Origin of the sequence: Geobacter sp. AOG2 (assembly GCF_019972295.1) — a bacterium.
In the GTDB taxonomy this organism is placed as follows: domain Bacteria; phylum Desulfobacterota; class Desulfuromonadia; order Geobacterales; family Pseudopelobacteraceae; genus Oryzomonas.
The window spans coordinates 3233576-3291246 of the sequence record NZ_BLJA01000001.1 but is presented as its reverse complement, the minus strand read 5'-3'; the positions used below and the strand labels follow the sequence as shown (position 1 = coordinate 3291246).

The 57671-nt window shown below is 59.9% G+C and carries 52 protein-coding genes (2 of these 52 running past the window's edge); 25 read left to right on the top strand and 27 right to left on the bottom strand.

Features of this window, described 5'->3' with window-relative positions:
• The 7 genes from murC to LDN12_RS14930 form a co-directional block, all read left to right on the top strand.
• Positions 1-87: the 3' end of a UDP-N-acetylmuramate--L-alanine ligase gene (gene murC / locus LDN12_RS14960; RefSeq protein WP_223923457.1), read on the top strand. The gene continues 1290 nt to the left of window position 1, outside the view; only the last 87 of its 1377 coding nucleotides appear in the window; the start codon falls outside the window, past its left edge; the stop codon is at positions 85-87.
• 52 nt (positions 88-139) lie between these two features.
• Positions 140-979 carry a UDP-N-acetylmuramate dehydrogenase gene (murB, locus tag LDN12_RS14955; protein WP_238482109.1) on the top strand — a complete coding sequence of 280 codons (840 nt, stop codon included), beginning with the start codon at positions 140-142 and terminating at the stop codon, positions 977-979.
• Positions 976-1899, top strand: a complete 924-nt coding sequence (locus LDN12_RS14950) for a D-alanine--D-alanine ligase (RefSeq protein ID WP_223923456.1) — start codon at positions 976-978, stop codon at positions 1897-1899. The genes murB and LDN12_RS14950 overlap by 4 nt, the downstream gene beginning before the upstream one ends.
• A gap of 2 nt (positions 1900-1901) precedes the next feature.
• Positions 1902-2726 carry a cell division protein FtsQ/DivIB gene (locus LDN12_RS14945; RefSeq protein WP_223923455.1) on the top strand — a complete coding sequence of 275 codons (825 nt, stop codon included), beginning with the start codon at positions 1902-1904 and terminating at the stop codon, positions 2724-2726.
• A gap of 30 nt (positions 2727-2756) precedes the next feature.
• A complete protein-coding gene (gene ftsA / locus LDN12_RS14940) occupies positions 2757-3995 on the top strand; it encodes a cell division protein FtsA (protein WP_223923454.1) in 1239 nt (412 codons plus the stop codon).
• 308 nt (positions 3996-4303) lie between these two features.
• A complete protein-coding gene (ftsZ, locus tag LDN12_RS14935; protein ID WP_223923453.1) occupies positions 4304-5473 on the top strand; it encodes a cell division protein FtsZ in 1170 nt (389 codons plus the stop codon).
• A 139-nt stretch (positions 5474-5612) separates the two neighbouring features.
• Positions 5613-5909, top strand: coding sequence for a cytochrome c3 family protein (locus LDN12_RS14930; protein ID WP_223923452.1), 297 nt, complete (start codon positions 5613-5615; stop codon positions 5907-5909).
• Between the two features lie 42 nt (positions 5910-5951).
• Here the strand turns inward: LDN12_RS14930 and LDN12_RS14925 are convergent, their stop codons facing one another.
• The 4 genes from LDN12_RS14925 to LDN12_RS14910 all read right to left on the bottom strand — a co-directional run bounded on the left by LDN12_RS14925 (position 5952) and on the right by LDN12_RS14910 (position 12844).
• Positions 5952-6131, bottom strand: a complete 180-nt coding sequence (locus LDN12_RS14925) for a hypothetical protein (RefSeq protein WP_223923451.1) — start codon at positions 6129-6131, stop codon at positions 5952-5954.
• On the bottom strand, positions 6128-7813 hold the full coding sequence (locus tag LDN12_RS14920) for a radical SAM protein (protein ID WP_223923450.1): 1686 nt from the start codon (positions 7811-7813) through the stop codon (positions 6128-6130). Before LDN12_RS14920 ends, LDN12_RS14925 begins: the two co-directional genes overlap by 4 nt.
• Before the next feature lie 234 nt (positions 7814-8047).
• Positions 8048-10645, bottom strand: a complete 2598-nt coding sequence (locus tag LDN12_RS14915; RefSeq protein WP_223923449.1) for a molybdopterin-dependent oxidoreductase — start codon at positions 10643-10645, stop codon at positions 8048-8050.
• A gap of 177 nt (positions 10646-10822) precedes the next feature.
• Positions 10823-12844, bottom strand: coding sequence for an FAD-dependent oxidoreductase (locus LDN12_RS14910; RefSeq protein WP_223923448.1), 2022 nt, complete (start codon positions 12842-12844; stop codon positions 10823-10825).
• Positions 12845-13076: 232 nt separating this feature from the next.
• Here LDN12_RS14910 and LDN12_RS14905 point away from each other — a divergent pair, with 232 nt between their 5' ends.
• The 3 genes from LDN12_RS14905 to LDN12_RS14895 all read left to right on the top strand — a co-directional run bounded on the left by LDN12_RS14905 (position 13077) and on the right by LDN12_RS14895 (position 16943).
• On the top strand, positions 13077-14207 hold the full coding sequence (locus LDN12_RS14905) for an aminopeptidase (protein WP_223923447.1): 1131 nt from the start codon (positions 13077-13079) through the stop codon (positions 14205-14207).
• A gap of 33 nt (positions 14208-14240) precedes the next feature.
• Positions 14241-16019 (top strand): SulP family inorganic anion transporter, encoded by a 1779-nt coding sequence (locus tag LDN12_RS14900; RefSeq protein ID WP_223923446.1) that lies wholly within the window; start codon positions 14241-14243, stop codon positions 16017-16019.
• Between the two features lie 90 nt (positions 16020-16109).
• Positions 16110-16943: a 1,4-dihydroxy-6-naphthoate synthase gene (locus tag LDN12_RS14895; protein ID WP_223923445.1), complete on the top strand. Its 834-nt coding sequence runs from the start codon at positions 16110-16112 to the stop codon at positions 16941-16943.
• 126 nt (positions 16944-17069) lie between these two features.
• On the opposite strand, the gene LDN12_RS14890 is transcribed toward LDN12_RS14895, so the two are convergent.
• The 8 genes from LDN12_RS14890 to nuoH all read right to left on the bottom strand — a co-directional run bounded on the left by LDN12_RS14890 (position 17070) and on the right by nuoH (position 24961).
• Complete coding sequence (locus tag LDN12_RS14890) at positions 17070-18467, bottom strand: NADH-quinone oxidoreductase subunit N (RefSeq protein WP_223923444.1); 1398 nt, start codon at positions 18465-18467, stop codon at positions 17070-17072.
• Positions 18464-19954, bottom strand: a complete 1491-nt coding sequence (locus tag LDN12_RS14885; protein ID WP_374045089.1) for a NuoM family protein — start codon at positions 19952-19954, stop codon at positions 18464-18466. Before LDN12_RS14885 ends, LDN12_RS14890 begins: the two co-directional genes overlap by 4 nt.
• Complete coding sequence (gene nuoL / locus LDN12_RS14880; protein ID WP_223923442.1) at positions 19954-21834, bottom strand: NADH-quinone oxidoreductase subunit L; 1881 nt, start codon at positions 21832-21834, stop codon at positions 19954-19956. Before nuoL ends, LDN12_RS14885 begins: the two co-directional genes overlap by 1 nt.
• Positions 21835-21855: 21 nt before the next feature.
• Positions 21856-22164, bottom strand: a complete 309-nt coding sequence (gene nuoK / locus LDN12_RS14875; protein WP_223923441.1) for an NADH-quinone oxidoreductase subunit NuoK — start codon at positions 22162-22164, stop codon at positions 21856-21858.
• Complete coding sequence (locus LDN12_RS14870; RefSeq protein ID WP_223923440.1) at positions 22161-22718, bottom strand: NADH-quinone oxidoreductase subunit J; 558 nt, start codon at positions 22716-22718, stop codon at positions 22161-22163. The genes nuoK and LDN12_RS14870 overlap by 4 nt, the downstream gene beginning before the upstream one ends.
• Positions 22719-22869: 151 nt before the next feature.
• Positions 22870-23400 (bottom strand): NADH-quinone oxidoreductase subunit NuoI, encoded by a 531-nt coding sequence (gene nuoI, locus LDN12_RS14865; RefSeq protein WP_223923439.1) that lies wholly within the window; start codon positions 23398-23400, stop codon positions 22870-22872.
• 65 nt (positions 23401-23465) lie between these two features.
• Positions 23466-23888: an ankyrin repeat domain-containing protein gene (locus LDN12_RS14860; RefSeq protein ID WP_223923438.1), complete on the bottom strand. Its 423-nt coding sequence runs from the start codon at positions 23886-23888 to the stop codon at positions 23466-23468.
• A 74-nt stretch (positions 23889-23962) separates the two neighbouring features.
• The gene (gene nuoH, locus LDN12_RS14855) at positions 23963-24961 is read right to left on the bottom strand and encodes an NADH-quinone oxidoreductase subunit NuoH (RefSeq protein ID WP_223923437.1); all 999 of its coding nucleotides are present in this window, start codon (positions 24959-24961) and stop codon (positions 23963-23965) included.
• A 299-nt stretch (positions 24962-25260) separates the two neighbouring features.
• On the opposite strand from nuoH, the gene yihA reads away from it, so the two are divergent.
• A complete protein-coding gene (gene yihA, locus LDN12_RS14850) occupies positions 25261-25860 on the top strand; it encodes a ribosome biogenesis GTP-binding protein YihA/YsxC (RefSeq protein ID WP_223923436.1) in 600 nt (199 codons plus the stop codon).
• Here yihA and LDN12_RS14845 read toward each other — a convergent pair.
• Complete coding sequence (locus LDN12_RS14845) at positions 25853-26125, bottom strand: acylphosphatase (RefSeq protein ID WP_223923435.1); 273 nt, start codon at positions 26123-26125, stop codon at positions 25853-25855. The genes yihA and LDN12_RS14845 overlap by 8 nt on opposite strands.
• Before the next feature lie 102 nt (positions 26126-26227).
• Here LDN12_RS14845 and folE2 point away from each other — a divergent pair, with 102 nt between their 5' ends.
• The 4 genes from folE2 (at position 26228) to mqnB (ending at position 31291) form a co-directional block, all read left to right on the top strand.
• A complete protein-coding gene (folE2, locus tag LDN12_RS14840; RefSeq protein ID WP_223924080.1) occupies positions 26228-27001 on the top strand; it encodes a GTP cyclohydrolase FolE2 in 774 nt (257 codons plus the stop codon).
• Entirely contained in the window at positions 26998-27681 is a 684-nt protein-coding gene (locus tag LDN12_RS14835; RefSeq protein ID WP_223923434.1) for a TIGR04282 family arsenosugar biosynthesis glycosyltransferase, read from the top strand. The genes folE2 and LDN12_RS14835 overlap by 4 nt, the downstream gene beginning before the upstream one ends.
• A complete protein-coding gene (locus tag LDN12_RS14830; protein ID WP_223923433.1) occupies positions 27666-30362 on the top strand; it encodes a PAS domain S-box protein in 2697 nt (898 codons plus the stop codon). Before LDN12_RS14835 ends, LDN12_RS14830 begins: the two co-directional genes overlap by 16 nt.
• Positions 30363-30526: 164 nt before the next feature.
• The gene (gene mqnB / locus LDN12_RS14825; RefSeq protein ID WP_223923432.1) at positions 30527-31291 is read left to right on the top strand and encodes a futalosine hydrolase; all 765 of its coding nucleotides are present in this window, start codon (positions 30527-30529) and stop codon (positions 31289-31291) included.
• 118 nt (positions 31292-31409) lie between these two features.
• Here the strand turns inward: mqnB and LDN12_RS14820 are convergent, their stop codons facing one another.
• From LDN12_RS14820 to LDN12_RS14805, 4 genes are all read right to left on the bottom strand, one after another.
• The gene (locus LDN12_RS14820; RefSeq protein WP_223923431.1) at positions 31410-32093 is read right to left on the bottom strand and encodes a YggS family pyridoxal phosphate-dependent enzyme; all 684 of its coding nucleotides are present in this window, start codon (positions 32091-32093) and stop codon (positions 31410-31412) included.
• A gap of 86 nt (positions 32094-32179) precedes the next feature.
• A complete protein-coding gene (locus tag LDN12_RS14815) occupies positions 32180-32758 on the bottom strand; it encodes a Maf family nucleotide pyrophosphatase (protein ID WP_223923430.1) in 579 nt (192 codons plus the stop codon).
• 124 nt (positions 32759-32882) lie between these two features.
• A complete protein-coding gene (locus LDN12_RS14810; protein ID WP_223923429.1) occupies positions 32883-33158 on the bottom strand; it encodes a hypothetical protein in 276 nt (91 codons plus the stop codon).
• Entirely contained in the window at positions 33145-34548 is a 1404-nt protein-coding gene (locus tag LDN12_RS14805; protein ID WP_223923428.1) for an FAD-binding oxidoreductase, read from the bottom strand. The genes LDN12_RS14810 and LDN12_RS14805 overlap by 14 nt, the downstream gene beginning before the upstream one ends.
• 161 nt (positions 34549-34709) lie before the next feature.
• Between LDN12_RS14805 and LDN12_RS14800 the strand changes: the two genes are divergently transcribed.
• Complete coding sequence (locus LDN12_RS14800; RefSeq protein WP_223923427.1) at positions 34710-36110, top strand: hypothetical protein; 1401 nt, start codon at positions 34710-34712, stop codon at positions 36108-36110.
• Positions 36111-36218: 108 nt separating this feature from the next.
• Here the strand turns inward: LDN12_RS14800 and LDN12_RS14795 are convergent, their stop codons facing one another.
• The 3 genes from LDN12_RS14795 to LDN12_RS14785 all read right to left on the bottom strand — a co-directional run bounded on the left by LDN12_RS14795 (position 36219) and on the right by LDN12_RS14785 (position 41683).
• Complete coding sequence (locus LDN12_RS14795; protein ID WP_223923426.1) at positions 36219-37058, bottom strand: LysM peptidoglycan-binding domain-containing protein; 840 nt, start codon at positions 37056-37058, stop codon at positions 36219-36221.
• Between the two features lies 1 nt (position 37059).
• The gene (locus LDN12_RS14790) at positions 37060-40167 is read right to left on the bottom strand and encodes a tetratricopeptide repeat protein (protein WP_223923425.1); all 3108 of its coding nucleotides are present in this window, start codon (positions 40165-40167) and stop codon (positions 37060-37062) included.
• Positions 40168-40462: 295 nt separating this feature from the next.
• Positions 40463-41683 (bottom strand): ammonium transporter, encoded by a 1221-nt coding sequence (locus tag LDN12_RS14785; RefSeq protein WP_223923424.1) that lies wholly within the window; start codon positions 41681-41683, stop codon positions 40463-40465.
• 350 nt (positions 41684-42033) lie between these two features.
• Between LDN12_RS14785 and uvrC the strand changes: the two genes are divergently transcribed.
• Together uvrC and miaA are read left to right on the top strand one after the other, a co-directional pair.
• A complete protein-coding gene (gene uvrC, locus LDN12_RS14780; protein ID WP_223924079.1) occupies positions 42034-43884 on the top strand; it encodes an excinuclease ABC subunit UvrC in 1851 nt (616 codons plus the stop codon).
• A gap of 46 nt (positions 43885-43930) precedes the next feature.
• A complete protein-coding gene (gene miaA, locus LDN12_RS14775; RefSeq protein ID WP_223923423.1) occupies positions 43931-44920 on the top strand; it encodes a tRNA (adenosine(37)-N6)-dimethylallyltransferase MiaA in 990 nt (329 codons plus the stop codon).
• Between the two features lie 56 nt (positions 44921-44976).
• Here miaA and ndk read toward each other — a convergent pair whose 3' ends face one another.
• Complete coding sequence (gene ndk / locus LDN12_RS14770; protein WP_223923422.1) at positions 44977-45390, bottom strand: nucleoside-diphosphate kinase; 414 nt, start codon at positions 45388-45390, stop codon at positions 44977-44979.
• Positions 45391-45573: 183 nt separating this feature from the next.
• Between ndk and htpX the strand changes: the two genes are divergently transcribed.
• The 7 genes from htpX (at position 45574) to LDN12_RS14735 (ending at position 52084) form a co-directional block, all read left to right on the top strand.
• On the top strand, positions 45574-46428 hold the full coding sequence (gene htpX, locus LDN12_RS14765) for a zinc metalloprotease HtpX (protein ID WP_223923421.1): 855 nt from the start codon (positions 45574-45576) through the stop codon (positions 46426-46428).
• Positions 46425-47783 carry a 16S rRNA (cytosine(967)-C(5))-methyltransferase RsmB gene (rsmB, locus tag LDN12_RS14760; protein ID WP_223923420.1) on the top strand — a complete coding sequence of 453 codons (1359 nt, stop codon included), beginning with the start codon at positions 46425-46427 and terminating at the stop codon, positions 47781-47783. The genes htpX and rsmB overlap by 4 nt, the downstream gene beginning before the upstream one ends.
• A 151-nt stretch (positions 47784-47934) precedes the next feature.
• Complete coding sequence (gene rpe, locus LDN12_RS14755; RefSeq protein ID WP_223923419.1) at positions 47935-48600, top strand: ribulose-phosphate 3-epimerase; 666 nt, start codon at positions 47935-47937, stop codon at positions 48598-48600.
• A complete protein-coding gene (locus LDN12_RS14750; RefSeq protein ID WP_223923418.1) occupies positions 48601-49167 on the top strand; it encodes a CoA pyrophosphatase in 567 nt (188 codons plus the stop codon). It abuts the gene before it with no gap.
• Between the two features lie 10 nt (positions 49168-49177).
• Positions 49178-50104, top strand: coding sequence for a diguanylate cyclase (locus LDN12_RS14745; protein ID WP_223923417.1), 927 nt, complete (start codon positions 49178-49180; stop codon positions 50102-50104).
• Between the two features lie 89 nt (positions 50105-50193).
• Entirely contained in the window at positions 50194-50400 is a 207-nt protein-coding gene (locus LDN12_RS14740; protein WP_223923416.1) for a hypothetical protein, read from the top strand.
• A gap of 238 nt (positions 50401-50638) precedes the next feature.
• A complete protein-coding gene (locus LDN12_RS14735) occupies positions 50639-52084 on the top strand; it encodes a transglutaminase family protein (protein ID WP_223923415.1) in 1446 nt (481 codons plus the stop codon).
• Between the two features lie 140 nt (positions 52085-52224).
• Here the strand turns inward: LDN12_RS14735 and LDN12_RS14730 are convergent, their stop codons facing one another.
• The 6 genes from LDN12_RS14730 to LDN12_RS14705 all read right to left on the bottom strand — a co-directional run.
• Positions 52225-53745 carry an NADH-quinone oxidoreductase subunit C gene (locus tag LDN12_RS14730; protein WP_223923414.1) on the bottom strand — a complete coding sequence of 507 codons (1521 nt, stop codon included), beginning with the start codon at positions 53743-53745 and terminating at the stop codon, positions 52225-52227.
• The gene (locus LDN12_RS14725) at positions 53742-55175 is read right to left on the bottom strand and encodes a proton-conducting transporter membrane subunit (RefSeq protein WP_223924078.1); all 1434 of its coding nucleotides are present in this window, start codon (positions 55173-55175) and stop codon (positions 53742-53744) included. The genes LDN12_RS14730 and LDN12_RS14725 overlap by 4 nt, the downstream gene beginning before the upstream one ends.
• A 5-nt stretch (positions 55176-55180) precedes the next feature.
• On the bottom strand, positions 55181-55825 hold the full coding sequence (locus LDN12_RS14720) for a hydrogenase (protein ID WP_223923413.1): 645 nt from the start codon (positions 55823-55825) through the stop codon (positions 55181-55183).
• Between the two features lie 4 nt (positions 55826-55829).
• A complete protein-coding gene (locus LDN12_RS14715) occupies positions 55830-56738 on the bottom strand; it encodes a respiratory chain complex I subunit 1 family protein (protein ID WP_223923412.1) in 909 nt (302 codons plus the stop codon).
• A 62-nt stretch (positions 56739-56800) separates the two neighbouring features.
• On the bottom strand, positions 56801-57337 hold the full coding sequence (locus tag LDN12_RS14710; RefSeq protein ID WP_223923411.1) for a thermonuclease family protein: 537 nt from the start codon (positions 57335-57337) through the stop codon (positions 56801-56803).
• Positions 57334-57671 carry the final stretch of a U32 family peptidase gene (locus tag LDN12_RS14705; protein ID WP_223923410.1) on the bottom strand. The gene runs 2035 nt beyond the window's last position, so the window shows 338 of its 2373 coding nt (coding positions 2036-2373); its start codon lies off the right edge, out of view — the gene reads right to left on this strand; its stop codon occupies positions 57334-57336. The genes LDN12_RS14710 and LDN12_RS14705 overlap by 4 nt, the downstream gene beginning before the upstream one ends.

Sequence of the window (57671 nt, the reverse complement as noted above, 5' to 3'; positions counted from 1 at the left end):
GTCAAGGAAGGGGACATCGTCATAACCCTCGGGGCCGGGAGCATCTGGCAGCAGGGTGAGGCGTTGGTCAAGCGGCTGGAGGCATGATCTGAACCTGGGGAACATCAGCATACGGGGCCAAGTGCTGTATGACGAAGCCATGAGCAAGCACACCTCTCTCAAGGTGGGAGGGACAGCCGACCTGTACGCAGAACCGGAGGACACGGACGACCTGCTGACACTGATGCGAAGTCTGAAGGAGCATCAGGCACCCTGGATGGCCATCGGCCGGGGTTACAACCTGCTGGTGCGGGACGGCGGCATTCGGGGAGCGGTAATCTCGCTGGCGCGCTTCAACCGGATCAATGAAGTGGGTGAGCGGCTGATCCGGGCTGAAGCCGGGGCGGAGAATCTGGCATTGGTGCGCTTCGCCCAGGAACGGGGCCTGGGGGGCATCGGTTACATCTCCGGCATCCCCGGCACGGTGGGGGGAGCCGTCAAGATGAATGCCGGTGCCTACGGCTCGGGGGTCCTGGAGCGGCTGGAATCCCTGACCCTTCTGTTGGGGGACACGGTTACCGAGTACCGCAGGGAGGAACTGGATTACGGCTATCGTCATCTGACATTGCCCGTAGGGGCGATCGTGCTGGCTGCCCTGTTCAGGCTCACCGAATGCGACCCGCAGGAGACCGAGGAGGAGATCCGCAAGGATACGGAACTGCGGCGTTCAAAGCACAATGTGGGTTTTCCCAGTGCCGGGTCGTTTTTCAAGAACCCTGCCGGCCAGGCCGCCTGGCGACTGATTGACCGGGCCGGCCTGCGCGGCGCCGTTGTGGGAGGAGCCCAGGTGTCGGAGATGCATAGCAATTTCCTGATCAACCGGGGTGGGGCAACGGCAGCCGACTTCCTTGAACTGGCCAAAAGGGTCAAGGATGCGGTCTTCAAAACCTCCGGCGTCGAGCTTGAGGAAGAGGTCAGGATCGTAGGAGAGGAACCATGAAAGGCAGAAGAATAGGCGTCCTGATGGGGGGACTCTCGGCGGAGCGGGAGGTGTCTCTGAACAGCGGCACCGCCGTGCACCGGGCTCTACTCGCCCAGGGGTACGATGCCGTGGCCATCGACGTCGGCCGCGACCTGGCGGCTGTACTTGAACGTGAGGAGGTCCGGGCGGCCTTCATCGCCCTGCACGGTCGCTATGGCGAAGACGGCTGCATACAAGGCCTGCTGGAGCTGATGCAAATTCCCTATACCGGTTCTGGGGTCTTGGCCAGCGCTTTGGCCATGCACAAGCTCTTCAGTAAGCAGACCTTCACAGCCAGCGGCATCCTGACGGCTCCCTTCCGCCATTTCCGGAGGGGCGAAACGGTACGGCTTGCAGAACTCCCCTTCGGCCTCCCCCTGGTGGTCAAGCCGGTGCAGGAGGGTTCTTCGGTGGGGATCTCCATCGTCAAGGAGGAGCAACAGCTGGTGCCGGCCCTTGAACTGGCCTTCCGCCACGACAACGAGATTCTGGTAGAGCAGTATATCAAGGGGCAGGAAGTGCAGGTCGGCATTCTGGAGGACCGCCCCGTCGGCGCCATCGAGATCGTCCCAAAGGGAGAATTCTACGATTACGAGGCCAAGTATACCGATGGCATGGCCGAACACATTTTCCCGGCACGCCTGGCCCCGGCATTGTACGAAAAGGCGCTGCAAACCGGCCTGGCGGCCCATCGTTCACTGGGATGCAGCGGGTACAGCCGGGTGGACCTGCTCGTCACCGCACAGGAGGAGTGTTATGTTTTGGAGGTCAACACCCTGCCCGGCATGACCGCCCTCTCGCTCCTACCGGAGATCGCCGCCAAAGGCGCCGGGCTCTCCTTTGAAGCGTTGGTGGCACGTATCATCGATTCGGCAACACTCTCAATCAAGGCAGACTGAAGATGCGCGATTTCGCAGCCTCGCCATACCACCGTAAAAAGGTGACGGCCAACAAGGTCAAGATCCAGCGTCAACCGCTGGACCTGAAGAAGTACCTGCGTCCCTTGGGCAAGGCTACCCTTGGCCTGAGCGGTGCGGCGTTGGCCTGTGCGATGTTCTTCGGCATCTACCGGGCATTTTCCTCCGCAACCTTTTTCCGCCTCAAGAATGTGGAAGTTTCAAACTCCCGCCGACTGACCCGTGACGAGATCCTGGCCATCGCCGGCGCTGAACCGGGTCGCGACCTGCTGCGCATGAACCTGAAGCTGATGGGTGAACACCTCATGCAGAACCCCTGGATCGAATCGGTCCAGATCCGGCGCTACCTCCCGGACGGCCTTTCCATCGCCGTAACCGAGCGCGAACCGCTGGCCGTGGTCAACATGGGATTCATCTATTACCTGGATACCAAGGGTAACATTTTCAAGGTACTAAACCAAGGCGACCGCTTGGACTATCCGGTGGTAACCGGCTTCAACGAAGAGGATTTGAACACCGACCCGGCGGGAACCCGGGAGGCCCTCAAGGCCACCTGCGATCTGCTCACGATTTTGCACGAAAAAGGCGCATTTATCCTTGCAGATGTATCGGAGATTCATTACGATAAGGGCTATGGATTCACCATGTTTACCTCCTCCGGCGCACTTCCGGTGAAGATCGGATCCGGCGATTTCGCCGCGAAGGTGGACCGTTTTGCCCGCATCTACCGCGAACTAATGGCCCAACGGTCCACGTTGCACTACATCGATCTCGATTACAATGACAAGATCGTGGTAAAAAAGGGCTAATAAAAATTCCCATATCAGGCAGGGGGGCGCATGTCAGCAACCAAAAGAGATAATTTGATTGTCGGTCTCGATATCGGCACTACCAAAATCTGTGCCATTGTGGGCAATGTCACAGAGGACGGCATCGACATCGTCGGCATCGGCACCAGCCCGTCCAGCGGCCTGCGCAAAGGCGTGGTAATCAACATCGAAAGCACGGTCGCCTCTATCCGCAAGGCCATCGACGAGGCAGAGCTGATGGCCGGCTGCGAGATAAAGTCGGTGTATGCCGGCATCGCCGGCGGCCACATCAAGGGGATCAACTCTCAGGGAGTGATCGCCATCAAGAACCGGGAGGTGGCCCAGGAAGACGTGCGACGGGTGATCGACGCCGCCAAGGCCATAGCCATCCCTATGGACCGTGAGGTTATCCACATCCTGCCACAGGAATTCATCATCGACGAACAAGACGGTATCCGCGAACCCCTCGGCATGAGCGGCGTACGCCTGGAGGCCAAGGTCCACATCGTCACCGGCGCCGTGGCCAGTGCCCAGAATATCGTCAAATCCTGCAACCGGGCCGGTCTGGATGTGGCTGACATCGTGCTGGAGCAGTTGGCATCCTCGGAAGCCGTTCTGTCGGCCGACGAAAAGGAATTGGGGGTCTGTCTGGTGGATATCGGCGGCGGCACTACCGACATCGCCATCTTCGCCGAAGGGGCCATCAAATATACGTCGGTGCTCTCTCTGGGGGGCAACCACCTGACCAACGACATCGCCGTCGGCCTGCGTACCCCAATGGCTGAGGCGGAAAAAATCAAGCAAAAGTACGGCTGCTGTCTCGCGGCTCTTGTGGGCAAGGACGACAAGATCGAGGTGCCCAGCGTCGGCGGCCGCAAGCCGCGTGAGTTGTCCCGCAATGTACTGTGTGAAATACTTGGCCCCCGCGTGGAAGAAATCTTCACGTTGGTAAATCGGGAGATTATAAAATCCGGACTGGAGGATTCCATTGCATCGGGTGTGGTCATCACCGGCGGTTCCAGCATCCTGGAGGGGATGCCCGAACTGGCCGAGCAGATCTTCAACCTGCCGGTGCGCCGCGGTGTGCCCCAGCGGATCGGCGGCCTGGTGGACGTGGTCAACTCGCCGGTCTACGCAACCGGCGTCGGACTAATCGTCTACGGTAGCCGCAACTTCGGCGCCCGGGAATTTCCCACCAGCAAGTCGGAGGACAGCATCTTCGGCAACGCCGTGCGGCGTATGAAAACATGGTTCAGGGAGTTTTTCTGATATATCGCCGTTAGCTCGGCACAACAGGAACCAGCTTGTTATCGGGGGGTTACGATGGCCATTTGCCTACCATTACAGCCCGCAGCTTCCGAGTGCCTTCTCTCTCGTTCCCCTCCTGTTCAGCGATACCTTCCGGGATCTCCCCGAAGTGAGTCGCGACCTCTTCAAGAGCCTAACAAACTGAATTTAAAGCCTGTTCATTATTGCGAATATTTTAATGTTTTTTCCTTTGATTCTTGCGGAAATTACGGTTACATTTCAGTGTCACTGGACAAGCAGCATCTGCCATTTATTAAGGGGGAAACACAATGTTCGAATTTGATGAAACCATTGAACAAAGTGCCGTAATCAAGGTGATTGGCGTGGGCGGCGGCGGCGGTAATGCCGTCAACACGATGATTGCCAATAACATACATAAAGTGGATTTTATCGTTGCCAATACAGATGCCCAGGCCTTGCGCCATTCCAAAGCGCCAGTCAAGGTGCAGCTTGGCGGGCAACTGACCAAAGGACTCGGAGCAGGCGCCAACCCCAACATCGGCCGTGATGCGGCCCTTGAAGACCGGGAAAAAATGACCGAAATGCTCAAAGGCGCCGACATGATCTTCATCGCCGCCGGCATGGGCGGCGGCACCGGCACCGGCGCAGCACCGGTCATTGCAGAGGCGGCCAAGGAAGCCGGAGCGCTGACCGTCGGCATCGTCACCAAGCCGTTCTCCCGTGAAGGCAAGCAGCGCATGGCAAAGGCCGAAGAGGGCATCCGCGAACTGAAGAAGCATGTGGACTCCCTGATCATTATCCCCAATGATCGACTCCTCAATATTGCCCCTCGCTCCCTCGGCATCCTGGATGCATTCAAACCATCCGATGACGTCCTGCGCCAGGCGGTTCAGGGCATTTCCGACCTGATCACCACCTCCGGCTTCATCAACGTGGACTTTGCCGACGTCAAGTCCATCATGAGCGAGCGTGGCATGGCCATGATGGGGATCGGTATCGCCAGCGGTGAAAACCGGGCCGTCGAAGCAGCCAAGTGCGCCATCTCCAGCCCGCTGCTCGAAGACATCGATGTTTCCGGCGCCAAGGGCGTTCTGGTCAACATAACCGGCTCAGCCAGCATGACCATGGACGACTTCGACGCCGTCAACAAGACCGTCCACGAAAAGGTCCACGAAGACGCCAACATCATCATCGGCGTGGTCATCGACGAGAGCCTGGGGGATGAGATCAAGGTAACCGCCATCGTCACCGGTTTCGGCGATCGCTTCGACATGGAACGGGGTCGCGACCTGCGCCACAACGTCACCCCGCTGACCGAGAAGAGCACCGTCAACAAAAAATGGCTGGACATCCCCACCCATATCCGCGACCGTCAGCAGAATGAGAGTACAACCCGCATCAGACCGGCCGTTTCCTTTATCGAGGACGACGAAGACCAGTACGATATCCCGACCTTCCTGCGGAAATCCGTGGATTAACCAGAACTTTTATGCGAAAGGGAGGTAGCGATGCCTCCCTTCCCTTCTGCCCGGCTTCTTCTTGTTCCTCCTGAAGAACCGGGTTTTTTGCACCCACGGCTCCCATTATCACACCGCTCCGATACGAAGGTTCACGCATATGGATTGGATCGGCCAAAACGTGGTTTCTGCCGTCATTATTGTTTTGAGCGTGGTTATGCTCACAGGTTCGGCCTGCGCTGCTCCCGAGATAATCACCATGAAAAACGGCGTCATGTTCAGGCACAAGGCCCACATGGCCGCGACCCACACCTGCCGGAGCTGTCATGAAGCAGTACCGGGCAAAATCGAAGGCTTCGGCAAGGAGTGGGCGCACAGGAACTGCAAGGGGTGTCACGGTGAACAAAATGCGGGGCCCTATCACTGCGCCGGCTGTCATATGAAGGTGTATGACTAGAAAGGAACTATCGTCGCGGGACCGAAAGAGAGGGAAAACGTTTCAGGAAGCGTACTCCGGGCAGTACATCATCACCAACCTGGCCCGGTTTTCCAGACAGAGCGGGCACAACTCCCCCTCATCCTGCCAGACCTCTCCTGCCAACCACTCTCCAGCTTCGGCGTATACCGAACGCTCGCCAGCCTCATCAAACTCCTTTTTGCAGATAGTGCACAGTTTCATGGCTTTCTCTCCATTGCTCGTTCGTACTCTTTCCTCAGGAGCCCTTCGTCCGCCGTCCCGATAACGCTCCAAGGGAGGATCGCACCCTCAGGGATGTCGCGACACACATACCCGTCCGTATCTATCCCGCACTGCTTGGCCGCCTTTTTGAGAGAACTCCCCGTTGCCATGGCAACCAGCATCCCCGAAAGCCGCCGGTCCCCACGGGACAGCAGGGCCTGAAGGTACGACTCCCGCAGGCTCTCCACCTTGAGGCGCACATTGGGCATGGCGCGCACGGCCGCTTCCAAAAGCTTCACCTTCCGTTCCAGAGAGACAAGCGGTTCCATGCCACACCATTGGAAGGGGGTAAACGGTTTGGGGATGAAGGGGTTGACCGACAGGCAGATCTCGCCGATCCGTTTATTCGCCCGCGCCCGCTCCAGCACCCGCTCGCGGATGGCCTCCACAAGTCGGAGCAGTTCATCCAGATCCCCATCCGTCTCCGTGGGCAGGCCGATGATGAAGTACAGTTTCAGGTTGAGGATGTCCCGGGAGATCAGCATGTCGCAGGCATCCAGGATCTGCCTCTCGCTCAGATTCTTGCGAATCAGGTCCCGCAGCCGCTGAGAGCCGCCCTCCGGCGCCAGGGAGATGGTTTTGTGGCCGCTCGCGGTCAGGGCATCCAGCATGGTGTCGTCCAACCGGTCGATGCGCAAGGACGAGACCGAAACCTTGGCCCCCTTTGCAACGATGTAACCGCACAGTCGGCCGATAGCATGATAGTCCGAGACCGCCGCCCCCACCAGCCCGACCTTGGAGCGATGCTTGAGTCCATTGTCCACCGCTGCCGCAAGGTGTTCGAAAGGCTGCTGGCGAAAGGGGCCGTAGATGAAACCCGCGCTACAGAAACGGCAGCCGCGTGGGCACCCCCGGCTCACCTCCACCAGAAACATATCGCCGAATTCAGTGTTGTTTGTCAGGATCAGCGATGAAGCCGGGCGGTGGTGTTCCAACGCAGGGCAGGCACGGGCCACCGGCAGCGGGGCGTCCGGAGCGCTGGCAAAACCGGTCGGATGGCCATCGGCATCATACTGTGGTTGATAAAGGTATGGCACATAGAAGCCGGGCCGGGCCGCCAAAGTGGACAACAGACCGGCCCTGCCCCCCCGTTGCGGCGACATGAGGCATGACACCAGGGCAGGGATGAGTTCTTCTCCCTCGCCGATGCAGACCACGTCAAGCAGGTCAGCCACCGGTTCCGGGTTGATGAAAAACGCCGCTCCCCCCGCCATGACCAAGGGATTGGCATCCGAGCGTTCTGCGGCTAAAACCGGAATACGCGCCAACTCCAGCATGAGGGGTATGTGGAGGTAATCCGGCTCGAAGGAGGTCGAAAAGGCGACTACATCGAAGTCCGCCACGGGACGCTGGCTCTCCAGGGAGAGGAGCGGTGTACCGCTACGCCGGTATTCGCCCAGATCCTCTCGGTCAGGCAGAAAAGTCCGCTCGCAGAGAATGCCGGGGGATTCCGCCAGGAGGCCGAAGATCGTCTGGAACCCCAGGCTACTCATGGCTGTTTGGTAGGAGTTGGGGTAGGCCAGGCAGACCGAGAGTTGCCCACCCCGCCCCCGCGCACCGGAGTGCAGACTGGTTTCCGCCTCCAGCAGGGCGCGCAGCTTTTGTCTGATCTTCCAGGTCATGAGGCAAGTATACAGGCGTGGCGCGGGATCAGGCAAACAAAAAGCGCCGCAGGAGGCGGCGCTTGAGGTTGTTGAAAAACAGCCATATCGCCGCCGTCCTCGAAGACCCTTTCGTGCGGCGTAGCGCTGCTACGCCTCCTCATGGCCTTCTGCGGTTGCGACGATCTGACTATTTTTGAACAACCTGAGATTTTTGCAACGGCTTGAAGCGCTGCGGGAAGCGGCGCTTTGTCATCAGGCCTTTTCCAGCTTGACCCCCACCGAACCGCCGGCTCCATGGGTCAGCAGGTTCACCTGAGCCTCACGGAAGTGGGCCGGAGCGAACAACGTACCCTCCTGTGCCTTTTCCAGCACTTTGGCCGTGAGAATGACGCTGCCGTGGGGAGAAGTGAGCTTCACCACGTTTCCGGTAACAATCCCCGCCTTGTGCGCGTCCGCAGGCGCTATCTCCACATACGCCTCACCGGCAACGGCCATATTGTTGTCCGACCAAGTGGAGAAACTGCCGTTGTGGCGCAGCGCCGGGCCGACAATGAGGCTTAGGGGATGGGCCGCGTCACGCCGGACTACTGGCGCAGGCGTTAACGGTACAAAAGTTGCCGGCTTATCGCTGAAGGCGAGGCGGTTCTTGACCCGCCCCATGCGACATCCCTCATGGTCGCACTGCTCACTGTAGAGCTCACTCAGCCGGGCGATCTCATGGTGAAGCTCTTCCACGGGCGTAGCCGCAATATTGGTTACGGGCGACACGAGATCGTAAAGCTTCATCAGGATCTCGCCATCGGTTCGGGCATCACCGGCCGGAACCACGGCGCGAGGGAAACACTGCACCCGGTTGTCCACGGTGGTGAAGGAACCGGCCTTCTCCGCCCCGCCGGCGGCAGGCAGCACGATGTGGGCCAAACGGGCGGTTTCAGTCAGGAACAGGTCCTGCACCACCAAGAGATCCAGTTTCTGAAGGGCTTTCAGGATGCGGTTGCGGTCCGGCATGAAATGCAGCGGGTCGCTTCCCATGACGTACAGCGCCCGGATGTCGCCCTTTTCTATTCCTTCGATGATCTGGAAGAGGTCCTTGCCGACCGTACCGGGAACTGCGGTCTTCCACTCCGCGCTAAAACGGGCGGCGGCATGCTCGTAGCTGTGATAGCCGGGCAGATATTCGGGGCAGACCCCCATGTCCAGCATCCCCTGGGTGTTGTTCTTCTCGTCCAGCGGATAGATTCCTGCTCCGCCCGTGCCTGCTGCACCGGTCAGGAGCGCCAGGTTGACCGTTCCGGTCACGGCGTTTGCCGCATCGGCGGAACGTATGATCTCGGCACCGTAGATGACGGCCACGCGGCCACTGGTACCAATCAGACGGGCTGCCTCGCGCAGGTCGGCCTCGCCGACGTCGCTCGCTTCGGCAATCTGATCGAAGGATATGCCGCCAAGGGCTGTGGTAAACGCGGCGAACTCCTTGGTGTCAGCGGCGATGAATTCCTTATTTTCAAACCCTTCCGCCAAGATGGCCTTGTTAAGACCAGTCACCAGCCAGGCCTCGCTGCCGGGACGGTACTGGAGAAAACTGTTGGCATAACTGTTGATCCAGGTGGCACGCGCACCGGCTACCACGACCTTGGCGTCGTTTTTGGTGGCGGCCTGGATCATCCGGTAGGCAAAACCGGCCGATTCCGACTTGAGGTCACTCCCCAGAATCACGACCGCCGAGGCCTGCTCAATGGCATCCATGGTATAAGTCCCACCGCTGTATCCGAGCATCCGCCACTGGATGAGTTGAGCCGGGAAATAGCCGAGGCGCGCCTCGGAATCGACGTTGTTGGTGCCCACGGCACCGCGCAGAAATTTTTGAAAGAGATAGCTTTCCTCGTTGGTCACCCGGGGCGATCCAATGCCGGCCACACTGGCCCCGCCGCTGACGGAGACAATATCCTTCAGCCGAGCCGCAACTGTGCCCAGAGCCTGGTCCCAGCCGGCCTTCTGCTGGTTGCCGGCGCCGTCCCTGAGGAGCGGTACGGTCAGTCTGCCGGAGGAATTGAAGGCTGCGTAGCCGAAACGGCCATTGATACACAGGTTGCCGCGATTAAACCCGTCATCGGAGCTGGTGACCCGTTCCACGCGGCCGTCGCGGGAATGGTATTCGATCTGGCAACCGGACGAGCAGAAGGCGCAGATGCTTTTAGTCACGTCGAAGGTCCAAGGACGCCCGCGAAATTTGAACGGCTTGCTGATCAGGGTGCCGGTGGGGCAAGCATTAATGCAGTTGCCGCAGAAGTCGCAATCGAGCGGATTCCCGTTCACTGTGCCGATCAGAGAGCGGTCACCGCAGTTCTTGACCTCAATGGCGTCGGCCCCCACGATCTCGTGGCAGACCTTGACGCACTTTTCGCACAGGATGCAACGGGTGGCGCAGTTTTCGATCAAGGGCCAATCGTAACTGATGGGCAAGGACTCCAACTCGGCGGTATACTCGTTCCGGTCCACCTTGAGACCGTAGCAGGTATCCTGCAAGTCGCATTCGCCCGCCGCATCGCAGACTGGACAGTCCAGCGGGTGATTTACCAGCAGCAACTCCAGCGTCTTCCTGCGGGCCTTCTCCAACTGCGGCGACATGGTAGTGACAACGATGCCGTCCTTGACCGGTGTATTGCAGGCGGTCATAAACCGGTCGACCCCCTCGATCTGTACCACACAGATTCGGCAGGCCCCGGTGGTGGAAACCTTTTTCAGCCAGCAGAGCGTCGGGATTTTGATCCCCAGCTCAGCGGCCGCATCCAGAATGGTCGTCCCTGCGGGGACCTGTATCTGCCTGCCGTCAATCGTCAGCGTAACCATACACAACTCCAGAGTTTGAATGCGATTTTTCCTATTAGTAGGCTATTGAAAAACTCAGGTTGTTAAAAAATAGTCAGATCGGCGCACTCGCAGAATGCCCCGCAGAGGCGTAGCAGCGCTACACCGCACGAAAGGGCTTTCGAGGACGGTGGCGAATGACCGTTTTTCAACGACCTCTTACACAGCCACCATGGCCATGCGGTAGCAGCGCAGACACCGGTCGGCCTCGGCTTGGGCCACGCTGTCGCTGAAGCCCAGTTCAACCTCGCTGTAGTTCTTGAGGCTGGCCCGCTCTTTACCATGGACCTCTTTCTGATGGGCACGCGCCGCAGAATCGAGCCAGGACACCTTCTCGCCCTTGTCGTACACCCCTAGATAGGTAAGCAGGTCGTCAAAGATATCATCTTCGGTGAGATAGGCCTTGCCCTCCTCAAGCCAACGCTGGATGACCCGCGCGGCACGATGAGCGTTACCGACGCAGGCCACCACCGTCAGAGGGCCGATCTCGGCATCTCCGCCGGCAAAGACGCCCTCGCAGTCGGTCATCAGCGAGCGGGAGAGCGGGTTGCCCATGCCGTCCTTGAGATCCTTTCCGGCCGCATCCTTGAGGGGCAGGTACCTGGTGACCACCGTGTTCCACTTGCTGATATCGATGCCCATGTCGGGTGGGATGAACCCCAGGTCAGCGTCCTGGCCGATGGCCGGGATGACCGTGTCGCACTCAATGACAAACTCGCTGCCCGGCATCGGTTCAGGGCGGCGGCGGCCGGATGCGTCAGGTTCTCCCAACTCCATGCGGACACACTCAACGCCGGTTACCTCATGCTTGTCGTTGGCGATGATCCGGGTGGGGAGAACCTGGAACTCGAACTTGACCCCCTCCTCGTCGGCGCCGTCCACCTCCCACACATCGGCAGGCATCTCCTTGCGGGAACGGCGATAGACTAGGTACGAATCCTCAGCTCCCTCGCGCAGGGCGACTCGGACGCAGTCGATGGCGGTATTGCCGCCCCCGACCACAACAACTTTCTTGCCCATGCCGGTCGGCTTGCCCATGTAGGCTTCCCGCAGGAAGTCGATCCCCCCCTTGAGGAAGCCCTTGTACCCCTTGTCCTCTCCCTCCACACCCATGGGCTTGGAACGGTGAGCACCAGGGGCGACGAATACGGAGTCATGCTTTTTCTTCAGGTCCGCCAGGGAAATGTCCGTGCCGACGCGGCAGTTGTAGACGATCTCGACCCCCATGGCCTGAATGATGTCGATGTCGCGCTGCAGGATCGTGCGCGGCATGCGGTAGGCCGGGATGCCGACTGCGATCATGCCGCCGCCGTACCCTTCCGGCAGTGCTTCGTAGATGGTGCAGGGGTATCCTTCCAGAGCCAGGTAATAGGCTGCGGCCAGACCTGCCGGGCCGGCGCCCACAATGCCGACCGTCTTGCTCTTCTTCGCCTTGGGTTGCATTGGGGGCAAAAGTTTGTGCAGTCGCTCGTAATCCGAGGCGGACCGTTTGAGCACCATGATATTGATGGCATCGTCCACATTTTTGCGGCGGCAGGCGGTCTCGCAGGGGTGCGGGCAGACCCGTCCGCAGACGGCCGGGAGCGGCATGTTTTCGCGGATAGTTGACAAGGAATCGGAGAAGCGGAGGTTTTTGATATCCTCGATGTACCGGGGTATATCGATGTGAGACGGACATTTATCCATGCAAGGCGCGGTGATCTTGTGAATGTACTCGTCGGCACTCTTGACCGCACGGCGCTCGTGCAGGCGGGCGACGAAGTCGGCACGGTAATGCTGCACCGCATCGAAAACCGGCACCGTCGCACTCTGGCAAAGGGTGCATTTGCAATTCCTGAGCAAGTCGGCAAGATCCCCAACCTTATCCAGGTCGGCCTCGACGGCCGTGCCGTCCAACACCCCCTTGAACAGGTCCATCAGCACCTTGGTGCCCTTCTTGCCCGGCGTGCACTTGCCGCAGCAGTACAAGGTCTGGACACGCTTCATGTATTCGGCCGTCATGGCCGGTACATCGACGTCCTTGTCGAACAGAATGATGCCGTCCCATCCCATGAACGCGCGCAACGGACGTTCGCCATCAAAGGCTACCGGCAGCTTGAAGACCACCGCCTCCGGTTCACCGGAAACATTCCTGTTGTCTACGACGTTCCTGCCCCACGTGGAAAAGACTACTGAAGCCACTCGAACCTCCGAAAACCGGACCCCGCGAACCAAGGGGTTAAGCTCTTGCAATTATTGTTCAAATCTACCCAAAAAATGTGTATACAGTATGCATGAGTAGCACAATAATGTTCCAGAAATCAAGGGAAAAAAAATCTTTGTATACCCTTTCCTTTCAAGCGGTTTCACCTTTACGCCATTCTGTGGTATAGAGAGGGGCAGGCAGCACTTTACGCAACGGAAGGATACCGCCATGACCTCTCTCGACGGAGCATTTCGATCACTCTTTGAAACCAACATGGGCATCCGTGACAACGAGCGGGTTTTGGTATTCAGCGACACGATCCGGCCCGATGAAACGGTCTCCGCAAGCGACCGGGACCGGCGCATGCGCCTGAACGCCACCGCCCGCCTCGCGGCTGATTTCGCCGCCAAAACCTATGGTAGCAGCAGTTTTGTGGAATTTCCCGCCACACCGGCCTCGGGCGCCGAGCCGCCGCGGGAACTCTGGCTGGCCACCTTCGGCGACGAGACCATTTCCGAACTGGAGAGGTCAGGATTGCTGACAAGTCTCCTGACAAAGCAGGCCACCCCCGACGAGATCGCGGCGGGCCGCGAGATCATCCTGGCCCGCAAAGAAACCGTGGCGGACATCATCATCGCCCTTTCCAACAACTCAACCAGCCACACTCGTTACCGCGCCCTGGCCTGCGCCACCGGCACGCGCTTCGCCAGCCTGCCGCACTTCGACCCGGACATGTTCCACAGCTCCATGACCGTGGATTGGCAGACGCTGGCGGATCGCACCGCCCGGTTGGTGGCGGCGGTCAACCGGGCGGAGTGGGTTCGGGTCACCTGCCCCAACGGCACCGACATGATGATCTGCAAGCAGGGCAGGCAGGCCGGGGGCGACGACGGCTTGCTGACCGCTGCCGGCAGCTTCGGCAACCTGCCGGCCGGCGAGGGGTATCTTGCACCGCTGGAGGGAAAAAGCCACGGCATTATGGTGATCGAGTGGGGGCCGACCCGCAAATTGGACGAGCCGCTACGGCTGTACGTGGAGAATGGCGTCGTGGTCCGGATTGAGGGCACCGACCCGCAACGCACCAGGCTTGAGGCCAAATTCGCCGAGAACGCCAACTGCCGTAATATTGCCGAACTGGGCATCGGCACCAACGACAAGGCCAGCCGCCCGGATAATGTGCTGGAGGCCGAGAAGATCCTTGGCACGATCCATATCGCCCTGGGGGACAACTCAGGTTTCGGCGGCAAGGTCAGCGCACCCTTCCATGAGGATTACGTTTTTTACCGCCCCACCCTGACCTTGGTCATGGCTGATGGCGGCGAGCAGGTCATCATTGAAAACGGGCGCATGCTGGTTTGATCCTTCTCCAGCTATCCGCGAGGGACATTGCCAATGGCGCCTGAAATCGCACCTGCCCCCTTGATCCGTCATGCCCGCACACACGGTTTGCGCCGTTTGCTACCCGGCGTGGTGATGCTGAGCCACTACAGCAGGGCCGTTTTTTTGCAGGATCTCGTAGCAGGGCTGGCGCTTACGGCGGTACTCGTGCCGGTCGGCATGGGGTATGCCGAGGCAGCGGGCCTGCCCGCCATCTACGGCCTTTACGCCACCATTGTCCCGCTCCTGGCATATGCCGTCTTCGGGCCGAGCCGCATTCTGGTGCTCGGGCCCGATTCGGCGCTCACCGCTCTTATCGCGGCGACCGTTCTACCATTGGCCGCGGGTGACGCGGACCGTGCGGCCGCTCTCGCCGCCATGCTCGCCGTAATCGCGGGGGTTCTGTGTATCCTGGCCGGCATCGCCAAGTTCGGATTCATCACCGACCTCCTCTCCAAACCGGTCCGCCACGGCTACCTGAACGGCATAGCCCTCACCCTACTCATCAGTCAATTACCGAAACTGTGCGGATTTTCCGTGGATGGCGGTAGCCTCGCCGGGTCGCTGACCAGCCTTGTTCACGGCATTTTGAACGGACGCGCCAACGGTACCGCGTGCGCCATCGGTTTTTCTTGTCTGGCGGTGATCTTCGCGGTAAAAAGGTGGGGACGCGGCTTGCCCGGCGTGCTAATCGCGGTAACCGGAGCCACCGCGGCCGTTGCGCTGTTCGATCTTGCAGGGCGGGCGCACATCTCCGTGGTCGGAGCGCTGCCCCAGGGGTTGCCGGTCCTCCACATCGCCAGCGTTTCCGGCAGCGAGTTCGTCGCCTTGTGTACCGGCGCGGCGGCAATAGCCCTCGTTTCCATTGCCGACATGAGCGTACTCTCCCGTGTCTATGCATTGCGTGGCGGCTATTACGTCGACGAGAACCAGGAGTTGATCGCCCTCGGCATCGCCAACGTGGCCACCGGGTTCTTCCAGGGTTTCTCCGTGAGCAGCAGCGCGTCGCGTACGCCGGTGGCGGAATCGGCAGGGGCAAGAACGCAGGTCACGGGCGTCGTCGGCGCGATGTGCATCGCCCTGCTCCTGATCTTTTTTCCCCGGCTGATGCGGTATGTGCCCACCGCAGCCCTCGCCGCGGTCGTCATCTCGGCCTGCAGCGCCATTGTAGAGGTCAAGGAAGTCCGACGCCTGTATCACCTGCGGCGTGGCGAGTTCTACCTGTCGATTGTCTGTTTCCTGGGCGTTGCCCTGTTAGGCGTCATCCCCGGTATCTTCATCGCCGTCGGCCTGGCGCTCTTAACCTTCATCTGGCGGGCCTGGCGTCCGTACCATGCCGTCCTGGGCCGGGTGGACGGTATGAAAGGGTATCATGACATCACGCGCCATCCCGAGGCGCGGCGCATTCAGGGGTTGGTGCTCTTCCGCTGGGATGCCCCCCTGTTCTTCGCCAACGCGGAGATGTTCCGCGAGGGTGTGCTTCGGGCCATATCCGATGCACCTGCCCCAACGCGCTGTATCGCGATTGCAGCCGAACCGGTTACCGACGTGGACATCACCGCAGCCGACGTGCTTGTGGAACTCGTCGAGGAACTACACAAAGACGGGATCGAATTGTGTTTTGCGGAAATGAAAGGCCCGGTAAAGGATCACCTCAAACGCTACGGCCTGTTCGCCAGGTTCGGCACGGAAAATTTCTTCCCCACCATCGGCCAGGCGGTCGACCACTACCTGAACAGGTATCGGGTGGAATGGCGTGATTGGGAGGATGATATGAAAGCCGGTCACCGGTAGCGCTTGAATCCGCGAAGCCAGAAGTGCGGATCAAGTGAGAGGAACCGTGAAGGCATCACGGATTCAGGCAATAACCATAAGGAGCCCATTATGACCACACCCCTGACCCTCGGTTTTTCCCCTTGTCCCAACGATACCTTCATGTTCTACCCTCTCGTGCACGGTCTTGTGGATACTCGCGGCATTTCCTACAAGGAGCGACTGGAGGATGTGGAGACCCTCAATCAATTAGCCCTCAGGGGTGAACTGGATGTCACCAAGGTCTCCTACCACGCCTTGGGGCATATCCGCGATGAGTACGCCCTGCTCCATTCGGGCAGCGCTCTTGGTCGGGGTTGCGGGCCGTTGTTAGTGGCAAAGGAGCATATCGACCCCACTGACCTGCGCGACAGGACTATTGCGGTTCCGGGGCGTTTCACCACGGCGCTGCTCTTGCTGCGCCTGTTCGACCCTACTCTGAAAAACTTCCTGGTGATGCCCTTCAACGAGATCATGGATGCAGTGTTAAGCGGCAACGCCGATGCCGGGGTGATCATCCACGAATCACGCTTCACCTACCAGGGCTTCGGCCTGCACAAAATACTCGACCTCGGAGAGTGGTGGGAAAGGGAAAGCGGCCTTCCGATCCCCCTGGGTGGTATCGTCGCCAAGCGATCCATGGGGGCCGACACCATTGCAGCCATCGAAAACGCGCTGCGGGACGGGGTAACCTATTCCCGCGCCAATCCGGCCTCTGCGGCCCATTACATCCACGAGCATGCCCAGGAGATGGACGAGGAGGTCTGCTCGGCCCATATCGGCCTGTACGTCAACGATTTCTCAAACGATCTGGGCGAGGAGGGGATAAGAGCCATCAAATGTCTCATGGAGCGGGCCGAAAAGGCGGGGATCATCCCGGTCACCACGGCGCCTCTCTTCAGTTGATGCCCTCTTTAAGCGTGATTACGCTGCAATCTTGAAATCCCATCATGGTGGGAGGAGATATACCTGTCGAAGCCCCAAAAGGCCGTCCGTTTTTCGGGCGGCCTTTTTCCTTTTTTGCCGGTCTTTTTATCTCAGAATCCGTGCCAGCAGATCGAGCAACGGTGAGGGGCAAACACCCATGAATACGGTTGCCAGTGTCGGAATGACCAAGGCAGCTATCTCTGAAATTGTGAGCCGCCGAGCTGCCGGGGCCGTCCCGTCGACAGGCTTCATGTAGAGTGCAACTACCACCCGCAGATAGAAGAAGACCCCCACCAGAGCCGAGAGGACGCCAACCAGGGTCAATGCGGTTTCACCCGCCCGCAGCGCGGCGCTAAAGACCGCGAACTTGGCCATGAAACCGGCCGCCGGGGGAATCCCGGCCAGGGAAAACAATGACACCGTCAGGGCCGCTCCGGCAAGAGGATTGCGGTATCCCAGGCCGCGGTACTGCTCGATAGCGTCCCGGTCCGCTCCATCCGACAGGACCGACACCGCGCCGAAGGAGGCCAGCCCGGCCGCAGCATAGGCTACGATGTAAAAAAGGGCCGCGCGTCCCCCACCGGCGGGCAGGGCCACAAAGGCCAGGGCGATGTACCCCATCTGGGCCACCGACGACCAAGCCAGGAGCCGCTTGACACCGGTCTGCATCAGGGCCGCCAGGTTGCCGCAGACCATGGTGGCAACTGCCAGACACCAGAGTACGTCGCGGCCGCCACGCCATTCGGCCGCCAGAGGCAGTACGAGGAGTACGGCCGCTACCGAGGCGCCCTTGGAGGCAGTGGAGAGGAGCGCCGTCACCGGGGCCGGTGCACCCTGGTACACGTCCGGTGTCCAGAGATGAGCCGGGACCCAGGAGAGCTTGAAGGCCAATCCCAGGACGACCATGCAGACACCGGCCAGAAACAACGGTTCCAGAGCCATCGGGTGCAGGGCCAGTTCGGCCAGCTTGAGCGTCCCGCGGCTGCAATAGATCAAGGCAATCCCCATGGCCAGGATGGCAGCCGACAGGGTGCCGTTAAGCAGGTACTTCAGCCCCGCCTCACCTCCCCGGACCGAATCCCGTTCCACGGCCACCAGGATGTAGAACGCAAAAGTAAAGGCCTCCAGGCCAAGGAAGAGCATCAGCAGGTCGGTGGCGGCACAGGCCGCCCCCATGCCGGCCAGGGCGAAGAGCAGGGTAGCCGGGTACTCCTCCCCTACGATGCCGCGCCGCTTGTTGTAGCCGGAGGCCAGCAGCAGGGCCACAAGGCCGGTGCTATCGAGGAATGCGGTAAAGAAACGGGAGAAGGGAGTAACGGCAAGGCCCGGCATGACCGCGACGGCCGGTACGGCAATCGTCCACACCAGGTCAGCGGCGACAAAAGCGAGAGCCAGCTTATAGAGCCATCCACCCGGTCGAACCGCCCCCGCCAACAGAACCGCAACGCTGCCCCCGGCCAGGATGATCAGAGGCATGAGTGCAATCAGGTCTGTTTTCGTCATGGCATCCCCCCGGTCAGAAGCTGCACCGGTCCGTGGATCAGTTCCAGGAACGGCGCGGGATGTACGCCCATCCAGACTACCATCAGGGCCAGCACGGTCAGGATAAAGATTTCACGGCGATCCAAGTCCGCCAGCGGCAGGGGCCTGCGTTCCGTTTGAAAGACCACCTCCTGCACCAGCCGCACCGTGTACACCAGGGTCAGGACGATGCCGGCGAAAGCCAGCTCCGCCGCCAGCGGGGATTTTGTAAAGGTGCCGGCCAGCACCAGGAACTCGCCCACGAAGTTGTTCAACCCCGGCAGGCCGACCGAAGCCATGGAGAAGAGCAGGAAGAAGAACGACCAGAGCGGAATTTTGCCCCACAGCCCGCCGAAGGCGCCAATCTCCCGAGTGTGCGCCCGCTCGTCCAGCATGCCTACCATGGCGAACAGGGCGCCGGTGGTTACACCGTGGTTGGCCATCTGGATAATGGAGCCAGACAGGGCCACCGGTTGCCAGGCGGCGATACCGATGGCCACGTACCCCATGTGGCCGATGCTGGAATAGGCGATCAGACGCTTCATGTCCTCCTGGGCAAAGGCCACCAGCGAGGCGTAGATGATACCGGCGATGGCCAGGGTGTAGAACAGCGGCGTCAACGTATGAGCCGCCTGGGGGAAGAGCGGGTAGCCGAAGCGGATCAGGCCGTAGCTGCCGGTCTTGAGCAGGAGCCCGGCCAGGATCACGCTCCCGGCGGTGGGTGCGTCGGTGTGGGCGTCCGGCAGCCAGGTGTGCAAGGGAAAAAGTGGGAACTTGATGGCAAAGGCCAGAAAAAAGGCGGCGAACAGCCAGAGCTGGGTGCCGGCCGGCAAGGGGGTTGCGATCAGTTCGTGCAGCCCGAAGGTGGCCACCCCGCTCTGCCGGGCATGGAGCAGGTGCAGGGCGATGATCGCCAGAAGCATCAGGAGCGAGCCGAACATGGTGAAGAGGAAGAACTTTACCGTGGAATAGATGCGTCGGCCATGGCCCCATATGCCGATCAGGAAGAACATGGGGATCAGCATCACCTCCCAGAACAGGTAGAACAGAGCCAGGTCCAGGGCCAGAAAAACCCCCATGATACCGGTCTCCATGGCCAATAATAGCGTCAAGAACAGGCCAACCTTCTCGCCGACAGCCCGCCACGACACCGCCAGGGCCAAGCAGAAGCTGAAGGCGGTTAGCATGACCATGAGGAGCGAGATGCCGTCCAGCCCCAAGGTGTAGCGGATCCCGAAGGCCCCGATCCAAGGGGCGTCCTCCACCAGCAGGTAGCCGGACAGGACCGGTTTCAGCGCTGCCAGCCCGTGCCACGAGACATACAGCCAAACTGCCAGCAACAGTTCGCCGGTCATCACCCCCAGGGCCAGCGGCCGCGCGGCCGCAGGACGCTTCCAGACCGGCATCATGAACAGGCAGCCGGCCAGGGGGAAAAAGACCAGGATGGTCAGTAGATGCAGATCGGCCATCATGATAGTGTTACCCAAACAAGATAAACCAGCACCACGCAGATCCCGGCCGCGAGACCAAACAGGGAGGTGCCCACCCGGCCGGTACTCCAGGCGGCGGACAAGCCGCCCAGACGTGCGGTAAGGCGGGCCAGACCGTTCAGAGTGCCGTCGATACCCGCTTCATCCCATCGTTTCCAGAGAAAGCTCCCAAGATGCTTGAATGGGTTGATAACAAGCGCCCAGTAGAGGCCGTCCAGATACCAGCCGTTCAACAGGAAACCGGCGCCCGGCGACCCGGCGTCCTCGCGGGCCAGAGATTCGGCACGGCGGTTGCCGGTATAACGGGACCAGGCCAAGCCCAGGCCCGCCAGACTGAGGGTCGCGGCGACGATTTGCAGGGCGATCTCATCGGCGTGGGACGCCTGCTCAACGCCCCCGAAACCGGTGATCGAACCAAGGAAACCGTCCAGCCCGCCCTGATAGCCCAGATAAGCAGGCAGGTTTAGCAGGCCACCGCACAGGCCCAGCAGGGCCAAAGGGATGAGGGCGAGGGTCATGATTTTCGGGAGGGGGCTACTATGAGCCTCCTCTCTTCCATGAAAGACCACGAAGAGCATGCGGAAAGTATAGAAGGAGGTCAACAGCGCCGTAAAAAGGCCGAGGAGCAGCAGACCGCCGTACAGAGGACCTCCCTGGGCGGCCACCCCTCCCAGGATGGCATCCTTGCTGAAGAAGCCGCCGGTCAGTGGAAATCCGGCCAGGCAGAGCGAACCGGCCAGGAACGGCCAATAGACCGCAGGCAGCTTTGTCCTGAGCCCTCCCATGCGGAAGATGTCCTGCTGGTGGTGCAGGGCGTTGATGACGCAGCCCGCGCCAAGGAACAGGAGCGCCTTGAAGAAGGCGTGGGTCAGCAGGTGGAAGGTAGCGCCGGTCAGGACTCCCGCTCCCACTCCGAGCACCATGTAGCCAATCTGGCTGATGGTCGAGTAGGCCAGGATGCGTTTCAGGTCGCGCTGGCAGCAGGCGCAGGTAGCGGCGTAAAAAGCGGTGATGCCACCGGTCAGGGCGATGGCCGCCCGCACCGTTTCCGAGCTGCCGATCAGGGGAAACATGCGCGCCAGCAGGTAGACCCCGGCAGTGACCATGGTGGCAGCGTGGATCTGTGCCGACACCGGCGTGGGACCGGCCATGGCGTCCGGCAGCCAGACCGATAGCGGCAACTGGGCCGACTTTCCGGCTGCGCCGGCCAAGAGCAGCAGTCCGAGGGTCGTGACAACGGCAGCGGGGATGACGTCGCCCATGGCGTTCAGGCGGGTAATGGAGACAGAGCCGGAGAGATGGTACATCCAGACGATGGCGATGCCGAAGGCGGTGTCGCCGATACGGGTCGTGATGAAGGCCTTGCGCCCGGCGGTGGCGTTCTTCTCCTCCGTGTACCAGAAACCGATCAGGGCGTAGGAGCAGAAGCCGACCCCCTCCCACCCCAGATAGAGGAGCGGCAGGTTCTCGGCCAGCACCAGCGTCAGCATGGCGAAGACGAAGAGGTTCAACAGGGCGAAGTAGCGTGCCCAAGCCGGGTCATCCTGCATGTAGCCAACGGAATAGAGGTGGATCAGACCGCAGACAAAGGTGATCATCAACGTCAACGCTAGGGAGAGTTGATCCAGATACAGAGCGATGGGGGCCTGGAAGGTGAAGGCGGCCAGCCAGGAGCCGAACTCCACCCTGACCGGGCCCGCAAAACCGGCAAAGGCCAAAACGGTACAGACGAACGCGCCCCAGATCACCCCGCAGGCCACTACCTCGCCCATGCGGCGTGGCAGCAGCCGTCCCAGCAGTGCGTTGAAGAGACCGCCCATAAACGGCAACAGTAGTATGAGAGCGAGGTAGAGTTTCATCAAAAATCCATGTGCCCGGAATTATCCCTTCATCTCGCTGAACCGGTCCGTATCCACGGTCTTGCGACGCCGGTGCAGGTAGACCACCATGGCCAGAGCCAGAGAAACCTCGGCCGACGTGAGAGCCATGATGAAGATGGCGAACAGTTGGCCGTCCGCGGTGCCCCAACGGGCCGATCCCCCCACGAAGACCAGCATGACCGCGTTCAGCATGACCTCGATGCAGACCAGCATCATGATCAGGTTGGCGCGCCAGGCCAGAAGCCCCCCCATACCCAGGAAGAAGAGCAGGCCGGCCAGGATGAGGACATGTTCGAGTGGGACAATCATGACGGTTCCCCCTCATCCCCAACCCCTCTCCCTTGGGGAGAAGGTGGCCGAAGGTCGGGTGAGTGCGCGCCTTGTCTACCCAGATACAAGGCCCCTACCAATGCGAACAACAGTTGCAGCGAGATCAACTCCACCGCCAGACCGTGGTCCCGGAACAGGCACCGGGCCACCTCACGGATCGGCAGGGCCGGCGCTGGCGGCGCGGCTGCGGAACCGTGGCGGGAGACAATGGCGATCGACAGGCAGACGATGCTCACCCCGGCCAGCGCCAGGGACGGCAACCACTGGCGCCAATGGGGTGACACCCCCTTTTCCGGGTGCCCCAGGTCGAGCATCATGATCACGAACAGGAACAGCACCATGATGGCTCCGGCGTAGAGGATCACCTCAAAGGCCGCCACCAGGGGCGCCATCAGCAGGAAAAAGATCACCGCGATGGAAAACAGGGAAGTCACCAGATACAGGATGGCATGCACCGGGTGTTTCTCGGTAATGGCCAGGATCGTGCCGATAACGGCCACCCCGGCCAGTATGTAGAAGATGATCTGTTCCATAAGTTCAATTCATGTTGCCACAGGGCCACAGTGACACAGAGGAGTCCAACGGCACGTTGATAACTATACCCGAGAAAAAGCTTCCCGCTTTTCTTTGTATTTATTTTTTGCTTTCTCCGTGCCTCTGCATCTCCATGGCAGATTTCGTAAGCTACGGAATCAACGACCTAGCATCCACCGGCGGATCTTCCTCCGCCCCCTCGCCCCGGGGTTGGGTCACGGCGATGCCGGCATGGCGGTAAAAATTGTAGGAATTATCCTTGCCGCAGCCGTCGATCAGCAGGTCTTCCTTTTCATAGACCAGGTCCATGATGTCCCGCTTGCAGATTTCGAAATCAGGAGTCATTTGGATGGCTAGGGTCGGACAGGCCTCGGCGCACAGACCGCAGAAGATGCAACGGGAAAAATTGATCCGGAACCATGCGGCATAGCGGCGGCCATCCTCCCGTTCGGCAGCCTGCATGGAGATGCAGTCCACGGGGCAGGCGGCGGAGCAGAGGTAGCAGGCTACGCAACGCTCGCCACCGTCCGGGTCGCGGGTCAATACGATACGCGCCCGGTAACGCGGGTACGGGGTGCGCTTTTCCTCGGGATACTGGATGGTGACCGGCCGACGCAGCATGTGCGACAGGGTAATGCGGAAGCCGCCCAGGATGGCCTTTATGTCGGAGAGTATCGGCATGGAGTTATTCTTCCTGAAACGGGAGACGCCCCGGCGGGGCGTCTCTGCTCAAGCGTCGGAAAGTATTATGCGTTGCCGTGTTTGGCCCGTTCGGCCTTCTTGAGCAGCGCCGAAGCCAGGGGATGGCTGTTGTTCTCGGCATAGCGGCTGGCGGTATTGCCGGTAGGCGTCTTGAGCCCAGCATTAGCGCCGCCGTCCAGCAAGGCCTGCACGGTCTTGTTACAGCCGTAAATGGCAGCCAGCATCAAGGGAGTATGCCCTTCCCGGTCCCGGACGTCAACGTCGGCGCCTTTTTCGAGCAGCATCCTGACGATTTCGGTATGGCCGTTGGCGGCGGCGTAGTGGAGGGCCGTTTTGCCTTTGTCGCTGCTGGCGGTCAAGTCTGCGCCCCGGTGCAGCAGATCCTGAACAAAATCCTTCTGCCCCTCTTTCGCGGCGTTGATCAGAGGGGTATGTCCGTGACGGTCCTTGGCGTTCACACTTTCCATGCTCGACTCCTCCCGTGGTTGATTTATGTTCCGGACAGTGATGTCCGCAGTTTCATCGTTTAGCCTCCGTAAGACTATAATGCGCCCTTCAGCGCCAGCCACCAGCCGGTGATCAGGATATTCGCCAGGGCCAGCGGAGTCAACACCTTCCACCCCAGGTGCATAAGCTGGTCGTAGCGCAGGCGGGGCAAGGTCCCGCGCATCCAGATGAAGAAAAAGGCAAAGGCCAGGGTCTTGAAGGAAAACCACAGTACCGGCGCCAGAAAGGGGCCGTGCCAGCCCCCCAGGAAGAAGGTCGTGGCCAACCCGCCCAGCACGATGATGTTGATGTACTCGCCAACAAAGAACAGGCCGAAGCGCATGCCGGAGTATTCGGTATGAAAACCGGCTACCAGTTCGCCCTCCGCCTCGGGGATATCGAAGGGAATGCGCTTGCACTCCGCCGTGATGCTGATCAGAAAGATGAGAAAAGCCAACGGCTGGTACACGATGAACGGGACGGGGGACTGGGCCGCGACGATGTCGGCAAGGCTGAAGGAGCGGGCCAGCATGACCACCGGCACCAAGGACAGCCCCATGGACAGTTCGTAGGAGATCAACTGGGCCAGGCCGCGAATGCCACCCAGCAGGGAGTATTTGGAGTTGGAGGCCCAACCGCCGATGGCAACACCGTACACAGCAATGGAAGAGAGCGCCAGGAAGAACAGCAGCCCGACATTCAGGTCGGCCACCAGCATCTGCACTTGATGGCCGGCAACGACCACCGGCGCGCCGAATGGGATGACGGCGAAGGTCAGGATGGCCGGAATGGCCGCCATGGCCGGGGCAAGATAGAACAGCCATTTATCGGCGGCAAGCGGGACAAAATCTTCTTTGGTGAGGAGTTTGATCAGGTCTGCGAGGGGTTGAAGGAGTCCGAAGGGGCCGACACGGTTCGGTCCCTTGCGATCCTGTATCCAGGCCAGGACCTTCCGTTCGGCGAATACCAAGTAGGCAGCCAAAGTGAGGATCACGAAGAAGATCATCCCCAGCTTTGCCGCAAACAGCGCTATGTCCACAGTGGATGCCGTCATCGGAACCTGGTCAGGAGCATGTAAGAGGACACCAACGGAATGATATTCATATATCACAAAAGCATGTCGAACGCCACCGACTAATTCCGGGAGACAGGATGAAATCGTGGCGATGACGCTGTAAAAGCAGTGCCCGAACGAGGTGCTTCAAGGATTTGCGCCTGAAAACCAGGTATGGATATTCCGTAGAGGGTAGATCGCCTGTGGGAATAAATTCCAAATTATCATCACCAGAGAAATAAGCGCTTGAACCGCCATGACGCGGCGCACTATAATGCTGTGGCAAGGAGAGCGTCGACATGGATGTACACCAGGCAGAATTCATCAAAAGTGCGGTAAAACCAAAGGACTACCCGGATACGGCACTGCCCGAGGTGGCCTTCGTGGGCCGCTCCAATGTGGGCAAGTCGTCGCTGATCAACGTGCTGGTCAACCGCAAAAGCCTGGTGCGAACCAGTTCCACTCCCGGCAGGACCCAGCTGATCAACTTTTTCGACGTTAACGGCCGCCTTGTCCTGGTGGACCTGCCCGGTTACGGCTACGCCAAAGCGCCGCCCGAGTTGCGCAAACAGTGGCAGCCGATGATCGAGACCTATCTGGCCGAACGGGAGAATTTGCGGGCGGTGGTCCTGATCCTGGACATCCGCCGCACCCCCACGGATGGAGACCTCAATATGTTGCGCTGGCTGGAGACCTACGGCATCCCGCCGATCATCGTGGTGACGAAGTGCGACAAGCTCTCTAAAAACGAGCAGGCCCGCCAGGCGGGGCTGATTGCAACAGTGATCGGCCGCAGCCGGGAGGAACTGGTCCCTTTTTCGGCTCTGTCGAAGGTAGGGCGCGAGGGGGTATGGCGGGCGGTCTCCGAGTTAGCCGGCCTGGACGACACGACTACCTGATGGAGAACGCCTCGAATTCGCCGGTGGAGATCTCCCGGTGCAGGTCGAGCCGTTCCACCTCGGCGGCGGGCGGTCCCTGGCGGCACCAGCCGACCAGGGAATTCACCGCGTTCTCATCACCCTCGAACACACCGGCAACCGAACCGTCCGACAGGTTCTTCACCCAGCCGTTGACGCCAAGCTCCATGGCGCGCAGGCGGGTGTAGTGACGAAACGCCACCCCCTGTACACGGCCGAAAACCGTGACGGAAACCCTGATATTCATACGGCATTCCCCTTGGTCACTGAATAGATTCCAATCCTACAGGACAGCCCCATGGTGCAGCAAATGACGAAAACAACCTCAGAGAAGACGCCCAAACCGGCCATGCCGGACATGCAGAAACGCCCCGACCACCGCAGGATACCCATCGCCAAGGTCGGCGTCAAGGATATCTCCTACCCCATCGTGGTGATGGACAAAAACCATTCGCTACAGCACACCGTGGCACGGATCAACATGTACGTGGACCTGCCCCACCACTTCAAGGGAACCCACATGAGCCGCTTTGTGGAGATCCTGAACCGCCATCGCGAGCATATCGGCCTGGACAAGCTGGAAACGATCCTGGACGAGGTCAAGGCCCGGCTCGGCTCCGCCAGCGCCCACATGGAGATCCAGTTCCCCTACTTCATCGAGAAAAAGGCCCCGGTCTCGGGTGCCAAGAGCTTGATGGAGTACAGCTGCGAATTCAAGGCGTCCATGACCGACACCCTGGATTTCATGCTGGTGGTCAAGGTGCCGCTCACCTCACTCTGCCCGTGCAGCAAGGAACTCTCCCGTGCTGGCGCCCACAACCAGCGTAGCGTCATGACCGTGCAGGTACGCTATCGGGAGTTCATCTGGATCGAAGACTTGGTAGATTTGATCGAGCAATGCGGCAGCAGCCCGCTCTACTCGTTACTCAAGCGTGAGGACGAGAAGTACGTCACCGAGCAGGCCTACGACAATCCACGCTTTGTGGAGGACATGGTCCGAGAAGCCTATTCCCGACTGGCAGCCGTGGCAAATATCATCTGGTTCTCGGTGGAGGCGGAAAACTTCGAGTCGATCCACAACCATTCGGCCTATGCCGCCGTGGAGCTTGACCGCAGGGCATGACCAGAGGCCTGATTATCTTTGCCCGGGAACCGCTTGCTGGCACGGTAAAAACCCGCTTGGCCCGTGATTTGGGAAGCCATCGGGCCGCCACGGACCTGTATACCGCCATGTTGACCGATGTGCTGGCGGCAGCCGTCACCCTGGATGACACCCGCCTGTTGCTCTTCTGGGCGTTGAAGAACATCACTACTCCCGCGTTCCCCCTCCTGCCGCGACTGGAGGTGTTCGAACAACAGGGCCGGGACTTGGGTGAACGCATGGCAAACGCCTTTGGAGAAGCCCTGGCAAGCGGTTGTGAAACATGCTGCATCATCGGCAGCGATGCGCCCGACCTCCCACCCGAGTATATCCTGCAAGCATTCGGCCTTCTGGAGCGGAATGAAGCCGAGGCCGTCTTCGGCCCAGCCGTGGACGGCGGTTATTATCTGCTCGGCCTGCGGCGCTTCCAGCAGCAGCTGTTCGAGGACATCCCTTGGAGCAGCGGCGAGGTACTGAGGACCAGCCTGGAGCGGGCACGCCTCGGCGGGCTCAGAACCGCCCTTCTAGAGCCGTGGCGTGATATCGATACGGCAGAGGATCTGGAGGCATTCCTGAAACGACCGACACGCGACAACGCGCCGCGCACCTTGGCCTTGGCGCAATGCCTGAGAGGAGATACGACCCTATGTCCGACTACCTGATGGCAATACTAGTCGAGTTTGTCGGTGGGGACTTCGTGCCGGATCACTTCGTCCGCCTCGGCATGGCGGCCCTGTTCTGGATGTTGCTCATCTGGGCCGCCGTGCGCCAGCGGCGTCATGACCCGCAACGAAACATGATGTTGTTGACCGGTTTTATCCTGGGCTTGGCGCGTGAGATATTTATGTTTGCCGCCCTGTTTCTCTCCTTCAGCAACACCATCTCCAATGCCCGTCTACAGCCGCTGTCCCTGCCGATTGAACATGCCTTGACGGCCATCTCCCTTATATGGATTGCTGCGGCATATCTGGACAACCTGCTCGATCCGCGACTGGCGCGGCGCTATCTCAAGGCGGGGCTGGCATGCACGCTTACCGCCTACCTGTCGACCTTTTCCGGCTGGGCCTCCCTCAGTAGCAGATTTCCCGGCTCGGACTTCGAGACCAGTTGGTATGGCGTCACATTCCATCTTTGTGGCGGCATCTTTCTGGCAGCCGCCCTGGTATTTCTGTGGCGCGTTCCGGGATGGCGCCGGACGGCGCTATTGTTCGCGTTTTGTGGATTCTTCCTGGACGACGCCCTGGGCTTGATAACCAGCATCTCATCCGCAAGCGCCATCAAGGTTCTCGGCCCAATCCGTCACGGCCTGCACATGTGTGGTATCCCGATCTTCGGTTATGTCTACGTCCGGGAGCAGTGGGAACATCACCTGACGGCGGAACGGGAGGTGCTCCGATCTCGGGAACGCTATCAGAAACTGGTTGATGAAATCCAGGGGATCGTCTGGGAGGCGACCGCGGATATGCTTCATTTCAAACTTGTCAGTGCCCGTGCCGAACAACTGCTGGGCTACCCGGTTTCAGCCTGGCTGTCCGAACCGGGCTTCTATCATAACCATATCCACCCGGAAGACAACGACAGGGTGATGGGGCTGTGCAGGAAAATAGCACGCGAAAAGATATCCCGGCAATTCGACTTCCGCATGATCGCCGCCAACGGGAACACGCTCTGGCTTCGGAATACGGTCTCGGTGGTTATTGAAGATGATTCACCCCCAATCCTGCGTGGATTGATGCTCGACATCACCGAACGCAAGATGGCACTGGATTCGCTGCGGGAAAGCGAGGCCAAGTTCCGTTCGTATATCGAGTTTGCACCTATCGGCGTATCGGTTGTCGACCACTTGGGGAGGTACGTCGAGGTAAACCGTACTGCGGCCGTAATGCTGGGGTATTCCGAAGCGGAACTTACCAGCATGTCCATTGGGGATATACTGCCCCCTGAATACCGGGAAACGGGGCGGCATAATTTCGAAAAATTTAAAGAAGAAGGCTCCGCCACACGAGAATTGCTCCTGGTGCGGAAAGACGGTAGCAAAGTTTGGGTATCCCTGCAGGCCGTCAAGATCGATAATGACCGCTACATCGGATTCTTTCAGGATATTACCGAACGGAAACAAACAGAACAGGCCCTTATATCAGCCAAGGAAACCGCCGATGCGGCCAATGCCGCCAAGAGCCGGTTTCTTGCCAACATGAGCCATGAGCTCCGCACTCCGCTGAACGGCATCATCGGCATGAGCGGGCTTCTGATGGACACGGACCTGACTTCGGAGCAACTCGAATACGCTGGGGTGGCCCTCAAAAGTAGCAAGGAGTTGCTGAACCTGATTGATGAGCTTCTCGATTTCGCCCGTATAGAAGCAGGAAAACTTCTGTTTGAGAAAAGCAACTTCAATCTCAAAACCGTCATTAAGGACACCATACAGATTTTCTCGTTGCAGGCCGTGGAAAAGAACTTGCAACTGGCCTGGCAGGTGGAGCAGGATGTGCCGCTGCAACTCAGGGGCGATCCGGGCCGTCTGGCCCAGATCATCAGGAACATCGTGGGAAACGGCATCAAATTCACCCGTCAGGGGGGTGTGACGGTCCATGTATCGCGGGAACACGAAGAGGCTCAACAGGTAACGCTACGATTCGCAATAAGCGATACCGGCATCGGCATCTCCTCGGAACACTTGGACGGCATCTTTACCCCCTTCGTCCAAGTAGACGGTTCAAGTACCCGCAAATACGGCGGCACAGGGTTGGGACTGGCAATCAGCAGCCAACTTGCGGAACTGATGGGCGGCGCCATCGATGTAACAAGCAGCGCCGGTTCCGGTTCGACCTTCCGCATCACCCTGCCGTTTGAAAAACAGACTCAGGACGCCGGCACCGTTCAGGAGAAAGAAGCCCAAGGGTCCTTCGTCAACCGTAATGCCGACGCCACCCAACGTGCACGTATCCTGTTGGCTGAAGACCATACCACCAATCGACGAGTCATCAGGATGATGCTCAACAAGCTGGGCTACGAGGCCGACGCCGTCGCAAACGGCCTTGATGCGGTCAAGGCATTGGAACACAGTTCCTATGATCTGGTGCTGATGGACTGCCAGATGCCGGAGATGAACGGGTACGATGCCACTGCCGTCATCCGCGACCCGACATCAAGTGTCCGCAACCATACGACACCGGTGATAGCCTTGACGGCCAACGCCATGGCCGGTGAGCGGGAAAAATGCATCGAAGCGGGCATGAACGACTACCTGTCAAAACCGGTGCTGGTTCAGGACCTGGAAACGGTCCTGAACCAGTGGCTTGAAAACAGAGAGACAAACGAGCCAGAAAGGCTGCCACGCTAGTATCCCGTGCGGTTAGCCGTGGGAATGCATTCCGAGCTATTTTGGCCGATGCCGAGGCGCGGTGACGCAGGCGTAGCAGGGTCTACATCAAGAAGCCGCAAAGAAGGCAACGGCAAAAATAGCCGGAATTGCGAGTACTAACTAAACTGTACGGGATAATAAACATGGAACCGATTCTTATCATCACGGCGGTGCTCCAGGAAATGTCCTTGTTGGAGCATGCCCTTACCAACTCCGTCCAGCAGACGACGGCTGCTTTCGAATATGCCGAGGGGACCATTGGTACGCTGCCCGTAACGCTCTGCGCGGGTGGGGTCGGCAAGATCAACGCCGCTGCCGCCGCAGCGGTCCTGATAGAGCGTTGCCGGCCACGCTTGGTGATCAATGTCGGCTGTGCAGGCGCCTATCCGGGGAGTGGACTGTCAATCGGCAACCTTGCCGTTGCCAGCAATGAGATTCTGGGAGATGAAGGGGTTCAGACACCGGAGGGATGGAAGGATCTTCGCTTCATGGAGTTAGCATCATTTGCGCAGGGGAAACTAACCTTTCACAATGAAATTCCCCTTTCCAAGCATGCCGCAGAAAAGGCCATGCAGTTAGCCGATTACTATGGAGTATTCCTGATGCGGGGGCGTTTCGTGACCGTTTCAACCTGTAGCGGGACACGCCAGCGCGGCGAGACCGTGGCGCGACACTTCAACGCCATTGCCGAAAGCATGGAAGGAGCGGCCGTTGCGCAGGTATGCCTGCGTTCAGGCGTGGACTGTCTTGAAATCCGCGGCATTAGCAACCTTGTGGTGGATCGGGATATGAGCGCCTGGGACATACCGCGGGCTGCGGAATCGGCGCAGCGTTTCGTGCTCAAATACTTGGAAGACCTGGACCGGCCGGAGTTGAGCGCTTTTGTGCAGGCGGTGCCCGAGTTGTAATAGCATCGCCAAACTGTTATTCAAAGAACCCAGGTTGTTCAAAACAGCCAGATCGCCGCACCCGAACAAAAGGGCTTTCGAGGACGGTTGTGAGATGGCTATTTTTCAACAACCTGCATCACCGCTCGCCGAAGATGGCGGTGCCGACCCGCACCAGAGTTGCACCCTCCTGAATGGCGGCCTCGAAATCGCCGGACATGCCCATGGAAAGTTCTCCCATCTCCACGCCCGGAATAGCTTCAGCAGCGATCAGGTCCGACAGCCGCTTCAGTTCAGCGAAATAGGGGCGGGCTCCCTCGGGATCGTCGAAAAAGGGGGGCATGGTCATGAGTCCACGCACCCTGACGTTGGGCAACAGGGCAATATCACGCACCAGTTGGAGCGCCCCGGTCTCCGTTGTACCAGACTTCGTGGCCTCGCCGGCGATGTTCACCTGTACCAGCACGTCACAGCTTCGGCCCAGCCTGCCCCACTGGCGGCTGATCTCCTCGGCCAGGGAGAAGCGGTCAACCGAGTGGACCAGCGACACCAAACCGGCCAGGTATTTGACTTTGTTGCTCTGGAGGTGGCCGATGAAGTGCCATTCCAGGGGGTCCCCTATGCTGGCCGCCTTGGCGGCCAGTTCCTGGACATAATTCTCGCCAAAGATGATCTGCCCCGCCCGGCAGGCCTCCACGATATCCTCGAGGGGGCGGGTCTTGGAAACCGCCACCAAGCGTATCGCGTGGGGATCACGGCCGGCCTTGGCAGCGGCGTCTCCGATCCGCGACCGTATCTGGTTGAGGCGTTGTGCAATCGACATGGCAGTTTTCCCGTTCCGGGTGCCGTTAACCGAGCTGTAACCAGGAACGATTGTTTTTAGGGAAACGACGGACTCGACACCCGATATCAGGGCAACGCCTCGACCGTCTGTAGTACCTCGTACAACTCTGCCATCGGCAGGCCGACCACATTGGTGTACGATCCGCTGATAGAGCGGACGAAATGTACGGCGCCTCCCTGGATGGCATAGGACCCCGCCTTGTCCATGGGACAGCCGCTGGCGATGTAGTCCCAGATCTCTTTCTCCGTGAGGTTTCGGAAGGTCACCTCGGTATGCACGCTCCGGCTGAGGTGGATGCCGCTCACCTTGTCGAAGACCGTGAACCCGGTGATCACCTCGTGCTTTCTGCCGGACAGGGCGGTCAACATACGGAAGGCATCGGCATCGTCGACAGGTTTTCCCATGATGGTGTCGTCCAGGACCACCACGGTGTCGGCGCCTATGAAGAAACGGCCGGCCGTTGTCCGCGCTACGGCATCGGCCTTCTCGCGCGACAGACGGATGACGTGTTCGGACGGTTTCTCGCCGGGCAATGCATCTTCGCAGATATCTGCCGCAACCACCGTGAATTCGATGCCGGCCAAGGCCATCAGCTCCGTACGTCGTGGTGAAGCCGAGGCCAGAACGATTGCTCCATGTTTCATAACGGTCACTTCCTAAGAGGTTGTTGAAAAATAGCCATCTCGCCGCCGTCCTCGAAAGCCCTTTTGTGCGGAGGCGACGATCTGACTATTTTTGAACAACCTGGGACGGTATTTCAATAGCCTGCTAATGCGTGTCCGAAGGGGGCTCTTTGTGCCCGCTACGGGCTTTCTGCTCCGCCTCCAGTTCTTGCCAGTGTTTTCGCCAGTCCTTTCGACGGACCTTCATCAGGATAAACACGCCGGGGATGATGACGATCCCCCAGAGGATGCTGGTCTCCACGCCGTTGACGATACCGTAGACGAGCGACGCAACCCCCATCATGAGCAGCATGGTCTCCAAGGACAGTATCCGCCCGACAAGCGAGACTTCCTGCCGTTCCTTACCGCTATTGTGCGGCATGACCATTCTCCCCCCAAGGAAACATCTTGCCTGGGTTCAGTATGTTGTTCGGGTCCAGAGCGTGCTTGACGGCCTTCATGACCGCGATCTGGTCCGGGGTCAGCTCCAATTCGATATAGGGCGCCTTAGAAAGCCCCACGCCATGTTCTCCCGACATGGTCCCTCCCAGATCCAGTGCGGCCTGGAAGATTTCCCTTACCGCTCCCTCGGCTCGCTCCTGCATGCCAGGAATCTGTTTGTCGATCATCACGTTGACGTGGATGTTGCCGTCCCCGGCGTGACCGAAATTGACGATGGGCACATCGAACTTCTGTTGGATGGCCTCGATTCGCCTGATGACGTCGGGCACCTTGCTGCGGGGCACTACGATGTCCTCGTTGGTCTTGTCGGGATTGACGTCCCGGAGCGATGGCGACACCAGGCGGCGGACCTTCCAGAGTTGCTCCGACTCGGCGGCGCTTTCGGCGGCGCGGAACTGGACCAATCCAAGCGGTTTGATGATGTCGTGGATCTGCCCGGCCTGTTTTTCGACCAAATCCCGGTCCCCGTCCACCTCAATCAGCAGCACGGCACGCCCCTCGGGAGGGATTCCCAGGTTGAAACGACGCTCGACGCATTGCAAAGTGGCATGATCCATGAATTCCAGCGTGGTGGGAATGATCTTGCCGCCGATAATGGCTGAAACAGCCTTGGCGGCCCCATCGATGGAATCGAAGATGGTCAGCATCGTTTTTTTGGCGTCGGGAAAGGGGAGCAGCTTGAAAATAATGCGGGTTATGATCCCGAGAGTGCCCTCACTACCACATAGAAGCTTGGTCATATCGTAACCGACCACCCCCTTGTAGGTTTCTCCGCCGGTGCGGATGATGGCGCCGGTCGGCAGGACGACCTCCAACCCCATGACGAAATCCTTGGTGCAGCCGTATTTCACGGCCCGCGGCCCACCGGCGTTCTCAGCCACGTTTCCCCCCAGGGTGGAAAACTTGAGGGAGGCCGGGTCAGGCGGGTAGAACAGGCCGAATTTCTCCACCTCCTGCTGGAACAGCTCCGTGACGACCCCCGGCTCCACCTCGGCGATCAGGTTCTCGGTGTCGATACGCAGGATGCGGTTCATGCGGGTGGTGACCAGCACAATGCCGCCCGCCTTGGGAAGCGCGCCGCCCGAGAACCCGCTGCCGGCTCCGCGGGGAAACACCGGGAAGCCTTCACGGTTGGCCAGTTCGAGCACGGCGGAAACCTCCGCTGCATTTGCAGGATGAACAACCGCCGACGGCAGAAATTCCATCTGGGTGGCATCGTAGGAGTAACAAAGCATATCCTGTTTTTCGGTCAAGACATTGTCCGTCCCCACTATGGCAGCGAGTTCGCCGAGAATCCGTGAATCGAGCATCTGAATACCTTTCGGATTTAGTTCATTGCAGGGTCTACGATACATGATTACCCCTCTCCGGCGCAAGGCCCATTTACGGCGGTACAGCCAATAAATCCTGTTGATTACGCATACTTCATGCCGTAGAATAAACTCCATTGATTTTTAGGAGGGGACCACACGTGACCGACCTGCTGCTGATAACCGATGTACCGCGTCTCAGAAAGATCTTCAACCGGCTCGCGGACGACAAGGGCATCACGCTACGCACGGCATCCAGCCTTGAAAAGGGTGGCGAAGAGTTGCTCGCCCGAAAGCCGGCCATGGTTTTTGTCCAGACCCATCTCTCCGGACTTTCCGCCGACATCCTGCTGATGCACCTCAAAAAGCAGCTCGGCAGGAAGCGTAGCCGCTTCGTGCTGCTCTGCACCCCTTCCCAGGTCAGCGAAGAGACCATCAAACTCTATCAGGGGCACATCGATACCTCGCTGGACGAAAAGAATCTCTTGGATGCCGTCCGGCGCACGATTGCCACCCTCATTCCCCAGAAAGGCCGCAGCAGTTTGGAAGCAGCCCTGGCGGTGGAGGATATCGTTGCAACCTCCGCCGCTACCCCGGCGCAGCCGGTTATGGCACCAAACGAAGAACCGGCCGCAGAGCCCGAGCTGGTACCGGCGCCCATTCTGGACATCCTGACCATCGCCCCGCCCCCGCCCTCTCCGGCGGAGCCGTCACTGGTGGATCAGGGCATCACCTATGCCCCCCGCTCACGTATTAAGGTCTACTCGGAGTTTACCAGCTCCTTCGATAGCGCCGTAGAGAGCATGCAGGAGCCGGATCTGCCTGCGGAGCCCGCTCGACAGTCCTTTTCTGGGTGGGACGTGGAACACCTTGAGATGATCGAACCGGAAAAAAAGCTCTCCAGGCGTTCTTCCTTCCTGCTCTGGCTGGCGCCGGTCCTGATCGCCGCCGTGGTTGTTACGGTCATCCAGAACCGCAAAAACGAACAGAAACCGGTTTCCATCATAACTCCCCCTGCCGTACAACAGGCAAAACCGGCCGCCACAGTACAGTCCCCGGCTGCCGTTACGCCGAAGCCGGTTGTTCCCGCAGCCTCCAAGGCAGGAGAGGATTCTACGGCACAATTGAGCGACAAAGCAGTCCTGTCCGACATCGCGGGAAACCGCAGCCGCACGGAAGCAGCCTCCCCGCCCCAGACAGCACAACGTCCCAGCAGATTGCCGGATTTCATCCCCCGTTACGCCAAGGACAAACAATACAGCGTCGCCAATCCGGGCTGGGAGCGCTACAAGGGGCAGGTCACCGAGTTCAAGGTGTTCCGCGAAAAGGAGTCCATCAAGGCCATCCAGGTTATCGACCGCGGCGGGCAGGGCGTGCCCGAATCATTCATGAAGGGCGTACTCCGACAGGTGGCCAAAAAGCCTGCCTTTGTCCTCGAATCATCCGAGAAGAAGGACGGCTACGAGGTCCAGCGCGGCCGCATAGCCGATAACATCAAGGTAGTCTATTACCGTGACGAGAAGGGCGGTCGACTGCGAGCCTTTGTTATGACGTGGCAGTAGACAAGATCGTGCCAGCGTATTTGGGGGTAAAGAGATAATGTGCTGCAAAAAGGAACAGCCGCCGGCAGGGAGCCGGAGGCTGTTTGTGTATTCTGACTGCACTCGCTGTTACTGGTTGGAGAGTTTCAGATAACATTCCGCCTTGTAGAGGCTGGCGTCAGCTGCCAGAGATGAGCCGGGGTTCATTGTCAAAAAACGGTCGAACAGGTCCAAGGCCGAGCGAAAGTCATCCTGACGATAGGCCTTGACAGCTTGGGCGAACAGCTTCTGGCTGGCCTCCTCACCCGTTGCCGCCGGAACTGGTGCCGCTGGCGCACTTTTCGTCACACGCTCCCCGCCAAACGGCTGTTTTACCTTCTCCCCTCCACCAGCAGCACGCTTATGCCCTTCAGGCGCGGTCTTTTTCCGAACCGCCGTCTTCTTCTCACGCCCGACTTCAAGCCGTTTCAGGTCACTGGGGGAAAGCTCCATTGAATCGTAGCCGGAATGAGCCTTGCCGGTTACCGGCTGCTGTTTGCGCCTTGACGGCACCACAGCGGACGGTGCGGCCTGAACAGGGCGGGACACCTTCTTCATCCTGGTATGCCGGCCGGCCTTTTTCCCGGTCGATGGGGCCGGAACTGCCTCGGAGGTTCCCGCCTCCCGTCCCTTGCCGACCGGAACCCTGAGGGTTGAGCCGGCATAGATAAGATTAGGGTCTTTCACATCATTGAAGAGCAATATTTGGGGGTAGTAGGAGCCATGACCGCTGAACCGGCGTGAAATTCCGGAAAGCGTATCCCCTTTCTCCACCGGTACCTCGCGGACAAGTATGCCGTCCTTTCCCTGGCTCTGTTCCTCCGGACCGGCAGGCTTGGGCGAATAGAGGTATTGCTGTTCACCCCACGCCGGCACGACCAGCAAAAAAATCAACGCTGCAGCAGCAGTTTTCCATGGACATCGTGCCATGTCAGTACCTGTTCCCCAGTTGATCTTCATAAGTCAGGATATTCTTGACCTGAATATTCGTCCCGACCCCGATACCGTGCCTGACCCTGAACGAAACCTTGATTGCCTTCTTTTCTCCGGCGCCCAGTTCCTTGAACTTCCAGAGGATATTCCCGTTGGAAACGGAACTGTTGGAAGGATCGGCGCCAATCAACTCGAGCTGCTCGGGCCAGGTACTCTGGAGTTCCACGATCCGGGCCAAGTTGGAGCCGCCGTTGGTGATGGTCAGATCGAAAGATGCAACCTCTCCCGGTTTTAGGCGGCCATCGCGGGCAGCGATGGCCATCTTCAGCACCGGACGCGAATAGAAGAGGTGGGCAGAGGCAAAAGCCGTGCGGGTCGTATCGCCCTCGGGTGTGAGGCTGAGCTGCACGTTGCCTTCCGTCCCGTCATTGACGCTCCTCGGGGTCTTGACCTCCACAATGACGGCGGCCTCTTCCTTGGGAGCCAGCGGACCGATCTCGGTGATCGCCGGCTCATTCGCCTGGCGAATGCCGTCACGGTTGATATCATGATAGATGACCACCGTCTCCTGTGGTGACTTCAGGTTGGCCGCAATCCGATATTTTTCGCTCACGTTGCCGGTATTGGTCACGACGAACGGGATTGTGGTGGTCTGTCCCGGAATGACTACCAACCGCTCTTCAGCGGCCGTACGGATCGCGACGCCGTGCTGCGGGTCGATGTAGGCTACATTCGAGACAAAGGCCGCCGTGGTCTTGAGCGGGTTATTAACCAACTCCGCCCGGGTGATCAATTCCTGGCCGGCCAAGGAATCGTCCTTCAGGCGGAAGGCGACGCTGAACTCCCTGCTTTCGCCAGACTTAATATGCAGTCCATCGCTGATCATTACGGACTTCATACCCTGTTTGAACCCGGTAGCGGAATAATCCAGCGGTTCAAGTTGTGGGGGATAATTCAAGTTGAGGGTAACATCCTTGGCGGCCATGGTCCCGATGTTGAGGACGACAATGCGGTAGGCGACCTGTCCGCCAGGCAAGAGGTGAGTTTTATCCGCCTTCAACACGGCCCGCAGAAGCGGGGCCGAGGCGGTCATGGCAACCTCTCGCGACTGGCTCGCTTCGGTCATGAGGGTTGAAGCCGCCTTGACGGGATACGTGATCTTCAGGCCGTCGATACTGGCAGGGGGAATCTCAAAGCTGATAACTCCCCTGAACACCTCGCCGGGAGCTAGTTTCGGCGTTTCCCTGATGCTCTTTTCCGGGGCTCCGGCGGCAGCGAACCCGGCCCTGAATTCAGCCGGGAAGGCGGATTCCAGGCTGAAAGAATCACTGCCGTTACCGCGATTGATGACCTCGAACGGGATGCTGGTTCGTTGCGCAACTTCGTATGCCTTGGGCTGGGCCAGAAGGTTAAACTCGAAGCCGACGTACTGCCCCACTTCGAACCTCAGTACCTGCGCGTTCTCCTGGCGCTCAACCGGAGCGGCCTGGGGCGGCAGGGCAACCGCAACCCCAAGCCCCTTCAGCTTGGCGGCTGCCGTAACGGCAGCACTGCTACCGGGATAGTTCTCGATGATCGATTTATACTGGGCGATGGCCTTTTCGCGCAGCATTGCCTTCTCGGCACGCGTTTTTTCCTCTACCAGACGGTTCTTGGCCTGGCGCTCTTCTTCCGCCTTGGCGGCCACCTGCCGTTGCTCTGCCCTGCCCGCTTCGACGGCAGCCGCTGCCTCGGCAGCGGCACGCTCTTCTTCTGCCTTCCGTTTCGCCAGGAGTTCACGCTCGGCCTGCACGGCCACCCTGCGCTGCTGGGTAGCCTGCTCGGCGGCCTTGCTCTCTTCTTCCTCCTTGAGAATGGCTAGCCGTTTTTGTTCAGCCTTTTCCCGCGCAAGGCGCATTATTTCGGCCTGTTCGGCCGCCTGTTTTTCCTGGAAGGCCTGTTTCTGAGCGCCTTGCTGTTGTGCCAACTTTTCCTGTTCAGCCTGCTCGGCGGCAATACGCTCCTGGTCGGCCTGTTGCTTGGCAAGGTGCTCCTTTTCAGCCCGTTGTTTAGCAAACTGTTCTTTGGCCGCCTGTTCCTTCGCCAATCGCTCCAGATCAGCCTTTTCAACTGCCAAACGTTCCTGCTCGGCCCTCAGTTTGGCAAGGCGCTCCTGTTCAGCCCGTTGTTTGGCAAGCTCGGCCTTCGCGGCCTGCTGCTTGGCCTGCTGTTCTTGTTCAACCTTATCGCTGGCCTGACGCTCCTGGTCGGCCTGTTGTTTGGCGAGGCGTTCCTTTTCAGCCTGCTGCTTGGCAAGCTGCTCCTTGGCCGCCTGTTCCTTCGCCAAGCGCTCCTGTTCGGCCTTTTCTGCGGCCAGGCGTTCCTGCTCGGCCTTCAGTTTGGCGAGACGGTCTTTTTCGGCCTGCTGTTTGGCAAGCTCAGCCTTCGCGGCCTGCTGCTTGGCCTGCTGTTCTTGTTCAACCTTATCGCTGGCCTGACGCTCCTGGTCGGCCTGTTGTTTGGCGAGGCGTTCCTTTTCAGCCTGCTGCTTGGCAAGTTGCTCCTTGGCCGCCTGCTCTTTCGCCAAGCGCTCCTGTTCGGCCTTTTCTGCGGCTAGGCGTTCCTGCTCGGCCTTCAGTTTGGCGAGACGGTCTTTTTCGGCCTGCTGCTTGGCAAGCTCGGCCTTCGCGGCCTGCTCCCTCGCTTGCTGTTCCTGCTCGGCCTTCTCGGCAGTCTGACGCTCCTGATCGGCCTGCTGCTTGGCGAGGCGTTCCTTCTCAGCCTGCTGTTTGGTAAGCTGTTCCGGTTCCGGTTTAACTTTCGGGGCTTGCGCCTGCTTGGCTGGCGCTTCGCCGGCCGGTAACTTCTCTCCTTTATCGTAGCGGGCTGTTAACGCGAGCAGTTCATCCTCCACAGTCGCCCTCAAAGGATTATCGGGGTACTCCTTGGCAAACTGGGACATATAGCGGGCGGCATCCTGCTGGTCGCCGTTTTTGAAATAGGAGCGGGCAAGCCAGAAGATGGCCATATCACGCAGGGGGGAGTCGGGGTACTTTTGCAGTACCTCGTTCATCCTCTTGATGGCGCTGGCATAATTCTTCTGCTGGTAGGCGTTGAAGCCCGACATGAAAATCTGGGAGTCTTCGGTTTCCTGACAAAATGCGGGAGGGACAACGAGAGATGAAATAATTGCCACTACGAGGAGATACCGAAACAAAATATTGCGGCAAAATTTCATTAAAATCACGGCAAGTAACCTCTTCTTGGCCGACACGCGATACGATGGCGCACGGAGAGCTGCGAAATGTCAGGTAAAATGCCTTCTAGATAGCATCTCTCCGTGGCCTTGTCAACGAAAGAAAAGGTTATTTCCATGTGTTAGGCGGCCCGTTGCGACAGAAAGCCGAATGCCTTCAACTCGGTCAACGGACATGATCCTCGGGATAGGCACCGATCTTGTGGATAGCCAGGTCGGCACCGGCAAATTCCTGATCCGGGCTAAGGCGGATGCCCACCGACTTACTGAGGATTCCATAGACCACAAAGCCGCTGACCAGGGCGAAGATGATGGCCGAAAGGGTCCCGACGAGTTGGGAGACAAAGGTTACTCCGCCCATGCCGCCCAAGGCCTTTTGGCCAAAAATACCGGCAGCGATGCCGCCCCATGAACCGATCACCCCATGCAGCGGCCAGACGCCCAGGACGTCGTCGATCTTCAGAATTTCCTGCTCGTAGTGAAAACCGTAGACGAAGATCACCGAGGCTACGCATCCCACCACGAAGGAGGCCAGGGGGTGCATGATATCGCTCCCCGCACACACGGCGATCAAACCGGCCAGAGCCCCGTTGTGTACAAAACCGGGGTCGTTCCTGCCCGCCACCAGGGCGGCCAGCACGCCACCCACCATGGCCATCAGGGAATTGACGGCCACCAGGCCGGAGATCTTTTCCAGGTTGCCGGCGCTCATCACGTTGAAGCCGAACCACCCCACTGCCAGTATCCAGGAGCCCAGCGCCAGAAAGGGGATGCTGCTGATCGGCAACGCATGGGATTTGCCATGGATATAGCGCCCCATGCGCGGTCCGAGCACGATCACGGCCGGCAGGGCGATCCAGCCGCCGATGGAATGCACCACCACCGATCCGGCATAATCGTGGAACTCGGCCCCGCCGATATTTTTGAAGATTCCTTGCAGCAGAGAACTGTTCTTGCCCCAGATGAACGATTCGAACAGGGGGTAGGAGAGCCCGGCAAAGATCGCCCCCGCGGTCACCTGCGGCCAGAACTTGGCCCGTTCCGCAATGCCGCCGGAAATGATGGCCGGGATACAGGCGGCAAAACAGAGCAGAAAGAAGTAATGCACCAGATCATAGCCCTGGGTCTTGCCCAGCAAATCTTCCACCGGTTTCAGAAAGGAGATGCCGTAGGCGATCGGGAAACCGACCACGAAATAGACGACTGTCGAGACCGACCAGTCGGTGAGGATCTTGACAAAGGCGTTGACCTGGTTCTTCTTACGCACCGTGCCCACCTCGAGGAAGGCAAACCCGGCGTGCATGGCAAAGACCATCACCGCCCCCAACATCAGAAAAAGCACATCGCCGCTACTCTTCAGGCCAGTCACCGTTGACATGGTCTCCATACACACTACCCCCGTTGGTAATCTGTTACCGCCCGTACCCGCCAGGCTCATCGTCCGTGGCCGCGGCGAAGGGCTTATCACACGGACAAGCCGCTCCAACCCGTTTGCCGCCTTTTTGAACACCTGCGGATGCGATCCAGTATGTTTTGCCCGCCATTGGACAAAACCTATTGATGTAAGCAAAAATATTGCCAAACCTTTTTCAGGCGTAACACCTCGTTATAATTAAAACACGCATCACCTGCCCGAAAATAACATGCACTTTATTTAGGCATTTGCATATAAATTAAGCAGCACTGATGCAAAAGTTGGGCTTTGCATTCATCACGTATGCCGGTACTATTATGCCCATGAGCCTGGAAGACAAGATACGGCAACTGCCCACCTCGCCCGGCGTGTACCTGATGCGCGACGGCAAAGGTGAGATCATCTACGTGGGCAAGGCCCGCAACCTGCGCCAGCGGGTGCGCACCTATTTCGGCGCGACCGGAGATGGGCGCTACCACGTCAAATTCCTGGTGGCCAAGGTAGTCGACATCGAGGTAATGCTGACCGACACCGAAAAAGAGGCCCTGCTCCTGGAGAACACCCTCATCAAGCAGCACCATCCCCGCTACAACCTGGACCTGAAAGACGACAAGACCTACTTTTCCCTGCGCCTCGACCCGCGGGAGGAGTTCCCCCGTTTCAGTATCGTGCGCAAGGTGCCCCGTGACGGCGCCCGCTACTTCGGCCCCTATTCATCGGCCTCGGCGGCCCGTGAGGTGCTGCGCCAGATCACCCGCATGTTTCCGCTGCGCCACTACCCGCTCAAGGCCTGCAAGGCCCGCAAGCGCCCCTGCCTCTACCACCAGATCGGCCAATGCAGCGCCCCCTGCCACGGACTGATTTCGGCTGCCGACTACGCCGCCCTCGTGGAGGGTGCCGCCCTGTTCCTTGAAGGAAAAGGCAAGCAGTTGGTGGCGGAATTCAAACGGCGCATGGCCCAGGCTGCCGAGTCGTTGCGCTACGAAGAGGCGGCCCGCTGGCGCAACCTGCTGCGCTCCATCGAGGTCACGGTGGAAAAACAGAAGGTGGTTATGCGGGACGGCGGGGACAGCGATGTGGTGGGGTATTTCCGCGACGGGAAGCGGCTGGAGGTGGCGCTCCTGTTCATCCGGGGCGGGGTGCTGATCGGCAGCCGCCTGTTCAGCCTGACCTGGGAATTGGACGACGCCGAGGGGGTAGCCTCGTTCCTGCACCAGTTCTACGGCGGCGAGGCCTTCATCCCGGCAGAGATCCTGCTGCCGCTGGAGATCGAGGAGGCTGGAGCCTTGGCAGAACTGATGGGCGAGGCCAGGGGGAAAAAGGTCATCATTGTCCGACCCCAGCGGGGCGTCAAACGGGAGCTGGTGGAGATGGCCGGCAAGAATGCCGCGGCCGCCCTGCGCGAGCGGGACGAGGCCACCGCATCGGCCGAAGCGGTGCTGGAGGAGTTGCGGCAGCGCCTGCACCTGGCGCGCATCCCGCAGCGGATCGAGTGTTACGACATCTCCACCATCCAGGGCCGACACTCCGTGGGGAGCGGCGTCGTCTTCTCCGGGGGCAGGGCCGACAAGGCCCGTTACCGCCGCTATCGCATCCGCGACGTGCAGGGGCAGGACGACTTCGCCATGATGGCCGAGGTCTTCTCCCGCCGGTTCCGCGAGGAGAAGGTGGCCAAGGAGGGGCTCCCGGACCTGGTGGTGGTGGACGGCGGCATCGGCCAGTTGAACGCGGCCCTGGAGATCGTAACCGGATTGGGACTGGCCGGACGCTTCGACCTGGTGTCCCTGGCCAAGAGCCGCACCGAACGGGACGCGGAGTCGGCCACCATCAGCAAGAGCGACGAGCGGGTCTTCCTGCCGGGGCGCAAGAACCCGGTGGTGCTGCGCCAGAACTCGGCCCCGCTGCTGCTTCTGGCGGCCATCCGCGACGAGGCCCACCGCTTTGCCATCGGCTACCACCGCACCCTGCGCGGCAAGGAGGGGGTCGCCTCGGGTATCGAACAGATCCCCGGCATCGGCGCCAAGCGGCGCACCGCCCTGCTCAAACACTTCGGCAGCCTGCAACGGCTCAAGGAGGCGAGCGTGGAGGAGATCGCCGGGGTGGCGGGGATGAACCGGGCCGTCGCCGCCACGGTTTTCGCGGGGCTGCACGGGGAGGACCCACCTAATGACTGACGCCCCTTTCCCCAGCAACCTATCGAAAAGCCCAGGTTGTTCAAAAATGGCCAGATCGTCGTATCCGGAAAAGGCCCTGAGGACGCACGAAAAGACTTTTGAGGACGGCGGCGAGACGGCTGTTTTTCAACAACCCGCCTTCAACCTCCTCACCATCTTAGGCCCCACCGCCTCGGGCAAGACCCGGCTGGCCGTGGCCCTGGCCGGGGAGTTGAACGGCGAGATCATCTCGGCCGACTCGCGCCAGGTATTCCGCGGCATGGATATCGGCTCCGGCAAGGACCTGCACGAGTACGGCGCAATCCCCTGTCACCTGATCGATATCCTGGACGCCGGCCAGGAGTTCAGCGTGTTCGCCTTCCAGCGCCTGTACATCGAGGCGTTCGAGGGGATCACCGCCCGCGGCCGCCTGCCGCTTTTGTGCGGCGGCACCGGCATGTACCTGGACGCGGCCCTGCGTGGTTACCGGTTGGTGGAGGTGCCCGAGGACGAAGCCCTGCGGGCGGAGTTGGCCGCCAGGAGCGACACCGAACTGGCGGACCTGCTGCGGGGCCTGCGGCCGGGACAGCACAACAGCACCGATCTGGGGGACCGGCAACGCACCATCCGCGCCATCGAGATCGCCCGCCACGAACAGGTGAGGCACACGGAACCGGAGCCGCTCCCCTCTATCCGGCCCCTGGTGATCGGCATCCGCTGGGAGCGGTCCGAATTGCGGCGCAGGATAACGGAGCGTCTCAGACAAAGGCTGGCCGGCGGCATGGTCGAGGAGGTCCAACGACTCCACGATGGGGGAATCGCCTGGGAGCGTCTGGATTACTACGGTCTGGAGTACCGTTTCGTGGGCGCTTTTTTGCGGGGGGAACTGACGCGGAACGACCTTTTTCAGAAGCTGAACAGCGCCATTCACGACTTTGCCAAGCGCCAGGAAACTTGGTTTCGCAGGATGGAGAAAAATGGGGTGGTCATCCACTGGGTGGACGGGGCGGGTGATCCACTGGCCGAGGCGCAAAAAATGATATGGGAGCATCGGTAACGAAAAAGGCCCTTCAAACGAAGGGCCTTTTTCAACTGCTTCAGGGGAAAGGGGACTTACACCAGTTCAAACGCGTTGAAGAAGTAAGGGATCTCGAAGGCGGCCGTTTCGGGCGCATCGGAACCGTGGGCCGAGTTTTCCTCGATGTTGATGGCGAAATCCTTGCGGATGGTGCCAGCCTCGGCATTGGCCGGGTTGGTGGCGCCCATCAGGGTACGCCAGTCGGCAATGGCGTTTTCCTTCTCCAGGCAGAGCACGATCACCGGGCTGCGGGACATGAAGGCGCACAGGTCGTTGAAGAAGGGGCGCTCCTTGTGCACATAGTAGAAGCCTTCAGCCTGCTCACGGGTCATCTTGATCTTCTTCATGCCGCGAATCGCGAAGCCGTTGGCCTCGATCCTGTCCAGAATTTTTCCGGCCAGCTTGCGCTCAACGGCATCCGGCTTGATGATGGCAAATGTACGTTCCATTGTCTCCTCCGATAGTCTCAAAAATGTGAATTGGTTAGATAGCATCGCCGCAGCGCACTTGTCAAGTTTTTTAGCCTGTTAGGCCGCCCGCGACCGCCCTCCCCTTGCGCTTTTCAGCGGCAATGATTATTATAAGTTAGACAAGATTGACCTGCCTATCTATGAACGTTGCGAGGTACTCAGATGAATATGTTGAAAACCACCTTTCTCATGGGACTTCTGACCGTCCTCCTGGTGACCATCGGGGGGGCATTGGGGGGAAGGGGCGGCATGACCATGGCCTTTCTGCTGGCTGCCGGAATGAACTTCTTCTCCTACTGGTTTTCGGACAAGATGGTTCTCTCCATGTACGGCGCCCGCCAGATCGAAGAGACGGATGACCCGCGTTTTTACGGGATCGTACGCCGCTTGGCCCAGCGAGCCAACCTACCCATGCCCAAGGTGTACCTGATCGATTCCGACACCCCAAACGCCTTTGCCACCGGCCGCAATCCGGAACATGCCGCCGTAGCCGCCACCACCGGCATCATGCGCATTCTGGGGGATGATGAACTGGCCGGCGTCATGGCCCATGAACTGACCCACGTCAAGAACCGGGACATCCTCATCTCCTCCATTGCTGCCACCTTTGCCGGGGCGATCACCTACCTGGCCCAGATGGCCCAATGGGCTGCCATCTTCGGCGGCGGCCGACGGGATGACGACGAGGGGGGCGGCGTCTTCGGCATGCTCTTCATGGCTATCCTGGCCCCCATTGCTGCCATGTTGGTGCAGATGGCCATCTCCCGGTCGCGGGAATTCGGCGCCGATGCCGGCGGAGCAAGCATCTCCGGCAACCCGCTCTCCCTGGCCAGCGCCCTGCAAAAACTGGAAATGGCCAACCAACGTATCCCCATGGAGAGCAATGCGGCCACGGCCCATATGTTCATCGTCAATCCCCTGACCGGCGGCGGCCTGATGACGCTCTTCTCCACCCATCCGCCCATCACCGAGCGGGTGGCGCGCTTGCAGGACATGTCGCGGACACACAGCTTTTGAGCGGCCGGGTTACCGTCACCGCAAACCCCCGTCAATCTGCCTGCCAGGTCTTGCTCCGCATTGCCAAGGAGGGGGGCTTCGCCGACCGGCTCATCGACCGAGAACTGGAGAAAGGCCACCTGACCGGACCGGACAGGGGACTGTTCCCGGAGTTGGTCTTTGGCGTGCTCCGCCGCCGGGGCAGCCTCGACCACATCCTGGCGCAACTCCTCGACAAGCCCCTTGACACGCTCCAGCCCCAGGCCCTGACGATCCTGCGCCTGGGGCTGTACCAACTTGCCTGCCTGGACCGGATACCCGAATCCGCCGCCGTCAACGAGTCGGTCAACCTGGCCAAGGAGTTGGTCCCGCGAGCCGGCGGCCTGATCAACGCCGTGCTGCGCAATTACCTGCGCCGCAAGAACGATCTCACCTTTCCCGATCCCGCCTCAAACCCGGGCGCCTCCATTGCCGCCCGGCACTCCCAGCCGGAATGGCTCGTTACCCAGTGGCTCGACCAACTCGATCTCCCGGAAGCGGAGGCCTTGGCCGAGGCGTCGTCCCGGCAGCCACCTCTAACATTGCGTGCCAATACCCTGCGGACGACGCGGGACGAGTTGCTCCGCCTTTTCACCGAGAGTGGTGTGTCCGCGACCCCCTGCGCTCACTCCCCTCACGGCATCCAGGTGGAGGGGAGACACCAGCTCCCCACCCTGCCCGGCTACCGGGAGGGCCTGTTCGCCGTGCAGGACGAGGCGTCCCAGATGGTTGCACTGCTCCTGGACCCGCAGCCCGGGGAACGGGTGTTGGACTGCTGCGCCGCCCCCGGAGGCAAGGCGACTCACCTGGCACAGTTGCTGGCAAACCGCGGCGAACTGCTGGCCACAGACATATCCCGCGCCAAGCTTCCGGTGGTCCGGGAGGCGGCCCAACGACTGGGCATCGACTGTCTTGCCGTCGCCACCGCCGACCTGCACCGCCCCGAGACATTGCCCACAGGGACCTTCGACCGGGTCCTTCTGGACGCCCCTTGTTCCGGCCTGGGGGTCATCCGCCGCAACCCTGAGGCCAAGTGGCGGCTCACGCCGGACGACATCCTGCGGCTTGCCGCCGCCCAGAAGGCCATGTGCGCCAATACGGCGACCATGGTAAAAGACGGCGGGACTCTCATCTATTCCACCTGTTCCACCTCCCGGGAGGAGAACGAAGAGGTGGTGCAGGATTTCCTTTCACGCCACCCCAATTATGTGCTAGAAAACCTGAACGAACTTTTTCCGAACTATCGGGAACTTTTCACTGCCGCGGGGATGTTCCGCGCCTGGCCCCACCGCCACGGCATGGACGGTTTCTTCGCGGCGCGGCTGCGAAAGTCATAGTCATAAAAAATCCGCCACGGAGGCACGGGAACATAGAGAACAGACAAGGCGACACAGCAGGGCCGATCGGATAATCACCCCCTAATCCTTTTTTGGCTTCCCGCCTGTGTCTCTGAGGTTCCGTGGCAAAAATGAATCCGGAGTTTTACCTATGAAAAAAATCGCCCCATCCATCCTCTCGGCCGACTTTTCCCGCCTCGGCGACGAAATCCGCGCCGTGGAGGCTGCCGGTGCAGACTACATCCATATCGACGTCATGGACGGCCACTTTGTCCCCAATATCACCATCGGCCCGCTGATTGTGGAGGCGGCACGCCGGGTGACCAGCCTGCCGCTGGACGTGCACTTGATGATCGAAAACCCCGACCACTACATCCCGGACTTCGCCGCCGCCGGGGCCGACATCATCGTGGTGCATGCCGAGGCGGTCCACCATCTGCACCGCACCGTGCAGTTGATCCGGTCCTTGGGCAAAAAGGCCGGCGTGTCCCTCAACCCCGCCACGCCGCTCAATGTTCTGGAGTATGTGATTGCCGACCTGGATCTGGTACTGTTGATGACCGTCAACCCCGGTTTCGGCGGCCAGAGTTTCATCGAGGCGTGCCTGCCCAAGATCCAGGCCCTGCGCGGCATGCTCGACCGGCGAGGCGGCGAGGCTGAACTTGAGGTGGACGGCGGCGTCAAGACCTCCAATATCGCCCGCATCGCCCATGCCGGCGCTGATGTCTTCGTGGCCGGCAGCGCCGTATTCGGCAGCCCTGACTACGCCGCCACCATTGCCGAGATGAAGCGCCTGACCAGGGAACCGCTTCTTTAGATGGACCTGCCGGAGCGCGCACGCGCAGCCCTGGCGGCCCGTAGCCGCAGGGCCATGGAGGCCGGGCCGGTACCTGCCGCGGTATTACTGCCGCTCTTCCTGCGCAATGGCGACTATCACTTGCTCTTTACCAAGCGGACCGGCCACCTGCTGCACCATAGCGGAGAGATATCGTTTCCCGGCGGCGCTCTCAACCCAGAGGAAGAACCGGAACAGGGAGCCCTGCGCGAAACCTGGGAGGAGGTCGGCATCCCTCCCTCCCAAGTGGAGATTCTGGGTAGCCTGGATGATTTCTACTCCATCCATCATTATCTGGTGACCCCCCTCGTTGGCCTCATTCCGGACGACTACCCTTACGCCGTCAACCCTGGTGAGATCGAACGCATCATCGAAGCGCCGGTCACCCATTTCCTCGATCCCGCGGTCCTGCGCATGGAGCCGCGCCAGTGGCAGGGACAATCCTTCATGGTGCGCCACTACGATTTCCGCGGGGATGATATCTGGGGCTTGACCGCGGCTATTCTGGCTCAATTTTTAGAAATTGTGTTTGCCGACGAATTGGGGTAAATATAGCCACATGTCCAACAGCGTTTTGATCATAGACGATTCGGATACTGTCCGCGAGCGCATCATCCATACACTTGAATCGCATGAGCTTTTCGCACGCTATCACGAAGCCGACGATGGCTTGGAGGGGTTCAAGAAACTGCTTTCATCCCCGGTGGACGTTATTCTCTGCGATCTGGAGATGCCCCGCATCGATGGCTTCAAATTCCTGAATATGATCAAGGCGCGCCCCGATCTGCAGGATGTGCCGGTCATCATACTGACCGGAATGAATGATCGGGATTTAAAGATCAAGGGGCTCGAACAAGGCGCCAGCGACTATATCACGAAACCTTTCGACCCCGAAGAACTGGTGGCGCGGGTCAAGATCCACCTCAAAATCAAACACCTGCAGGACGATCTCAAGCGAACCAATGAGCTTCTGCTGGAGCTGTCCAACACCGACCATCTGACCGGCCTCTTCAACCGCCGTTACTTGATGGAGGCCCTGGAAAAGGAATTCCAGCGCAGCCTCCGCAAAGGGGGGAACCTCTCCCTGATCATCCTCGACATCGACCACTTCAAAAAGGTCAACGATACCTACGGCCACCTGCAGGGCGATGTGGTGCTGAACAAGGTGGCACTCCAACTCCAGAAGGAACTCCGCAGTTACGACATCGCCGCCCGCTACGGCGGCGAAGAATTCGTCGCCCTCTTGCCGGATGCTATGCTTAAGGAGGCGCTGTTCGTTGCCGAGCGTGTTCGCCAATCAGTCCAGGCGACCAAATTCAACGGGGCGCTGGCTCCCCTGTCAATTACCGTCAGCATGGGTATCGCCACACTGCCGACACCCGACGGTACAACAGTTGACACCTTCATCAAGATGGCCGACGACGCACTCTACCGGGCCAAGGCCAATGGTCGAAACCGGGTGGAATACCTCACCCCCGCCCCTTGAGTGGACTTCGCTCAGTGTCTGTCAAAACGGCACGCCATGCCACAACCCCCGTACAGCACACCTGACACGATCAGAAGGAGAACAGTTATATGGATCTTACACTCGATGAACAACGACTGGTCGCTGAATACCGCAGGTTGACCCCTGCGGGCAGGGATGAGTTGCTGGCCTGTGCAGCCACGCTGGTGCGCCAGACCAATGCTGAAAAAGACGGCGGTACTGCCACGGATCAATGCCGGCTGAAGAGCACCGAACCACATCCAGAAGCCGAGAAAACCCCTTTTTTCACCGAATGACCTTTTTCGTCACCTGATAGACGTGGAATGCGCTAAAAATCACCGCAAATTAACAGGGGCACGAGAATGGAAATACACTTTATAACGATCTGGTGAGTCTGTTGTAACCAATTGGAAATTTCTTCCGTCTTTTATTCATATCCTGCGCCGATTATGCCTTTCGTTGCAACCCGGGTCACAAACCACCCGTCACTCCTGAGCGTAGCAACCGGCACCCGTCTCTTCAAAAGGAGTATTCATGAGAATTATTCTCCGTGCACTTATTGTCATAATCCTCACCCTGTCCGCTGCATTCCCGGCCACAGCCGCCCTGTTCAAGAAACTGGACAAGCCGCCGCTTTCGGAACGTTGGTTCGGGATCTACGTGGATAACGAACGGGTCGGCTTCTATCGCCAGGTAATCTCCGAAACCCCCGACGGCTACCTGATGGAGGGTGACGGAAGCACGCGCATGAAAGTCATGGGATTTTCCAAGGAGTCGGCGACGCGGGAAACCTATCTGGTGGGAAAAAGTCTCGCACTTCGCTCCTTCGAGGTGGAGCAGGCTATCAACGGTACCGCCTCACGCATCTCCGGCAGGGTCAGTGGCAACATCATCCGCATAAAAAGCGTGATCAACGGCAAAACTACGGAGAAACAGCTCAAATGCAAAGGCGAGGTCTACCCCGGACCGGCTCTCAATCTCTATCCCCTGATGCATGACGTCTCCACCGGCAGATCCTATACCATCTTGTCCTTTGACCCGGAAGAGGTCAAGGTGAAGGAAGTCAGAATCAGTGTTCTGGGGGAGGGAAAAACACCCGATTCCCAACCGGCCCTCAAGCTGCGCAACAACCTGTACCCCTTCGTCAACAACGATATCTGGGTGGACGACAAGGGTAATACGCTCTTGGAATCGGTACGCGAGGGCCTGGTGATCACCAGGGCCGAAGACCCCAAGCAACTCGGTTCGTTCGTGGGTGGCGTGGCGCTGGCCAAGAAGGATCTGATCTATGATTTCAGTCTGGTGCGGGCCGAACCGCCCATCGCTGATTCCAAGAAACTGACCGGCCTCAGCGTGGAAATCAGCGGTTGGAACGATAGCCTGCCGCTCCTGCAGGAGGGGGGACAGACCGTGGAGAGGGGCGGCGAAGGCAGGATCATAGTCAAAACGGGACAGGCGGTTGCAAAGACGGCCCAAGCCAAAGAGTCTGTTAGCCGTGAGAACTACCTGAAGCCGGCAGAGAAAATCGAGTCAGATGCGCCGGAGATTGTCGCCAAGGCCAAGGACGTTGCGGACGGCAGGAAAGAACCTCAGGAGATCGTCAAGGCCCTGGTATCATGGACATCGGACTGGATGCGCGACACAGTAGAGGATGGGGGGGGGGCTGTTGCCAGCCTCAAATCCCGCACCGGCAACTGCCAGACCCATGCTCGTCTCTACACGGCACTGGCCCGGGCGGCCGGCATCCCGACCCGTTTCGTATCGGGGCTGGTTTATCTGGACGGCAAAGGGTTCCTCTATCATAGCTGGGCCGAGAGCCTGCTGAATGGTCGATGGGTGGCCGTTGATCCGACCTACGACCAAGTGCCGGCTGACCCGACTCACCTGAAGCTGCTGGAAGGGCATCTACCGGAGGACATGGCGCCGATCGTCGCCATCATCGGCAGGATCCACATCAAGGTGCTGGAGACCATGTACTAAGAGGTTGTAGAAAAACCTAGGTTGTTCAAAAATAGTCAGGTCGTCGCACCCGCAGAAAGCCCCGCGGAGACGTAGCAGCGCTACGCCGCACAAGGCGGCTTTCGAGGATGGCGGCGAGATGGGTGTTTTTCAACAACCTGCTAGAGATCAAACCCGCAGTAGGAGAGATTGAAGCTCTTGTTGCAGAGTGGAAAATCGGATATCCGACCGTTGCGCAAGGCCAGGGCCAAGCCGGACCAGTTATGGAACGAGGCGTCCTTGACCTTGTAGCGGAGAAATTTCCCACCCCCATCGGTGATAGCCACGTGGCACACCTCGCCGCGCCACCCCTCGACCAACGCCACCGCCAGGTGTTCCTTCTCCATCTCTCCGCTGGCCGACATGCATGCCCCTCCGGGCAGCGAACCAAGCCGATCAAGCGCGAACTCCATGGAGACTTCCGATTCCTTCCAGCGGACCAAGGCGCGGGCCAGCACATCCCCCCCCGGTTCCACACACACCGACGGGTGAAACGACCGGTAGAGACCGTAGGGGTGGTCATGGCGCACATCCCGCACGATGCCGCAGGCCCTGGCTGCCGGGCCAACCAGCCCGAGGGCCAGGGCGTCGTCGCTGCCGACCCGACCGGTCTTTTCAAGGCGCTCCATGACCGAGGGGGAATCCCACATCAGCTTCACCGCCCCATCGTAGTCCTTGCGCGCCTCCTCCAGACGTTTTGCCAATTCCGCCGTCTGACTCGGCGCACAACCGAAGTAGGTACCGCCGGGCCGCACCAGCCCTCTACCGAAACGGCTGCCGCATAACAAGGCGGTCATGTTGAGAAAATCCCCCCGGATCCTGCCACAGAAAGACATGGTCGGCAGAAAGCCCACATCTCCGGCCAGTGCCCCCATGTCGCCGCAATGGTTGGCCAGCCGTTCCAGTTCCAAGGCAACCGATCGGACGGTCTCGGCCTGGGGCGGCGGCTCTGTACCAGTCAATCCTTCCCGGATCATGGCATAGGCCGTGGCATGGCCGATGGTGGTATCTCCGGCGATTGTTTCCATCTGCGCCATGGTGGCGGCCTGGGGGCCGCCGATTAGCGCCTGTTCAATGCCCCGGCACTGGTACCCCAGGGCGATCTCCAGATGGAAAACCGTCTCGCCGTGGCACTGGAAGCGAAAATGCCCCGGCTCGATAATGCCAGCATGCACCGGTCCCACGGCGACCTCGTGAGCCTCCTCCCCGCTGATGCGGTAGAAATCTCCTACGGCGGGGAGAATCGGCTCATCCTTTCCCCGTCCCCAAGCGTCACGGGTCCGGTCGAATGACCGCTGGTAACGCACCGGTTTGAACCAGGGGTGGTCGTCCACCGGGATGCCGCACTGCTCGGCGATCTCCCGTTCAAACAGGTGCGCTTCGGGACAAGCGGAGGTAATGCTCGGCAGGCGTTCCTCCACCCACGAGCGAAACACGCCCAGACGCTCCTGGCTACCCGCAAGAATACACCACAGGGCGACCCCTTCCCGTTCCGGCACGCCGAAGTAGGAGGCTATGCGCCATCCCAACCCCGTCAGGTCCACAATCTCCTGAAGAAATGCCTCCAGCGCTATCTCCGGTACATCCTTGACACGGACGATTTGGCCGTTGGCAAATGTCTTGAGAATACCATCGCTACTCACCGGGCCACCTCCAGAAGTGCCGCAGCGGCATTCACGAGCTTGTACAGCGGCTGTGGCAGCCAGATCCCCACCACCCCCAAGATAGTCAAAAGCGCCAGCGGCGGGACGACCAGCAGGGCCTTATCATGGTATCTGGTCCGTTCCCGGTTTTTGGGAGGCTCGCCGAAGACCACCGGCAGCACGGTCATTGCCATCCCGAGGAAGGCCACCATCAGCAGCAGCGCCAGCAGCCCCCCCACGAGTGGGTGTCCTTGGGTGAACGCGGCGGCAAAAAAGGAGTATTCACTGGAGAAGATGAGGAAGGGAGGCGAGCCGGTCATAGCGAAAAAACCGGCCAGGAACAGGGCCCCGCTCCAGGGCGCGCGCCTTAAGGCGCCACGGGCGCTGTCCCGGCTTTTGGAGGCAAAGGCCCGGTGGATGTTGCCGGCCGCAAGGAAAAGTACCCCCTTGGCCAAGCCGTTGCCGATCAGGTGTAGCATGGCTCCGTAGAGCGCCTTGCCCCCCAACCCCAACGCCACGGCAAACAAGCCCATGTGCTCGACGCTGGAATAGGCCAGCATGCGCTTGAAGTCGGTTTGGTGCACCAGAAAAGCCGCCGCCGTGAAGAGCGACAGAAGCCCAGCCCCAACCAACGCCGCCCGGTAAAAATGCACATTGCCCGAAGCCATGCATATCTGGTAGATACGGATCAATCCGATAAAACCACAATTTGCCAGCCCCCCGGCCAGCATGGCCCCCACCAGGCCCGGCGCCTCACCGTAGGCATCCGGTTTCCAGGTGTGCAGCGGCGCCAGCCCCATCTTGGTGCCGTACCCCACCAGCAGAAAGACAAAGGCGGCATTGAGCCACCCAATCGGTAAACGGGGCGCATAGCTCTGAAGCGGCTCCAATAGAAGTGACGGAGGGAGCCCGGCCACAACCGTGGAATAGGCCAGAAAGAAGATGCCCAGCAGCGCCAGAGCGATGCCGATGGAGCAGATCAGCATGTACTTCCAGGTCGCTTCGATGGAACGGGCATTGCGGTTAAAGTAGACCAAGGGTGCCATGGAAAGGGTGGTGGTCTCGATGGCTAGCCATAACAGCCCCATATGATGGACCCCCGCCGCCAGGGACATGGCCGCGAGACAGACCTGCATCCCCATGCAGAGCACCCGGTTGTTCCGTTCCCGGCGATAGTGCAGGTAACTGACCGAATAGAAGGCGCAGGCCGCGAACAGTGCAGACACCTCGAGCAGGAACAACTTGCCTATGGCGTCCAGATCGATCCATTCGTTGCGGGACTGGGGCGGCGGCACGGCTATGATGACCACAACAAGTATCAGATGCAGACAGGCCACAGCTGGCATCACCCAGGGACGTTTCTCGTTGGAGGGAATCAGCCAGGCGATCAGGGCGCCCGTCACCGGGATAAGGACCAGGAGGGTAAACAGCGTCATTACTCCTCCTCCCGCAGGGCGGTCATGCGGCTGGTGTCGATGGATGAAAATTCGCGACTGATCTGGTTGATGATGATCCCCATGACGAAGATGCCGGCGATCAGGTCCAGGAGCGCACCCGCCTCTACCATCAACGGCACGGCTTCGGTCAGGAGCAGACCGAAGATAAATATTCCGTTCTCCAGCAGCAGATAGCCGATTACCTGGTTGAGGGCCTTGCGGCGACTGGCAAGAGCGATGAACCCTGCCAGAATGGTGGCCAGCGCTGCCGGCACGGTCAATAGTTGCTGGTGATGGGGCGCCAGGGGGAGCCGTGTGGCGAAGACGAAAGCCAGAAGGGTTGCCACGGCCCCGGCGATGACATTCCCGGCATAACCGAGAAAGGGCTGCAGGTCTTCGCTGAATTCGATCTTGCTGAGAGCACCGAAAAGCAGCCAGGGGATACAGAGCCCCTTTGCCAGCACGACAAACAGGGTAATCAGCAGGATATGTCCTTGTACCGGGTGGATGAACAGCGGCATGGTTCCCAGGACGATACCCTGGAGGGCAATGGCGCGGATGGCGACGCGGGCCCGGTGGGTTCCCAGGATGAGGATATTGATTAGCAGCACCAGCACCAGCAATTGGTCGGCAAAGGAATTCATGACTTCACCTCAGCACCAGGACCATGGCAAAAGCCGACATGACACAGGCCGCCAGGAGCATCTGAGGCACGCGCGTCAAGCGGAGGCGGGCCATGCACGATTCCACCACGCCGATGGCAACCGCCAGAAGAATCATGGACACCACGAAAACAACCCAATCGAGGTAAGGGTTGGCATCGCGCAAGGGCAGGGCCACATGCAGGAAGAGGGCGGAGAGGACATAGAGTTTGAGCGCCGCGCCATAGGTAATCATACCGAAAGCGGGACCGCTGTGGTCCAGCACCAGCACCTCGTGGATCATGGTCAGTTCCAGGTGGGTCGTTGGATCGTCGAAGGGAATCCGGCAGTTTTCCGCCAGAAGCACCATGAACAGCCCGGCCACCAACATGACCAGGGAAGCCCCGGAGGTCAGCCAGAGAGTTGCTGAGCTGTGGGTCAGGATTCCAGACAGGGAGAGGGACCCGGACAGGCGTGACAGCACAAGGAGGGTGATCAGCACCACCGGTTCGGCCAGGCAGGAAAAGCTCACCTCGCGGGCGGCACCCATCCCTTCGAAGCTGGAGCCGGTGTCCAGGGCTGCGGCAACGGTAAAGAAGCGTCCCAAGGCCAACAGGTATACAAACAGGATCATGTCGCCGTTGAATGAGAGCGGGGGGGGGTGGTAGCCAAGAGGGATAAACAGCGCGGCGACCAGGGTGGCAGCCAGACTCACGACGGGGCCGGCCCGGAAGATCCAGGTGGTGGTGCGGCTGAAGACCGTGCCCTTGCGCAGCAGTCGAAACAGATCAAAATATGGCTGGAGCAGCGGCGCACCGGTACGGCCCGCAAAGGCGGCCTTGGTACGATTGATCACTCCCGGCAGCAGGGGGGGCATGAGGATGACCAGAACGAGATGGATCAGGAGATCAATCACCCGTATGTGTTCCTCCCGTTGTGATGCTGTTTTTTTGTACGGACAATCCACCGCACGGGACACTAACGACGGCCGCGGCGCTTGCCACCGATCTCCTGGGCATGGCGGAACTCCCAGGGAGGCAGCGGGTTGGCGTCCCGCCAGAGCCCCTTGTGCCGGGCACGGGCCATCTCCTCCACGCCGATATACTCAGAGGCGTAAGGTCCTTGCAGATATTGTCGATAGGCCCAGGCCATCCCCTCAGCCACCATTTCGCGGTTGATGTCCCGGCCGGTATACAGGATAACCGCCACCGTGCGGTGGTATTGGTCCACATCCATAACCTCCGCGGAGACTTGGCGACCCATGATCTTGTACATCAGGGTCCGCCGGGAGATCTCTCCGAAGGGTTGTCCGGGACTGTCAGGTTTGGCGGTCTCAGGGGCATCGATGCCGTACAAACGCACCTTGAGCCGGCTATCCTCCCGGGTGGCCAGCAACACCGTGTCGCCGTCGTAGACCCCCCGCACCATCCCTGCGATGATGCGCTCCGCACGGGCATCGGCAACGATCAGTAGGAGCAGCGCTGATACCGTGAGAAAGGTCTTCATCAAAATCATACTAATTCCGTAGCGTAATTGAACTCCGTCGTACCAGGTATCTCGCGCCCCGCCTTGAAGGCCGCCAAAATTTCGTTCCAGCTCTCCCTCGGCGCCTGGCGCAGATCGATCACATAGGAACAACACCCCGCGCGGCGCAGTTCGCTGTGGCGGGCGGTCAGGGAAAAAGGAGTGGCGGCAGAGATAGTCTGGAGGCCGTCCCGGCTGGTGACACTATACGCTTCTCCCCGGTCCGAGTGAAGCGGAATGTTGCTGTGCACATCCTTGATGCGGATCTTGGTGGTCATGACCGACAATGGCGCATAGGCAATAACCCTGCGCTCCACGTTGACCC

Coding starts and splice junctions, on each gene's coding strand:
- nuoI (WP_223923439.1), bottom strand. CDS start 23,400: ATGCCGATACTCTCCGACATAAAGGCCATCCTGGGCGGCTTCCGCATT.
- LDN12_RS14870 (WP_223923440.1), bottom strand. CDS start 22,718: ATGGAACAGATCATCTTCTACATACTGGCCGGGGTGGCCGTTATCGGC.
- LDN12_RS14945 (WP_223923455.1), top strand. CDS start 1,902: ATGCGCGATTTCGCAGCCTCGCCATACCACCGTAAAAAGGTGACGGCC.
- LDN12_RS14950 (WP_223923456.1), top strand. CDS start 976: ATGAAAGGCAGAAGAATAGGCGTCCTGATGGGGGGACTCTCGGCGGAG.
- yihA (WP_223923436.1), top strand. CDS start 25,261: ATGGATGTACACCAGGCAGAATTCATCAAAAGTGCGGTAAAACCAAAG.
- LDN12_RS14860 (WP_223923438.1), bottom strand. CDS start 23,888: ATGGAAAGTGTGAACGCCAAGGACCGTCACGGACATACCCCTCTGATC.
- ndk (WP_223923422.1), bottom strand. CDS start 45,390: ATGGAACGTACATTTGCCATCATCAAGCCGGATGCCGTTGAGCGCAAG.
- LDN12_RS14885 (WP_374045089.1), bottom strand. CDS start 19,954: ATGGCCGATCTGCATCTACTGACCATCCTGGTCTTTTTCCCCCTGGCC.
- folE2 (WP_223924080.1), top strand. CDS start 26,228: ATGCCGGACATGCAGAAACGCCCCGACCACCGCAGGATACCCATCGCC.
- LDN12_RS14845 (WP_223923435.1), bottom strand. CDS start 26,125: ATGAATATCAGGGTTTCCGTCACGGTTTTCGGCCGTGTACAGGGGGTG.
- LDN12_RS14920 (WP_223923450.1), bottom strand. CDS start 7,813: ATGACCTGGAAGATCAGACAAAAGCTGCGCGCCCTGCTGGAGGCGGAA.
- murB (WP_238482109.1), top strand. CDS start 140: ATGAGCAAGCACACCTCTCTCAAGGTGGGAGGGACAGCCGACCTGTAC.
- uvrC (WP_223924079.1), top strand. CDS start 42,034: ATGAGCCTGGAAGACAAGATACGGCAACTGCCCACCTCGCCCGGCGTG.
- LDN12_RS14805 (WP_223923428.1), bottom strand. CDS start 34,548: ATGCTCGATTCACGGATTCTCGGCGAACTCGCTGCCATAGTGGGGACG.
- LDN12_RS14925 (WP_223923451.1), bottom strand. CDS start 6,131: ATGAAACTGTGCACTATCTGCAAAAAGGAGTTTGATGAGGCTGGCGAG.
- nuoL (WP_223923442.1), bottom strand. CDS start 21,834: ATGAAACTCTACCTCGCTCTCATACTACTGTTGCCGTTTATGGGCGGT.
- LDN12_RS14735 (WP_223923415.1), top strand. CDS start 50,639: ATGAGAATTATTCTCCGTGCACTTATTGTCATAATCCTCACCCTGTCC.
- LDN12_RS14820 (WP_223923431.1), bottom strand. CDS start 32,093: ATGTCGATTGCACAACGCCTCAACCAGATACGGTCGCGGATCGGAGAC.
- LDN12_RS14830 (WP_223923433.1), top strand. CDS start 27,666: ATGTCCGACTACCTGATGGCAATACTAGTCGAGTTTGTCGGTGGGGAC.
- nuoK (WP_223923441.1), bottom strand. CDS start 22,164: ATGATTGTCCCACTCGAACATGTCCTCATCCTGGCCGGCCTGCTCTTC.
- LDN12_RS14785 (WP_223923424.1), bottom strand. CDS start 41,683: ATGGAGACCATGTCAACGGTGACTGGCCTGAAGAGTAGCGGCGATGTG.
- LDN12_RS14720 (WP_223923413.1), bottom strand. CDS start 55,825: ATGAATTCCTTTGCCGACCAATTGCTGGTGCTGGTGCTGCTAATCAAT.
- htpX (WP_223923421.1), top strand. CDS start 45,574: ATGAATATGTTGAAAACCACCTTTCTCATGGGACTTCTGACCGTCCTC.
- LDN12_RS14795 (WP_223923426.1), bottom strand. CDS start 37,058: ATGGCACGATGTCCATGGAAAACTGCTGCTGCAGCGTTGATTTTTTTG.
- ftsA (WP_223923454.1), top strand. CDS start 2,757: ATGTCAGCAACCAAAAGAGATAATTTGATTGTCGGTCTCGATATCGGC.
- LDN12_RS14835 (WP_223923434.1), top strand. CDS start 26,998: ATGACCAGAGGCCTGATTATCTTTGCCCGGGAACCGCTTGCTGGCACG.
- nuoH (WP_223923437.1), bottom strand. CDS start 24,961: ATGACGGCATCCACTGTGGACATAGCGCTGTTTGCGGCAAAGCTGGGG.
- LDN12_RS14915 (WP_223923449.1), bottom strand. CDS start 10,645: ATGGTTACGCTGACGATTGACGGCAGGCAGATACAGGTCCCCGCAGGG.
- mqnB (WP_223923432.1), top strand. CDS start 30,527: ATGGAACCGATTCTTATCATCACGGCGGTGCTCCAGGAAATGTCCTTG.
- LDN12_RS14815 (WP_223923430.1), bottom strand. CDS start 32,758: ATGAAACATGGAGCAATCGTTCTGGCCTCGGCTTCACCACGACGTACG.
- LDN12_RS14900 (WP_223923446.1), top strand. CDS start 14,241: ATGGCGCCTGAAATCGCACCTGCCCCCTTGATCCGTCATGCCCGCACA.
- LDN12_RS14930 (WP_223923452.1), top strand. CDS start 5,613: ATGGATTGGATCGGCCAAAACGTGGTTTCTGCCGTCATTATTGTTTTG.
- rpe (WP_223923419.1), top strand. CDS start 47,935: ATGAAAAAAATCGCCCCATCCATCCTCTCGGCCGACTTTTCCCGCCTC.
- LDN12_RS14890 (WP_223923444.1), bottom strand. CDS start 18,467: ATGACGAAAACAGACCTGATTGCACTCATGCCTCTGATCATCCTGGCC.
- LDN12_RS14895 (WP_223923445.1), top strand. CDS start 16,110: ATGACCACACCCCTGACCCTCGGTTTTTCCCCTTGTCCCAACGATACC.
- LDN12_RS14745 (WP_223923417.1), top strand. CDS start 49,178: ATGTCCAACAGCGTTTTGATCATAGACGATTCGGATACTGTCCGCGAG.
- LDN12_RS14810 (WP_223923429.1), bottom strand. CDS start 33,158: ATGCCGCACAATAGCGGTAAGGAACGGCAGGAAGTCTCGCTTGTCGGG.
- LDN12_RS14905 (WP_223923447.1), top strand. CDS start 13,077: ATGACCTCTCTCGACGGAGCATTTCGATCACTCTTTGAAACCAACATG.
- LDN12_RS14790 (WP_223923425.1), bottom strand. CDS start 40,167: ATGTCGGGCTTCAACGCCTACCAGCAGAAGAATTATGCCAGCGCCATC.
- LDN12_RS14710 (WP_223923411.1), bottom strand. CDS start 57,337: ATGATTTTGATGAAGACCTTTCTCACGGTATCAGCGCTGCTCCTACTG.
- miaA (WP_223923423.1), top strand. CDS start 43,931: ATGGCCAGATCGTCGTATCCGGAAAAGGCCCTGAGGACGCACGAAAAG.
- LDN12_RS14740 (WP_223923416.1), top strand. CDS start 50,194: ATGGATCTTACACTCGATGAACAACGACTGGTCGCTGAATACCGCAGG.
- LDN12_RS14750 (WP_223923418.1), top strand. CDS start 48,601: ATGGACCTGCCGGAGCGCGCACGCGCAGCCCTGGCGGCCCGTAGCCGC.
- ftsZ (WP_223923453.1), top strand. CDS start 4,304: ATGTTCGAATTTGATGAAACCATTGAACAAAGTGCCGTAATCAAGGTG.